A 55,859-nucleotide genomic window follows, 5' to 3' on the forward strand; every position below is an offset into this window, starting at 1 on the left:
CGTCTGCCACACGCTCTCGGGTTCACCGAGAAGGTCGCGTTCGACCTGCCATCGCAGCGCCGGGTCGGAGTCGAGCAGCCATTCGGTCACGTCGGCGATGTCGGACATGCGGCGACCCTAGCCCGAGGCGCCGACATCGCGCCTCAGCCCGGCCAATCCCCCGCGCGGAGCGCGTCGAGCAGCACCTCGTCGGCGTCGCGGTCGACGTCGAGCACGATCCGTCGTGGTGCTGCGCCCTCCGCCGTGCTGCCGGGGCGGCGCCTCGTCCTCCCCCGGTCGACCCCGTCGATCGCGACGTCGATGCCCGCCGGTTCGTCGGCGCGGATGACGCGCGCACCGGATGCCACGACCACCGCCGCGAGCGGATCGTGCAGCGCGCACTGCCGCTCCCCCGCGAACACGGAGTCCTCGTAGTAGTCGAGGTAGGTGTGTAGCATCCGCCCCAACACCGCCGGAATCGCGCCGGGGAACGCCGCGAGCTCCGCGTGCTGCCGCTCGGTGAGCACGTGGCGCATCGTGATGTCGAGCGGGACCACCGACACCGACCACGCGGCGTCGAAGACGACCGCGGCCGCGCGGGGGTCGTTGTGGATGTTGGCCTCGGCCACCTCGGACGTGTTGCCGCGTCGGTCGAACGCCCCGCCCATGACGGTGACCTACGACCTCGACCGTCGGCTCGGCGAGGAGGTACGCGAGCGCGAGCGCGTCGTCGATGCCCGTGTCGCAGTCCACGAAGATCGGGATCCGCTCCGCGCTCATGCGAGATACTCCGCGAGCGACTGCAGCAGCGGCTGGGATCGCTCGTCGGCGACGGCGGCGGCGCCCACCGCGCACGCGCGGCGCAGCGCGGTCGCCGGGTCCTCGCCCGCCATGAACCCGAGCGTGAGCGCGGCCGCGAACGCGTCGCCGGCGCCGACGGTGTTGCGCACGTCCGTCGGAACACCCGGTGCTCGCGCCGTCTCGACGCCCGCACGCAACAGCACCGCGCCGTCGGCGCCCAGCGTGAGCGCCACGAGACGAGCGGATGCGAGACGCGGCATCCGCTCGTACTCGCTCTCGTTGACGATGAAGAGGTCGACGCGGTCGAAGAGCTCGTCCGGCAGGTCGCGCGCGGGTGACGCGTTGAGCGCGACGAAGCCGTCGGTGAGCGACGCCGCGCGCTCGACGACGTCGACCGAGACCTCGAGCTGCGCGAGCAGGGCTCCGTGCGCGGGCAGTTCGATCGCGGACGGATCGATGCGCGCGTTCGCGCCGGGACACACGACGATCGAGTTCTCACCCGTGCGGTCGACGACGATGAGGGCCGTGCCGCTCGCGGCATCCGTGATCTGGATGTCGGTCACGTCGACGCCCGCCTCGGCGAGCGAGGCGATCATCGCGCGACCCTCCGCGTCGCCGCCGACCGCGCCGATCATGCGCACGGTCGCCCCGAGTCGCGCGGCGGCGATGGCTTGGTTGGCTCCCTTGCCGCCCGGCTCGCGGGTGAGCACGCCGTCGGCGACCGTCTCGCCCGGGCCGGGAGCCCGTTCGACGCGGGCCACGAGGTCGAGATTGATCGACCCCACGACCGTCAAGACCTGGGCTGATGTCATCCGCGTCCTTCCGCCGCTGCCGCACTAATGTCATCAGCATGGCCAGCACCCGCACCTCGCACAACGACTCCACGGATTCTCTCGACGATCGCAAGGCGGGTCTGTGGGGCGCGCTCGTGGGGCTCATCGTCGCCGCGTTCGTCGCGGTTCCGTTCTCGGCGGCGATCGCGTTCGCGACGCATCCGCGCACGCAGCAGCTCTTCGGCGGTCGCCTCGAAGCGGCCACCGCGGGCGGCTACTCCGCGTTCTGGTGGTTCGTGGCGATCCTGCTCGGCGCGCTGCCGTTCCTCGTCGGCTTCGGCGTGGCGAAACTCTCCGCACGAACGCTGCTGGTCATCGGCGGCATCATCGCCGTGCTGATCGTGGTCGTGGTGATCCTCGGCCAGATCTACGTGTTCTGACGCGGTCCGCTTCTACTCCCGGCCGGCGGTTGCCGCAGCGGGCTCGGGCACGCGCACGCGCTCGCCGTGCGCGTACACGTTCATCGACCGGCCGCGCACGAACCCGACGAGGGTGAGACCGGATGCCTCGGCCAGCTCGACCGCGAGCGACGACGGCGCCGAGACGGCGCTGAGGATCGGGATGCCGGCCATGACCGCCTTCTGCACGAGCTCGAAGCTCGCGCGGCCCGACACCTGCAGGATCGTGTTGCGCAACGGGAGACGGTCCTCGAGCACCGCCCATCCGACGACCTTGTCGACGGCGTTGTGCCGCCCGACGTCTTCGCGGAGCACCAGCAGCTCGCCCGTCTCCGCGTCGAACAGTCCCGCCGCGTGCAGGCCGCCCGTCTTGTCGAACACGGCCTGCTGCTCGCGCAGCTTGTCGGGGAGGGACAGCATCACGCGCGCGTCGACCGATGCCTCGTCGGACGCCACGTCATACGCGGACGTCGTCTCGACCGCCTCGATCGAGGCCTTGCCGCACAGCCCGCACGAGCTCGTCGTGTAGAAGTTGCGCGCGATGTCGGGGTCGGGCGGCGCGACGCCGGCCGCGAGCGCGACGTCGAGGATGTTGTACGTGTTGCCGTCGGTGCCGCCCGTGCCGGGTCCGCCGCAGTGGATCGCCGAGCGGAACTGCGCGCCGTGGTGGATCACGCCCTCCGACACGAGGAATCCCGCCGCAAGCTCGACGTCGTTGCCGGGCGTGCGCATAGTCACGGCGAGCGACTCGCCCGCGACGCGGATCTCGAGGGGCTCCTCGACCGCGAGCACGTCGGCGCGACGACGCTCGACGACGTCGTCCTCGCCGATCACGATCTTCGTGACCGGGCGGCGCTGAGTGATCCGGCCCATGCGTGTCAGCCTACGCCGCGGCACGCGGGCGAGGGCCGGGGCTGTCGCCCAGTGGATGGGTCTCCGCTGAGCGCAGGAGATGGCGCGGAGGAAGGACGGATGTCTCGGCCGGCGTCCTACGCCGGGATGCTTTCCTACGCCGGGAGCGGCGCCTCGTCTCGCTGCGCTCGCTCAACGACCGGGCGGGTCACCGGGTTTGCGGCGGGGCCTCAGCCGCCGATCGCGTTCATGCCGCGCGCGGGCTGCAGGAACGACGGGTCGTTGATCGCGTGGCCGGGGAGTTTTCCGCGGACGCAGGAGCGCAGCATCCGGTCGATCTCCTCGTCGAGCGGGGACGACGCTTCGACAAGCTCAGCGACCGGGGCGGAGCCGGCGACCGGGGCGGAGCCGGCGACCGGGGCGGTGCCAGCGACCGAGGGGGGCTCGGCGACCGGAGCGGAGGACGCGACCGAGGGGGGCTCGGCGACCGAGGAGGAGGCTGTGCGCAGGATCGGCAGGAGGTCGTACTCGGTCGTGGAGAAGAGGCAGTTGCGCAGCTGCCCGTCGGCGGTGAGCCGCAGGCGGTCGCAGTCGCCGCAGAACGGCGCCGTCACCGACGCGATGACGCCCACGGTGTGCGGGCCGCCGTCGAGCATCCAGCGTTCGGCGGGCGCGCCGCCGCGGCCCGGCACCGGGGTCAGCGACCAGCGGCGCGAGAGAGTGTCGAGGATCTCGTCGCGCGTGACCATGCGCGAGCGATCCCACGTGTGACCCGCGTCGAGGGGCATCTGCTCGATGAACCGCATCTGCGCGTCGTGGGCGATGGCGAACTCGACGAGGTCGACGAGCTCGTCGTCGTTGACGTCGCGCATCGCGACCGCGTTGAGCTTGAGAGGGCGAAGACCGGATGCCGCGGCCGCCGCGATCCCGTCGAGCACGTCGTCCAGTCGGTCGCGCCGCGTCAGCTCGCGGAACCGGTCGCGTCGAAGCGTGTCGAGGGAGATGTTGAGCCGACGGAGTCCCGCCTCCACGAGGCCCGGGAGGAACTCGGGCAACCGGATGCCGTTCGTCGTCATCGCGAGCTCGACCGGGGTGCCGTCGGGGCCGGTGATCCGCGCGAGGCGCCGCACCACCTCGACGATGTCCTGCCGCAGAAGCGGCTCGCCGCCGGTCAGCCGGAACGTCGTGATGCCGTCGGCGGCGGCGACGCGGGCGACGCGCTCGATCTCGTCGAGCGTCAGGATGCTCGTCTTCGCGAGCCACTCATTCCCCTGCTCGGGCATGCAGTACGTGCAGCGCAGCGAGCAGCGGTCGGTGAGCGAGATGCGCAGGTCGCGGTGCACGCGGCCGTGCGTGTCGACGAGGGGTGCGCCGGGCGCGGCATCCGCCTCTGTCTCGACGACCGGCGGACGCATGCCGATCAGCACCGGAACGGCCGTCATGCCGGTCCTCCGTGCGATCGGGTGCGAACCATGCGATTCAGGCTACCCTCGCGGCTCGCCCCCGGGGCCGGACGGCCCACGCATCGGGCCGGGGCGGCCGATCGGCGGGCGTGGAATATTCACGGTCGCACGCGTCGTGGCCGCTCGCGCCGCGGACTACGGTGGCGGTCAGGGACCTCGCGAGACCGGAGGGACGCATGGACCTGCTCGACCCGCTGCTGCTCGCCCGCTGGCAGTTCGGACTGACGACTCTCTACCACTTCCTCTTCGTGCCGCTCACGCTCGGCATGGCGCTGACGGTGGCGATCTTCCAGACCGCGTGGTTCCGCACCGGCAACCTGAAGTGGCTGCACCTGACGAGGTTCTTCGGGAAGCTCTTCCTCATCAACTTCGCGATGGGCGTGGTCACCGGGATCGTCCAGGAGTTCCAGTTCGGCATGAACTGGTCGTCGTACAGCCGGTTCGTCGGCGACGTGTTCGGCGCCCCGCTCGCGTTCGAGGGCCTCATGGCCTTCTTCTTCGAGGCGACGTTCATCGGCCTGTGGATCTTCGGGTGGGACAAGCTGCCCAAGGGCGTGCACCTCGCGACGATCTGGATCGCGACGGCCGGCGCGTGGTTCTCGGCGTACTTCATCCTCGCGGCGAACGCCTTCATGCAGAATCCGGTGGGCTATCGCATGGCGCAGGACGGCGGCCGCGCCGAGATGGACGACTTCCTCGCCGTGCTCACGAACCCCGTGGCCCTCGCGGCCCTGCCGCATACGCTCTTCGCCGCGTTCATGCTGACGTCGGGGGTCATCATCTCGGTCGCGTCGTGGCACCTGCTGCGCGGGCAGAACCTCGAGATGATGCGGCCGGCACTCAAGTACGGCCTGTGGGGCATGATCGTGACCTTCGCGGGCGTCGCGATCTCGGGCGACCAGCTGAGCCTCGTCATGGTTTCGACGCAGCCGATGAAGATGGCGGCCGCCGAGGCACTGTTCGATTCGGCGTGCGGGGCGGATGCCTCGTTCTCGCTCTTCTCGATCGGGACGCCGGACGGCACCGGCGAGATCTGGGCGCTGCGGGTGCCGTACCTGCTGGCGCTGCTTTCGACGCACTCGTTGGACGGATGCGTCGAGGGCATCAACGACCTCAACATGCAGTACACGACCGAGCTGTTCCCGCAGTTCGCCGACCAGGTCGACGGCAACTTCGCCCCGATCCTGTGGGTCACGTACTGGGCCTTCCGCTGGATGATCGGCCTCGGCGCGGTCGCCGCGCTCACCGCGGTCGTCGGCCTGTGGCTCACGCGCAAGAGCGCGAAGCGTCCCGTGCCCGCGTGGGCGTGGAAGCTCGCGATCTGGGCGTGGCCGGCGTCGCTGTTCGCGATCCTCATCGGGTGGGTGTTCACCGAGATGGGCCGCCAGCCGTGGATCGTGTTCAGCCTCATGCTGACGCAGGACGGCGTCTCGCCGAACGTGCCCGGGTGGAACGTGCTGCTGTCGCTCGTCGCCTTCACGCTGATCTACGCGATCCTCGCGGTCGTCGAGATCGGCCTCATCATCCGCACGTCGAAGCGGGGGCCGGATCCGCTCCCCGACCCCGACGCGCCGCCGCCCGCCGAGGGCGCGCTCGAAGACACGCCGACCACGGTGTACTGACGGAAGCCGGGAGATCGCCATGGACCTCGCCTACCTCTGGTTCTTCATCGTCGGATTCCTGTTCGTCGGATACTTCGTGCTCGACGGCTTCGACTTCGGCGTCGGCATGTCGCTGCCGTTCCTCGGCAAGGACGACATCGGCCGCCGCCAGATCATCAACACGATCGGCCCCGTGTGGGACCTCAACGAGACGTGGGTCATCGTGGCGGGTGCGTGCCTGTTCGCGGCGTTCCCCGAGTGGTACGCGACCTTGTTCAGCGGGTTCTACCTCGCGCTGCTGGTGATCCTGCTCGCGCTCATCGCGCGCGGCGTCTCGTTCGAGTACCGCCACCAGCGCGACAGCCTCCGCTGGAAGCGCGGCTTCGACACGATGATCGTCGTCGGCTCGGCCGTGCCCGCGCTGCTGTGGGGCGTCGCCGTCGCGAACATCGTGCAGGGCGTGCCGATCGACGTGAACCACGAGTTCACCGGGTCGCTCCTGACGCTGCTCAACCCGTACGGCCTGCTCGGCGGCCTCACGACACTGTTGCTGTTCTTCACCCACGGCGTCTACTTCGTCGCGCTCAAGACCGACGGGCAGGTGCGCGAGGACGCGCGTCGCCTCGCCGCACGCGCGGGGCTCGCGACGATCGTCGTGGCCGCGGTGTTCCTCGTGTGGACCGTGTTCAACGCGCTGTCGGCGGGCGCCCCGCTCGTGGGCCTCGTCATCGCGCTCGCCGCTGTCGCGGCGGTGTGCCTCATCGCCTCGTGGCTCGCGAACGCACGGGGCATCGAGGGATGGGCGTTCGGCTTCGGCGCGGCGACGATCGTCGCGGCGGTGCTGACGCTGTGGTTCGCCCTGTTCCCGAACGTCATGCCGTCGACGACCGATCCCGCGTACAGCCTCACGATCGAGAACGCGTCGAGCACCGACTACACGCTGACGATCATGTCGTGGGCGGCGCTCATCTTCCTGCCGCTCGTCCTCGCCTACCAGGCCTGGACGTACTGGGTGTTCCGCAAGCGCGTCTCGCGGAGCCGCATCGAGCGGGCCGCGGCCGCCGCGGCGCACTAGCGCGGTGAGGTCGAAGCCGGTCGATCCACGGCTGCTGCGGTACGCCGCGGCATCCCGCGTGTACTTCGCCGCGCAGGGGGTCATCGTCCTGGCGCAGACGGCGGTCGTGATCGGCTTCTCGTGGGTGCTCACGGCGGCGCTCACGGGCGCGATCGGGGGGCGCCCCATCGCCGAGCTGCTGCCCCTGCTGGGCTGGGGCGCTTTGCTCGTCGTGGTGCGAGCCGCGCTGGTGGCGGCATCCGAGTGGGTCTCGGCTCGCGCCGCGGCGCGCGCGTCTCAGCAGCTGCGCGCCGCCCTCATCGCCGCGATCACGCGACGGGGACCCGGGTGGCTCGGCGGCCGCAACGCCGCCGCGCTCGCCGTGACCGCGGGGCACGGCCTCGAAGCCCTCGACGCGTATTTCGGCCGATACCTGCCGCAGCTCGTCGCGACGGCGATCGCAACACCCGTGCTGATCGTCGCGATCTTCATCGCCGACCCCGTGTCGGCGCTCGTCGTCGTGCTGACGATGCCGCTCATCCCGATCTTCATGGTGCTCATCGGGCTCGCGACCCGCGCGGTGCAGCGGCGGCAGTACGCGACGCTCCAGCGGCTCGCGTCGCGCTTCGCCGACACGGTCGGGGGCCTCGGCACGCTCAAGATCTTCGGTCGCCAGTACCGCGCCGCCGCCGCGATCGAGAAGGTCACGCGCGACTACAAGCGCGAGACGATGACCGTGCTGCGGGTGTCGTTCGTGTCGGGGTTCGCGCTCGAGTTCCTCGCGAGCCTGTCGGTCGCGATCATCGCCGTCACGATCGGCCTCCGCCTGCTGGCGGGCGAGCTCACCCTCGACGTCGGCCTGTTCGTGCTGCTTCTGGCTCCCGAGGCGTACCTGCCGCTGCGGCAGGTCGGCGTGCAGTTCCATGCGGCGGCCGAGGGGGTGGCCGCGACGGAGGACCTGTTCGCGGTGCTGGACGAGGCGCGCGCCGTCCCGACCCTGAGCGTGGAGCGCAGCGACGAGATGAAGGGCCCCCGTGGGGTTCGCCTCATCGAGGCCCGCGCGCTCCGCGTCCGACGCGGCGACGCGCTGCTTGCGCCTGTCGACGTCACCGTGCGCGCCGGCGAGGTCGTCCTCCTCGAAGGGCCGAGCGGCGCCGGAAAGTCGAGCATCGTCGCGGCGCTCCTCGGGTTCGCCGAGTTCGCGGGCGAGCTGCTCGTCGAGGGCGAGCCGGATGCCTCGGCCCGGCGCACCCTCGCCTGGGCGGGACAGCGGCCGGGGCTCATGTCCGGCACCGTGCTCGAGAACGTGACGTTGGGCGACCCCTTCCCCGACCCCGCGCTCGCACGAGAGTGCCTCGCGGCGGCGCAGATCGCCGACCTCGATCCCGGAATCGAGCTCGGAGCGCTCGGGTCAGGGCTTTCCGGCGGTCAAGCCCAGCGCGTCGCCGTCGCTCGTGCGCTGTACCGGCTGAGGTCCGGCCGGGCACGCGTGCTGGCCCTCGACGAACCGTCGAGCGCGCTCGACGCGGCGACGGAGGCGGCCCTCTGGGCGAACCTGCGAGCCGAGGCGGATGCCGGCGCCGGCGTGCTGCTCGTGTCGCACCGCCGGTCGGCCCGCGCGATCGCGGATCGCGTCATCGAGGTGCCGCTCCCGAGTCGGGAGGTGGTCGCATGATCGCCCCCGAGGTCCGCGAGGTGCTGCGTTCCGCGCAGCCGCCCGCACCGCGCTTCTCGCTCGCCGTAGTGAGCGGGCTGGGCACAGCCGGAAGCGCGATCGCCCTGCTCGCCGCGAGCGCATGGCTCATCACGCGCGCCGCCGAGCAGCCTGCGCTCCTCTACCTGTCGGCTGCGATCGTCGCCGTGCGCGCGTTCGCACTGAGCCGCGGAGTCTTCCGCTACCTGGAGCGTCTCACCGGACACGACGCGGCACTCGCGCAACTCGCCGCGGTGCGGGCGGGGTTGGTCCGCCGGATCATCCCCCTCGCCCCCGACGGACTCGGCCGCGCGAAGCGCGGCGCGCTCCTGTCGAACCTCGTGGACGACGTCGACGAGCTCCAGCACCTGCCGCTCCGAGTCGTTCAACCGCTTGCCGTCGCGGGACTCGCGTCGATCGCGAGCGTGATCTTCACGGCGTTCCTCTCCCCCGCCGCCGCGGCCGTGCTTGCCACGGCGCTCGCCCTCGCGCTCGTGCTCGCGGTGTGGGTCGGCTGGATCGCCGGCGCGCGCGCCGAGCGCTCGCTCGCACCGCTGCGCTCGAAGCTCGCGGACGCTCTTCTCGATCAGCTCGTCGACCTCGACGTGCTCACCGCGTTCGATGCGACGGATGCTGCGGAGCACCGCGTCCGCGCCGCCGACGACGCCCTCCGCCGCGCCGTCGTGCGCCGCGCGCTCGCGCAGGGGCTCACGATGGCGGCGGTGTCGCTGCTCGCCGGCCTCGCGTCGCTCGGAACCCTCGCCGCCGCGGCTCCCTCGCTCGGCGACGGGCTGACCGGCCCCGGTCTCGCCGTGGTGGTGCTCCTGCCGATGGCGGTGTTCGAGGTGTTCGGTCCCGTGCCGCTCGCCCTCGCGTCGTGGCGGCAGGTGCGAGCGGCCGCCGAGCGCATCGCTGCGACGATCCCCGATGAGATCCCGCCCGAGGTGCCTCGCGACGACGAAAGCGAGACCGAGCCCGACGCGCGGGTCCGCGGGCTCGAACGCGGCCTCGAGTTGCGCGGCGTCTCGGCGCGGTGGCCCAGGCGCGCGGCATCCGGTTCTTCCGTCGACGACTCCGGCAGCCTCGAAGATGCGACCCTCTCGATCTCACCCGGCGAGCGCGTGCTCGTGACGGGGCCGAGCGGAGCCGGCAAGACGACGCTCGCGCACGTGCTCGTACGGTTCCTCGAGTACGGCGGGTCGTACCGCGTCGACGGCGTCGAGGCGCGCGACCTCGGCGGCGAAGCCGTGCGCCGCGTCGTCGGACTGTGCGAGCAGAGCCCGTACCTGTTCGACGAGTCGATCCGTCAGAACCTCCTGTTCGCCCACGACACCGCGACGGATGCCGATCTCTGGGCCGCACTCGAACGCGTCGGCCTCGGCGACTGGGCGCGCGAGCGCGGCGGACTCGACAGCCGCGTCGGCGAGCGCGGCGCCCTCGTGTCGGGCGGCCAGGCGCAGCGCATCGCGCTCGCCCGGGCGACGCTCGCCGGGTTCCCGGTGGTCGTGCTCGACGAGCCGACGGCGGGCGTCGATCCCGAGGCATCCGCCGCGCTCCTCACCGACCTGCTCGGGGCCGTCGGCGAAGACCGTGCGGTCGTGCTCATCTCGCACGTCGAGGTGCCGCCGGGGCTCGTCGATCGCGAGGTGCGCATCGAGGCCGGCCGGGTCGTCGGCTGAGCGCCGCTATCCTTCCGGGATGGCCGTCACCGTCCGCAACGCCGTCCGCTCGGATGCTCCGGCGATCGCCCGTGTCCGCGTCGAGACCTGGCGCGCGGCGTATGACGGCCTCATCGCGCCGGCGGTGCTCGACCATCTCGACGTCGACCGCGAAGGCGCGCGACGGGCGGAACTGTGGGACGAGTATCACTCCGACCCGCGCGGCACCGAGCTGATCGCGCACGTCGACGGCGAGCTCGCGGGATGGGCCGCGGTCGGCCCCTCGATCGACGACGATCTGCCCGACGACGGACAGATCTACGCGATCTACGCTCTGCCGCCGTTCTGGGGCACGGGCGTCGGCTATGCACTGCTGGAGGCATGCGAGGCGTTCCTCCGCGAAGCGGGCTTCACGGAGGCGCACCTCTGGTACCTCGACGGCAACGTCCGCGCCGCCGAGTTCTACCGCCGCAACGGGTGGCTCGAAGACGGGGTCACCAAGCACGACGACCGCCTCGTCGGCGGCGTCTCGACCGAGCCGCTCTTCGAACGTCGCTGCGTCAAGCGGCTCTAGGTCGCGGCTGAGGTCACGCGTTTCGTCTCGCTGCGCTCGCTCAACGGCGGGGCAGGGCTAGAGACGCATCCCGAACGCCTGCACGCCCTCGTGCGAGGGAAGCGGGCTGAAGCCGACACGCGGATAGAACGCGAGGGCACCCGTGTTCTCGTTCGCCGCCACGAGGTGCAGCCCCGTCACGCCGGCCTCGCGCAGCGCCGCGACGAGGGTCTCGATGAGGCGGCGACCCCACCCCTGCCCCTGCAGTTCGGGCAGCAGGTCGATGTGCAGGTGCGCGGGATACTCGTCGCCGTACGGCTCGGCACCCGGGCCGCGGCCGTACGCGTAGATCAGGATCCCGTCCTGGCGCGACCGCTCGGCATCCGGCTTCGGATACTGCGCCGCGAACCGCGGCCACCACTCGTCGCGGAACCACTCCTCGAACGCACGTGTGTCGGGCGCGCCGACGATGTACCCGGCGACGCGGCCGTCGTCCGTCTCGACGACGAAGGCGAACTCCGGATGCCGCGCGACATACGGCAGCACGAACAGGCGCGCCCACAGGTCGTCGTCCTCCAGCACGCCGGTCGCGTCGCCGCCGGCGTCGGCGGTGAGGAGGCAGATGCGTGCGAGGTCGGGTTCGTCTCCGGGGCGGAAAGGACGGATGCGGGGCACCCGCCTGAGTATAGGGGCGTGAAAGCGCCGGGTCGGATCGATCCCTGGCTCCCATGGAGTGGGAATCTGCGCCGATTCCACCGATTCGTCTCGCCACCCGTCCCGGCGGATAATCGATGTATGCCCCGTCGCGTCGACGACTACCGCGGGCTCGCCCACGCGAGCCGCATCCGGCTCCTCGATGCGATCCAGTCGCAGCCCGGCATCCTGCTGAGCGAGCTCGCCTCGCGGACGGGCCTGCACGAGAACACGGTGCGCGACCACGTGCGCGTGCTCGAGGATCGCGGCCTCATCGTGAGCCGTCCCGCCCCTCAGGGCACGCGCGGGCGTCCGCCGCTGAGCTTCCACCCGGTACGGGACCCGAACGCGAACCCTGTCGCACGGTCGCGCATCGAGCGCGCCACCGAGCACGGCGACCTGCTGCGGCGCATCATGCCGTGTGCACGCGACCTCCCCGCCGATGCGCTGCATCAGCTCGACGCGCTGTACGAGCATCTCGACGACGCGGGACTCGAGCCCGAGATCGACGAGCAGTCCCTCACGGTGCGGCTGCGGCCGTGCCCCTTCTATCCGCTGCTGAACGGCGACGACGAGAAGATCGTGTGCGCCGTGCACCAGCGCCTGGCCGACGAGATCCTCCACCAGGTGCGCGGACCGCTCGAGATGAGCGCGTATCGTCCGTTCGTCACACCCGACGAGTGCCGCATCGAGCTCGAGCTGCGCGACGAGCCGGCCGTCGCGGCCGTCTGAGGCGCAAGAACCGTACGGGAAGGTGCGGGCGGAGCATCCGTGATCTGTCGCGGGGATGACGGATGCCCCGCCCGCGGTCAGAGGAGGTCTGTGCCGCGCCGCACCTCACCGGTCTGCCCGAGCAGCAGTGGTGGATCGGGAGCAACGGGGACGTCGGGAGCCTCGGGCGACGGCTCGTCGGCGTCGATGTCGACACCGGCCGGACCCGGCGCATCCTCATCGGGCGCGACCACCGGAGCGGCGGATCCCGTCGAGCGGATCGAGCCGCGCAGCGAATCGACCGAGAAGGTCGCCGGATCCTCGAGTGGGAAGTGGCACGACGCGAAGTGCCCCGGCTCATGCTCGACGAGCCGCGGCTCGACCTCGGCGCACAGCTCCTGCGCCCGCGGGCAGCGGGTGCGGAAGCGGCATCCGCTCGGCGGGTTCAGCGGCGACGGCGGCTCGCCCGTGAGCGGCACGGGCCGCTTGGCGATGCCCGTCTCGGGGTCGAGGCCCGGGATCGAGTCGAGGAGGGCCTTGGTGTACGGATGCCGCGGCGCCCGGTAGATCTCCTCGGCGGGACCGATCTCGGCGAGCTGCCCGAGGTGCATGACGGCGACGCGGTCGCTGATCTGCTTGACGGTCGCCAGGTCGTGCGCGATGAACACGTACGACAGGCCGAGCTCGCTGCGCAGCTTCTCGAAGAGGTTGAGCACCTGCGCCTGGATGAGCACGTCGAGCGACGAGATCGCCTCGTCGCAGATGACCAGCGCGGGGTTGAGCGCGATCGCACGCGCGATCGCGACGCGCTGCGCCTGCCCGCCCGACAGCTCCATGGGCCGACGCCGCGCGTACGTGTCGGGGTTGAGGCCGACGAGGTCGAGCAGCTCGCGCACGCGCTCGCGCCGCTCGTGCCGCCCCATCGTCGTGTGGCCGAGAAGCGGCTCGGCGACGACGTCCTCGACCCGCCAGCGCGGGTTCAGCGACCCGAACGGGTCCTGGTAGACCATCTGGATGTCTTTGCGCGCACGCTTGAGGTCGCGCTTCGACAGCCCCATCAGGTCGCGCCCGAGGAACCGCACGACGCCGGACTTGGGCCGGTCGACCCCGATGATCGCGCGGGCGAGCGTCGACTTGCCCGAGCCCGTCTCCCCCACGATCCCGAGGGTCTCGCCGGGGAAGAGGTCGAACGACACGTCCGACACCGCGTGCACGACGCCCGCCTTGACACCGCCGGGTCCGCGCGTGACGAACTCCTGCACGAGGTTCTCCACCGACAGGATCGGCTCGGGCACCGCGGACGCGGGCTGCGGGCGGGTGGTCTCGATCGTCGTCACGACACGGCCTCCTCGTCGACGGGGACGGGCTCGTCCTCGGAGCCGGGAAGGTACGGATGCCAGCACGCGTACAGATGCCCGGGCTCGTGCTCGTCGAGCGGCGGCTTGTCGAGCCGGCAGTTCTCGGTCGCGCGGTTGCAGCGCGGCGCGAAGGGGCATCCGCTCGGGAGGGCGGCGAGGTCGGGCGGATGCCCGCCGATGACCGTCAGCTGCGAATGCGGGACGGTCGTGAGCTGCGGGATCGCGCCGAGGAGGGCCTTCGTGTACGGCATCCGCACGTTCCGGAACAGCGTGTTCGTCTCGGCGTGCTCGACCGCCTGACCCGCGTACATCACGAGCACCTCGTGCGCGTAGCTCGCGGCGAGCCCCAGATCGTGGCTGATCATGATGACCGACGTGCCGAGGCGGTCCTGCAGGTCGGCGAGCAGCTCCATGATCTGCGCCTGCGTCGTCACATCGAGCGCGGTCGTGGCCTCATCGGCGATGAGCACCTTGGGGTCGGCCGCGAGCGCGATCGCGATCATGACGCGTTGACGCATGCCGCCCGAGAGCTGGTGCGGATACTCGTGGTAGCGGCGCTCCGGCGCGGGGAGGCGCACGAGCTTGAGCAGTTCGACGGCGCGGTCGGCAGCGGCCTTCTTGTCGAGGTCGGAATGGGTGCGGATCGCCTCGGTGATCTGCAGCCCGATGCTCATGGTCGGGTTCAGCGACCGGGCCGGGTCCTGGAAGATCATCGAGATGTCGTTGCCCCGGATGCGCCGCATCGCACGATCGCTCATGCCGACGAGCTCCGTGTCGCCGAGCAGCGCGGAGCCGCGGACCGTCGCGCTGGGCGGCAGCAGGCCCATGAGCGCCCGCACGCTCACCGACTTGCCCGAGCCGGACTCGCCGATGATCGCGAGCGTGCGACCGGCGCGCAGCGTGTACGAAAGCCCGTTCACGGCGTGGATCCTGCGGCCGCCGCGCGAGAACGTCACATGCAGGTCGCGCACGGTCAGCACCGGCTGACGCTCGGGCTCGTAGCTCACGGCAGTGGTCTCCGGTCGTCGGGTCTCGGTCGCGAGGTCCGTCATCGGCCGCTCAATTCGTCGCGCACGTTCTCTCCGAGCAGGTTGAAGGCGAGCACCGTCAGCAGGAGGGCGAGACTCGGCCACAGCACGAGCAGCGGCGTCGCCGACATGTTCTGCTGAGCCTGGAAGATCATGTTCCCCCAGCTCGGTGCGGGCGGCGGCACGCCGAGTCCGAGGAAGCTCAGCGCACCCTCCGTCACGATCACGATGCCCATGCCGAGCATCGCGAAGTTGATCAGCTGCGGTGTGATGTTCGGTGCGATGTGCCGAAGCAGCACGCGCCACCACGGGCTTCCGCTGAGCTCCGCGGCCTGCAGGAACGGCATCTGCATGAGTCGCATCGTCGCGGCGCGCGAGATGCGTGCAACCGCCGGGATGCTGAACGCCGTCAGCGCCAGGATCGTGTTCCACATGCTGGGCCCGAGCATCTGGGCGATCACGATCGTGATGACCAGCGAAGGGAACGCGATGAGCACGTCGAGCGCGCGCATGATGACCGTGTCGGGCTTGCCCCCGAGGTATCCGGACACCGCACCGACCAGCCCGCCGAAGAAGATGCCGATCATGTTGACGCTCACCGCGATGATGAGCGACGAGCGGCCGCCGTACAGCAGTCGCGAGAAGACGTCGTTGCCGTCGACATCGGTGCCGAGCAGGTGCCCGGGCGAGCCGGGAGGAAGCCGGGACTCGAGGATGCTGCCGCCCGTCGGAGACGGGATCGGGAGCACGATCGGGCCGAGGAAGCACAGCGCGACGAGGAGGATGACGAACCCGGCGGGGATCCACACGACCAGTCGACGCCGCCACTTCGCCCAGCGCTCGCCGAACAGACCGGGCTGGACCGGCGTCAGGAGGGCTTTCGTGGTGGTCTCAGTTACGGCCATAGCGGATCCTCGGGTCGAGGACGGCGTACAGCACGTCCACGATCAGGTTCGCCGCGATCGCGACGGCGGCGAAGATGAACACGCAGATCTGCACGACGGCGATGTCGCGCGCTCCGAGCGCCTGGAGCATCTCCATGCCCAGGCCCCGGATCGAGAAGATCTGCTCGATGATGACGGTGCCGCCGATGAGGCCCCCGATGTTGAGGCCGACGATCGTCAGCAGGCCGAACGACGAGTTGCGGAAGGCGTGCTGCCACAGGATCCGCCACGACCCGACACCCTTCGCGCGAGCCGTGTCGACGTAGTCGGCGGAGTTGATCTGCTCGACGAGGTCGCCGCGCAGGAAGCGCGCGTAGAACGCCATCAGAGGGATCGACAGCGCGAGCACGGGCAGGATCACGGTCCGCAGGTTCGGCCACAGTCCCGCGCTGATCGGCACGTAGCCCAGCGACGGGAGCATGCCGCGGAACGCGACGGCGAAGATGAGCACGAGCAGGAGCGCGAGCACGTAATTGGGGATCGCGAGCAGCGCCATCGAGATCACCATGATGGTGCGGTCGAAGAATCCGCCCGGCTTGCGGGCCGCCAGCAGCGCCACCGGGAGCGCGACCGCGAGCGACACGACGAACGCGAGTGCCACGATCTCGATCGTCGGCGGCAGCGCGGTCGCGAGGATCTCGGTCACAGGCTTCTGCTGCACGCTCGAGACTCCGAGGTTGCCGGTGAGCACCCCGATGAGCCACGAGAGGTAGCGTTCGGGAGCGGGCCGGTCGAGGCCGAGCCGTCGCCGCACGGCCTCGACCTCTTCGGGGGTCGCATCCATGCCCGCCTGCACCTGGGCGGGATCGCCGGGGAGCAGTTCGAGCAGGATGAACACGAGGAGGCTGATCGCGAACAGCAGCGGTATCGCCACGAGGACGCGCCGCGTGATCAGTCTCACGAGCGGCGATCCCGCCACCCGGCCGAGGGCGCCGGAGCGCGCCTCGGGCCGGGCGGCGGTCGCCGCAGTGGCGTTGCTGGTCACCGCGCGGATTCCTCGATCCAGACGCGGTCGTACAGCACGCCCTGGTTCACGGCGAGCGCAGGGATGGGCTGGTCGAGTCCGGGCCCGTGCACGCCCTTCTTCATGACCTGTGCGGGCGAGAACGCCATGCCGAACGGCGCGTACGCCTCGTCGGAGATGTACTTGCTGATCTGCTCGTACGCCTCGAAGCGCTCGTCGTCATCGGTCGTCGCGATGGCGGCCGCCAGCAGGTCGTCGAGCTCGGTCGTCAGCCCCTGGGCGATCGCGTCGCCGGCGTTCGCCGCGCCCTCGGGCAGCGGCGTGCCGCTGAAGGGCGACGTCGAGCCGAAGCGCACCCCGACGCCGATTCCGACGGACGGGTCCCACGCGCCCGCGGTCTGCAGGAGCGCATCCCAGTCACCCGCGAGGAAGCGGTTGATGACGTCGCCGAGGGGCTCGGCGTCGATCTGCACGTCGATGCCCGCCTCCTCCCACTGCGTCTGGAGGGCGGTCGTCACCGAACGCGCGGTCACGATGTCGGTCGTTCCGAGACGGACGCTGAGGCCGCCGATCTCCTCGACGAGCGCCGCAGCCTTCTCGGGGTCGTACTCGCGGTAGCCGGGCACGGTGTCGTGCCAGAAGAGACCGCCGGATGCCGTGAACGACTGGCTCATCTCGCCCTCGTCGTTGAACAGGCCCTTGTTGATCGCCTCGAAGTCGGTCGCGTAGTAGATCGCCTCACGGGCCCGCTTGTCGTCGAACGGCGGCTTGCGGGTGTTCAGCTGCACCACGTACGGCGAGGTCGGTGCGCCGAGCACGACCTGGACGTCGGGGTTGTTGCGCGCCTCCTGGATGAGCGTCACCGAGGAGAGGCCCTCGACCACCTGGCCGTCGCCGGCGAGCAGCGACTGGTAGAGCACCTGGTCGCCCGACGCGCTCTGGAAGTTGAGCTCGTCCAGATACGGCAGGCCGTCCTTGAAGTAGTCGGGGTTCTTCTCGAGCTCGAGGCGCTGGCTCTGCGTGTTCGAGGTCACGATGAACGGGCCCGCGCCGACCGGCTTCTCGCTGAACGCCTGCGCGCCCATCTCCTTGTAGGCGGTCGGCGATGCGATGAGGTTGAGGTTCGCGCCGGGGAATCCGTTGATGAGTGAGCCGTTCACGGCGCTGAGGTGCATCTCGATCGTGAGGTCGTCGACGACGCGGATCGCGTTGAGCCGGCCCATCACGGCCTCCCGATCGACGTCCTCGGGCAGTGCCGCGAACAGGTCGTCGAGGAAGGCCTGGTCGAGCTGAGGCGGCTCGAGCGACGTGTTCAGGGCGATGTTCGGGGCGCCCGTGCTGCCCGAGCTGAGCTGGCGGATCCAGTTCCACAGCACCGCCTCGGCGTCGAAGGGCGTGCCGTCGCTGAACGTGATCCCGTCGCGCAGCTTCACCGTCAGGGTGAGTCCGTCCTCGGACCACTCGTAGCTCTCGGCCTGGTTCGGGACGATCTGGCCGCCCTCGCCGTTCTCCCCGGGCTCGAGCGTGAACAGGCCGCCGAAGATCGCCGCGTTCTGCGGGAGGTTCGCACCGGTCGTGTTGCTCGTCGCGGGGTCGAGGCCGGTCGCCCAGCCTCCCGCGAAGCCCGCGTCCAGCAGCACGGTCAGGCTGCCGCCGGGCTGGGGATCGCCGACTTCGACGCTGCCGGTATCGTCGGTCGGCTGGCCGCCGGCCGCGCACGCCGTGCCTGCCACGACGAGGCTCAGCGCGACGGCGAGGGTTCCGAACAGCCGCACTGCTGAGCGTCCGCCTCTCACGGATGATTTCATGTCTTGCTCCCTTGGGCTGAGGAGTGGTGCGATCGGGTGCCGCTGGATCGCGTGAAGAGCCCGGGCGGGCCCGTCTGTTTGGCAGTTTCGCTGAGACTCAGGGGCCGATCCACGGCACTTCCGCCCGACGAAAGGGCGCCCGGAATCCGCGGAATTTCAAGCCTCGACGGCCTCCCGACCGAGCCATCTGAGCGCGTTGCGCCAGCTGATGTCCTGCCACTGGTCGTCGGGCAGCTCCATGCTCTTGAGCGTCTTCGCCGCGGGGTCCTCGCGCAGCATCGCGGGGAAGTCCGAGCCGACGAGGAGGCGGTCCGCGCCGAGCAGGTCCACGAGGTAGCGGATCGTGCGACGGTCGAACACCATCGAGTCGTAGTAGAACCGGCGCGCGTACTCGAGCGGTGACGGCCCCTCGTCGGGCATGACCGCCCGTTCGAGGTTGCGCGGCTCCTCGTTCCACGAGCCGCCCCAGAAGTACTGGGCGCGCGGCAGCATCATCGCGAAGCCGCCCGCGGCGTGGCTGAACGAGATGCGCAGGTTCGGGCAGGCCTCCGCCGTGCCGCCCAGGATGAGCGACGCGGCCGAGTACATGCCCTCGAGGCCCACGACGTAGGTTCCCATCGCCGCCATCGGCAGCCGATCGGTCGGCGAGGGCATCGCGTGCACGAACACCGGGAGGTCTAGGCGCTCCGCCTCCTTGAAGAAGTCGAGGAAAGCGGCGTCGCCGATGGACTTGCCGAGGATGTTCGACGCGATCTCGACGCCCGCCAGGCCGAGCTCCTTGATCGCCGCGAGCTCGGCGGTCGCGGCATCCGGATCCTGCATCGGAACCATGCCGAGGGCGATGATCCGGTCCGGCGCCTGCCCGGCCAGCTCGGCGGCGAACTCGTTGACGTGGCGCGCGAGCGCGAGTCCGTCGGCCGCCGGCAGGTCGTAGCGCAGCAACGGCGGCATCGGGCTCACGACCTCGGCGTCGACGCCCGACGCGTCCATCGCCTCGACGCGGCGCTCCGCCTCGAAGAACACCTCCTTCGCGGGGAAGCGCATCTTGTCGAACACGAGCAGCCGGTCGGTGCTGCCGTCGATCGGCTCCATGCGCGGGAAGCACTCGGGCGCGTCGTGCGGGTAGTCCTTCGGGAGCAGGTGGGCGTGGGCGTCGATGATCAAGGGCGACGTCTCCTGTCGGGTCTGGGGCGGGTGACGGATGCCGCGGGCGCGCGGTCAGGCGAACGACGGATGCACCGACACGTGGATCGCCGACTTGTCGTCGGTGTCTCCCGCGAGGGTGTCGATCGCGAGCCCGACCTCGTCGAGACCGAACGTGTGCGTGTGCAGCTTCTCGAGCGGGAACCGGCCCGACTCGATGAGCGCGATCGCCTTCTCGTTCGCCGACGAGTCGACGCCGAAGGCGCCCCGCACGGTGAGCGCGCGGTTGATGATGAGGTCGGTCGGCACGGGGAGCTCCTTGCCGCCCTTGAGACCCGCGAGCACGACGGTGCCGCCGTGACGCGTCGCCTTGAGCGCGTCGAGCACGGGCTGGGTCGCCATCGGGGTCACCTCTAGCGAGACGTCGACGCCGCGGCCGTTCGTGAGGTCCATGACCGTTTCGACGACGTCCTGGGCGTTGTCGCCGTCGACCTCGATCGTGTGGTCGGCGCCGAGCTCTCGCGCGACCGAGAGCTTGTGCCTGTCGGACGCGAGCCCCGTCACGATGACGGTCGACGCGCCCGCGGCCTTCGCCGCGATGACGGCCGAGATGCCCCGCTGGCCGGCCCCGAGCACGAGCAGCGTGCTGCCGAGTCCGACTCCGCCGAGATCGACCGCCCACCGCACGCCCGCCCCGAGTGGGTTGTACATCGCGGCGATCTCGACCGGGATCGTCCTGTCGATCTTGTGGAGCACCGAGGTCGGCGAGATGTACAGGTACTCGGCGAACCCGCCCCACAGGCTCGGCGCGACCTCGATACCGGTGACGCCGTGCCCGTATTTGCGGAAGCGGCACGCCTGGTAGTTGCCGCTCAGACAGTCGCCGCACGCGCGGCACGGCACGATGACCTCGAGGGCGACGCGGTCGCCGACCTGCACGCCCCAGCGCTCGGCGGCCCGCTCTCCCAGCTCCTCGATGATGCCCATCGGCTCGTGCCCGGGGATGAACGGGTCGCGATTCGGGCCCATGTGGCCGCGGAAGATCTCGACGTCGCTGCCGCAGATGCCGTTGGCCTCAACCCGCAGCAGGCCGTCGTCGGGACCGATCCGGGGGCGGGGGAACTCGCGCATCTCGATCTTGCGGGGTCCGGTCTGGACCGCCGCTCGCACCATCTGGGTCATCGTCTTCCGTTTCGTATCGTCTGGTTGCTCGGGTCGTGGGTTGAGGGGGCGTCAGCCGGCCGCGGCGGCCGACGCAGACGTGGCGGATGCCGCATCCGCCGCCGTCCGAATCGGCACCGCTGTGCCCGACCAGTCCGCGAAGTAGCGCACGACCATCGAGATCCCGGCGTTGCGGGCGCCCGCGACGGCGATGATCATGCGCTTCGGGTCGGCGGGCAGCATCGTGCGCTGGAAGGCATCCGGGTCCTCGGCGGTGCCGGGGAAGCGCACGCCGAAGTCGTTCGCGAAGTCCTTGCCCGCCCGCGCGAGCTGGGCGGTCGTGCGCCCCGCGTTCTCGGAGAGGAAGGCCGCGACATCCGCTCGGCTGTAGCCGGCGTTCGCGAGCAGCTGCGCGTGCTCGGGGCAGAACACGACGCCCGCCATCGCGTGCTTGAAGATCCAGGCGCCCGAGCGTCCGATCGTGTCGGCGAAGTCGTACAGGAGCTGCTCGGGGTCGGGCGTATGCCGGTTGTCGACGTACTCGCACGTGCGCAGGAGAGTCGTCGTGACCGCATCGCCGGGCACGCCGAGCTCTTCGGCGAGGGGCGCCCACGGGCTCTCCTCCTCATTCTCGCCGAAGCAGATCTGCCAGCGGCCGGGGAGGCCCTGCGTCGCCTGCTCGAGTCCGTGCGGCTGGATGCCGTAGACGTTCCGCACGATGAGTCCGATCGCTCTCGAGATCGTCGCATTCGCGCGGAAGCCCGGACCGAACGCGCCGCCCACGCTGTTGAGGCCGATGACGTTGCGGACGGGGCCGTTCACGATGATGAGCGGCGCGGGTCCGCTCGTGGACTGCCAGCCGCCCCCGTTCGTGGCGCGCTCGCGCATGAGCGCCTCCCACGCGGCGAGCACGACGGGGAAGTATTCCGGCCTGCAGCCCGCCATGACGGCGTTGATCGCGGCGAGCTCCACCGTCACGCTGCGGTCGACCTGCGGCGAGTGGCCGATGACCTCGTCGGCCGGCCGCCCGGCGGCGGCGAGGAACTCATCGACGCGCGGCTGCGTCGCCGGGACGACGGGGAGGCCGTCGCTCCAGCCCTGGTCGTAGCAGTGTTCGATGGCCGCCTGCGCCGCATCCGGATCGAGTGTCTCCGTCGGCTGGGTCATCGCGCACCTCCCGCCGTCAGCGTCTCGACGATCTGCGGGAGCAACCGCCGCGCGCGCTCGCGCACCTGCTCCTCATCGAGGACGGCGACCGGATGCTCCGTGGTAATCCACTCGTAACCGGGCGCCCCCTGCACCTGCGCCATCATGTGGCCGGTCGTCGTGAACGCGTCGGTGAGCACGACCGCGGCGGGCACGCCCGCCTTCTCGAAGTTGATGCCGTCCGCGACCGCTGCCGCGCTGCACGAGCCGCAGTCCCCGACGCCGGTCACCACGACGTCCGCGCTCTTGCGGTAGCGCGCGACGATCTCATCGTCGACGGGCACCGAGAAGCTGCGCTTCGTCTCGACGATGCTCACCTCGGCGGCGCCGTGCTCGTCGACGAGCAGGCGTCCGACCTCCTGCAGGAACAGCATCGCGTTGTGCTTCGTGTTGTCGAGCAGTCCGACGCGAGCTCCCGTGAGCGCTCCGCGCCGCGGAGCTCGTACGGTGGCGGGCTCACTCGCTTCGACGGCCGTGCGGCCGGTCGGGTCCAGGATGGCGTTCGGCACCCTGCTCCTCCTTCTCTCGAGCCGGTCAGGACTCGTGGACGATGACTCCCCGGATGTTCTTGCCTTCGTTGAGGTCACGGTAGGCGTCGTTGACCTCGTCGAGACTGTAGGTGCGCGTGATGAGCTCGTCGAGCTTGAGGTCGCCCGAGCGGTAGAGCCCGAGCAGGCGCGGGATGTCGTACAGCGGGTTGCAGTCGCCGAACAGGGCGCCGCGGATCTGCCGCTGGTAGCCGATGAGCATGCCGGCGTGCACGTGGACTGCCTTCTCGGTGAGGTGGCCGACGGCGGTGATCGTCACCTTGCCGCCCTTGCCGGTCATCATGACGGCCGCGTTGACCATCTGCTCCGTCACGGCGTCGGGGGTCATGATGACGTGGTCGGCGAGCTGCCCCCACGTGGTGGCGGCCACGAACTCGTGCGCCTCGGGCGCCGACGCGAACGCGTGCGTCGCGCCGAACGTCGAGACCGCCGTCTCGCGCTTGAAGTCGACCGGATCGACGACGACGACGTTCTTCGCGCCGGCGTAGCGCGCGCCCTGCACCGCGTTGCTGCCGACCCCGCCCGCCCCGAACACCACGACGGTGTCGCCGGCGCGAACGCCGGCCGCGTAGACCGCGGATCCCCAGCCGGTGGGCACGCCGCATCCGACGAGCGACGCGATCTCGAACGGGATGTCGTCGGGCAGCGGCACGACGGCCCACTCCGATACGACGGCGTACTCGGAGAACGTGCCGAGCGAGCAGAACCCGCCGTAGTCCTCACCGTCCTTGTGGAAGCGGAACGTGCCGTCCAGGAACATGCCGCTTCCGGCATGCAGCCCCTTGACGCACATGTTCTGGTGGCCGGTCGAACACGGGCGGCACGCGCCGCACGCGGGGATGTACGAGCACACGACGCGGTCGCCGGGCTTCACGCGCGTGACGTTCGGCCCGACCGACTCGACGACGCCTGCGCCTTCGTGTCCACCGACCATCGGGAAACGCACCAGAGCGTCACCGGCCGTGATGTGGTCGTCGGAGTGGCACAGACCGGATGCCGCGAACTTGATGCGGACCTCGTGCTCCTTGGGGTCGTCGAGCTCGAGGTCGGTGAGCTCCCAGCCGATGTGCGGACCGCGCGCGACCGCCGCGTGGGTGGTGATGGTTGCCATGTGTTTCTCAGTCGCCCTTTCAGCGCCGCGGGAGGGGAGCACTCTGGAGGGACACGGTCTTGACCTGGGTCCACTCCAGGACCGAGTCCGCGCCCATGGTCCGGCCGAAGCCGCTGTTCTTGTAGCCGCCGAACGGTCCGCCGATGACGGTGCCCGCGCCCAGCGGCGTGTTGACGCCGACCTGGCCCGCCTGCAGCGCACGGGTCATGCGCACGGCCGTGCCGACGTCGCGCGTCCACACCGACGCCACGAGCCCGTAGTCGACGCCGTTCGCGATCTCGATCGCCTCGGCTTCATCGTCGAACGTGAGCACCGACAGGACCGGCCCGAAGATCTCCTCCTGCGCGATGCGCATGTCGGGCGAGACCTTGTCGAAGAGCGTCGGCTCGACGAAGAAGCCCGACTCGAACTCGGATCCCTTCGGCACACCGCCGCCCGTGACGAGCTCGGCGCCCTGCTGCTTGCCGAGATCGATGTAGCCGAGCACGCGCTGGTGCTGCTTCTCGTTGATGAGCGGGCCCATCGCGACCGGCTGGTGCCACGGGCCGACGGTGACCTTCTGCATGTGGTTCGCGAGGCGCTCGACGACCTCGTCGTGGATGCTGCGGTGCACGATGACACGCGAGCCGGCGGCGCAGATCTGCCCGGTGTTGAGCGTGATGCCCATCGCCATCGAGGGCGCGGCCGCGTCGAGGTCGGCGTCGGGGAAGACGACCTGCGGCGACTTGCCGCCGAGCTCCAGGTGCAGCGGCGTGAGGTTGCGCGCGCAGGCTTCCATGATGAGCCGCCCCGTCTGCGGCGAGCCGGTGAACCCCATGCGGCGGATGCGGGGATCCGCGGGGATCGCGGCCCCTGCTTCGTGGCCGTACCCGGTCACGACGTTGATGACCCCGGCGGGGATGCCCGCCTCGAGCGCGAGCTTCGCGAGTGCGAGGGGCGTGAGCGGCGCGTCCTCGGCGGGCTTTATCACCATCGTGTTGCCCGCCGCGATCGCGGCGCCGACCTCGGTCGCGAACATCGGGCCCGGCGCGTTCCACGGGATGACTCCCCCGACGACGCCGTACGGCTCGCGCAGTGTGAAGCCGAGCGACTCGGGCGAGCGCGTCGGCAGCGAGACGCCCTGCACCTTGTCGGCCTGCCCCGCGATGAAGCGCAGCTGGCTCGCCATCGGAGGCGGTCCCCAGCTCGGACGACCGACCTCCTGCGACTCGAGGCTGTCGAGGTCGGCGGCGCGCTCCTCGACGAGGTCGGCCCAGCGGAAGATGAGGCGCGCTCGGCTCGACGCGTCGAGGTCGCGCCACGCCGGGAAGGCCTTCTCCGCCGCGCGGATCGCGAGGTCGACGTCGGCCTCGTCGCTGCGCGGCACGCGCGCGATGACCTCGCGGTTGGCGGGGTTGATGACGTCGATGGTGCGGCCGGTGGCGGATGCCACCCACTCGCCCCCGATGAGCTGAACGCCGTCGACGATGAGGTCGCTGGTCGATCCCGTCGCGGACTCGGTCGTGATGGTCATGTCGTGTCCCTCTGGTGTTGTCAGTGTTCGAGCGTGATGACGCCGCGGATGTTCTTGCCGTCGAGCATGTCCTGATAGCCCTGGTTGACGTCCTCGAGTCGGTAGCGCCGCGTGATGAGCTCCTCGACCTTGAGCTTCCCGCTCTTGTAGAGGCTCACCAGTCGCGGGATGTCGACGAGCGGGCTGCATCCGCCGTAGATGCCGCCCTGGATGCGGCGCTGGAAGCCGATGAGCAACCCGGGGTTCTCGTCGATCCAGCCGTTGCCGACGGCGGTGATCGTGACCTGACCGGTCTTGCCGACGACGTTGATCGCGTCGTGGATGACCTTGTCGTGGAGGATGCCGACGGTGATGATCGCGTGGTCGGCGAGCTCGCCCCACGTCGAGCTCACGACGAACTCGTGCGCCTCCTCCGCCGTCGCGAACGTGTGCGTCGCGCCGAACTCCTTCGCCTTCTCGCGCTTGAACTCGACCGGGTCGACGACGACCACGCGCTCCGCGCCCGCCATCGCCGCGCCCTGCACGGCGTTGCTGCCGACCCCGCCCGACCCGTAGATCACGACCGTGTCGCCGGCCTTCACACCGGCGAGGTGCACCGCCGATCCCCAGCCCGTGGGAACGCCGCATCCGATCACCGCCCCGACCTCGAACGGCAGGTCGTCAGGCACCGGCACCACCGAGTACTCCGACACGACGGCGTACTGCGAGAACGTGCCGAGCACGCACAGGCCGCCGAAGTCGACGCCGTCCTGGTGGAAGCGGAACGTGCCGTCGGGGAACTCGCCCGTGGCCGCATTCTTGCCCGCATCGCACAGGTTCTGCCGCCCCGTGGAGCAGTAGCGGCACTTGCCGCACGCGGGGATGAAGGAGAACACCACGCGGTCGCCGACCTTGACGCGCGTCACCCCCTCGCCGACCGCGTCGACGATGCCGCAGCCCTCGTGGCCGCCGACCACCGGCATCCGCATCGGGGCGTCGCCCTTCTGGATGTGGTCGTCGGAGTGGCACATGCCCGCAGCGTAGATCTTGACCCGCACCTCGTTGGCGCGCGGGTCATCGAGCTCGAGCTCGGTGATCTCCCAGGGCTGTCCGGGCTCGCGACAGACGGCGGCGCGTGTGATCAGGCTCATGTGGCCCCTTCCAGACTTCGATGTCGACTCAGGGCCGCCGCTCGGGGCGGATCGGCATTACCACCGTGGGCCGATCCGCGCGATCCGGCCAGGTCGCTTCCGGGGCGCGGAAGACAATTCGGCGCGGGGCACGGCGTGTCATCCGGTGGGCGGGAGAGGGGGTGCACAGGGCTTCTGCGACACGGAAACGCGGGTTCGCCGGCTCGGGTCCGACAGGTTGACTGGCGTCCAGCCTGGACGGCCAGGCCCGGCACCCACACACCCCGCACGGAGGACAGAACGTGATCGACAAGTTCCGCGACGACCTCGCCGAGGCTCTGGACGTCGTCTGGTCGGGCGCCACGATCGCCGTCGGCGGATTCGGCAGCTCCGGCCGGCCAGACGCACTGCTGAACGCGCTGAGCGACCTCGACAAGCGGGACCTGCACCTCTACGTGAACAACGTCGGGGACGACTTCACAGGAGTCGGGCGGCTCGTGCGCGAGGGGCGCGTGCGTCGCATCACGGCGTCGTTCCCGATCCTCCAGGAGTTCTACGACGACTACTTCGCCGGGCGCATCGAACTCGAGCTCATCCCGCAGGGCACGCTCGCCGAGCGCATGCGCGCGGGCGGTGCGGGCGTCGCGGCGTTCTACACGCCGTCGAGCGCGGGGACGATGCTCTCGGACGGCACGTTCCCCCTCACGTACGACGGCGAGGGTCAGCCCGCGTCGTTCGTGCCCGCGAAGGAGACGCGCCAGTTCAACGGCCGCGACTACGTGCTCGAGTACGGCATCAACGCCGACTTCGGTCTCGTGAAGGCGCAGCTCGGCGACCGCAGCGGAAACCTGCGCTTCCACCTCTCGGCCCGCAACTTCAACCCGCTCGCGGGAATGTGCGGGCGCGTGACGTTCGCCGAGGTCGAGCAGCTCGTCGAGACGGGCGACATCGGCCCCGACGACATCCACCTGCCCGGCGTGTTCGTCGACCACATCGGCATGACCGCGGCTCCCGTGCCGGCCCACTGACAGGGGGTTCCCATGACGTACACCGACACCAGCACCCAGGTCGTCGGCCGGACGCGCGACGAGATCGCGCGCGCCGTCGCCGAAGACCTCGAAGACGGCTACACCGTGAACCTCGGGGTCGGCATCCCGCTGGCGATCCCGCGCTTCATCCCCGAGGGGGTGACGGTCTTCCTGCAGTCCGAGAACGGCGTGCTGGGCCTCGGTCCGCATCCGGGCGCGGGCAACGAGGACCCGGATCTGACGGATGCCGGCAAGCAGCCCGCGAGCCTCATCACGGGCGCGGCGATCGTCGACTCCGCGACGTCGTTCGCGATCATCCGAGGCGGCCACCTCGACGCCACGATCCTCGGCGCATTGCAGGTGTCCGAGACCGGCGACCTCGCGAACTGGTACGTTCCCGGCCGCAATCCCGCCGTCGGCGGTGCGATGGACCTCGTCGCGGGTGTGCCGCGCGTGTGGGTGTGCATGGAGCACGTCGACCGCTCGGGTCGCCCGAAGCTCGTGCGCGAGTGCACCTTCCCTCTCACGGGCCACCGGGTCGTCACGCGCGTCTACACCGACCTCGCGACCTTCCACTTCGAGGACGGACGGCTCGTGCTCAAGGAGCTCGCACCGGGCGTCACGCCCGAGTACGTGCGCGAGCGCACCGAGGCCGCCTACGTCGAGGATCTTGCGCGGTGAGCGGCACGATCGACGTCGACGGGGTCATTGCGATCGACGTGCACACCCACGTGCACCGCTCGACCGCGCAGCCGGTTGACGAGCACTCCGGCAACGAGGCGATGGGCGAGTACTTCAAGATCGGCACGATGCCGACCTACACCGTGCCCGAACTCGCCGACTACTACCGCGAGCGCTCCATGGCGGCGGTCGTCTTCACGGTCGACAGCGTGTCGCAGAGCGGGGACGACCCCGAGCCGGCGAACGAGGAGGTCGCGGAGCTCGCGGCCGCGAACTCCGACGTGCTCATCCCGTTCGCGAGCGTCGACCCCGCTCGCGGCGCCGCGGGCGTGCGGCTCGCGCGGCGCCTCATCGAGGACTACGGCGTGCGCGGGTTCAAGTTCCACCCGAGCGTGCAGGCGTTCTACCCGAACGACCGCTCCGCCTATCCGCTGTTCGAGCTCATCCAGGAGCACGGGCTCGTCGCGCTGTTCCACACCGGCCAGACGGGCGTCGGCGCGGGGCAGCGCGGGGGTGGCGGCATCCGCGTCAAGTATGCGAACCCGCTCCACCTCGACGATGTCGCGGCCGACTTCCCCGACATGGACATCGTGATGGCGCATCCGTCGTTCCCCTGGCAGGACGAGGCGCTGTCGGTCGCGACGCACAAGCCGCGCGTGCACATCGACCTGTCGGGGTGGTCGCCGAAGTACTTCCCGCCTCAGCTCGTGCAGTACGCCAACACGCTGCTGCGCGAGAAGGTGTTGTTCGGCTCGGACTTCCCCGTCATCACCCCCGAGCGGTGGATGTCGGACTTCGATCGCCTCGAGATCAAGCCCGAGGTTCGGCCGCTCATCCTGAAGGAGAACGCGGCGCGGCTGTTCGGGCTGCGCAACGGCGCGAACGCCGAGGAAGGCTGACATGGAGAACGTCGAAGGCAAGGTCGCCGTCGTCACGGGCGGTTCGAGCGGCATCGGTCGCGGAATCGCGCTCGCGTTCGCGCGCGCCGGCATGCGGGTCGTGGTGACGGGAAGACGCCGGGACCACCTCGACGAGACGGTGTCGGAGTTCGCGGCACGGGGTCTCGAGGTGACGCGGCTGCAGGTCGACGTCACGGACCTTCAGGCGATGACGGATGCCGCGGCCGACGTCGAAGGGCGATTCGGTCGCATCGACGTGCTCGTCAACAATGCGGGCATCGGGCTCACGGGGCGGGTTGCGGAGGCCACGCCGAGCGACTGGGACTGGGTCATCGACGTCAACATCCGGGGCGTCGGCAACGGCATCCAGGCGTTCCTGCCGCGCATCCGCGCGCACGGCGAGGGCGGACACATCGTCAACACGTCGTCGATGGCGGGGCTCATGCCGATCGTCGCGGGGTTGTACTCCATGACGAAGGCCGCCGTGATCGGGCTGTCGGAGGCGCTGCACATCGAGTTGAAGCCCGAGGGCATCGGGGTCTCGGCGTACTGCCCCGGACCCGTGCACAGCAACATCGCGACCGCCGTGAAGAACCGCCCCGAGCGGTACGGGGAGTCCGGCTACACGCCGCCGCCCGACGGGTTCGCGGAGTGGTCGAAGACCCAGCCGTACATGTCCGCGGAGGAAGCCGGTGAGCGCGTGCTGCAGGGCGTGCGCCGCGGGGACCTGTTCATCCTCACGCACCCGGAGTTCAAGGCAGGCGTCGTCGACCGGCACCGCACGATCGAGGACGCGTTCCCCGACGAGCCGATCGACGAGGTGCGGGCCGCGGCGATCCCGTTCCTCACGGCATCGCCCGTCTATGCGCCCGAGAACCGACTGCCGGCGCCGAGGCGGCCTTCATCCCTGTCGCACAGGTGAAAACGCCGGGCTCGACCGGCCGTCGAGGTCCGTTGCCGACGGGTTCTCCTTGATCCGGCCCGACGGTTTCACCGAGGCGCGCCCGTGCTGGTCACTCCCCCGCGGTGTGCACCTCGACCGGGTACGTCAGCTCGATGCGCTCGGCGTCGACGCCGAGCATCGGGGCGAGCATGTTGCGCATGAGGTCCTTCGGCACGAGGCATTCGGCGCAGGCATCCGGACCCGCCACGATCCGTGCGGTCGCAGCATCGCCCTCGAGCGCGATGTCGAGGTGGTAGTCGTCCGCTTCGAGCGAGCGGCGGAAGTCGTCGAGTTGAGCCTGGTCGATCGGCATGGGATGCACCTTCTCGCGAATGCCTGTGTGATCTCGACGTTAGGTGGGCGTGACACCCGCGGAAAGGCCGGCTCCCATCCTGCGGAAGACGTTTCCGTGCGAAATCGCTGCCTGCAGCCTCCGTCGGGCGAAATGTCTTCCGGCAGGCGGAAGACCGTTGTACGGTCTCCTGCAATTCGGCTTGGGTGGTAGCACACTTCTTCCCCCGGGAGGTCGGTCGACGATGACCATGAGCCAGATCCGCTCGGCGCGCGCCGAGACCATGACAGCAGCCCAACGTGTGCTCGCGATCCTGGAGGTGTTCGACCAGGAGCACCTCGTCCTGACTCTGAGCGAGATCAGCCGACGCGCGGGCCTCAGCCTGAGCACCACCCATCGCCTGGTCGGCGAGCTCCGCGAGTGGGGCGCACTGGAGCGCTCCAGCGACGGACGTTACGCGATCGGCATGCGCATCCTCGAGCTCGGGTCGCTTGAGCCGCAGGGCCTGCGCCTGCGCGAGATCGCGCTGCCCTTCCTCGGCGACCTGCAGGCGGCCACGAACGCGAACGTGCACCTCGCCGTGCGCGACGGCCACGACGTCGTGTACGTCGAGTCGCTGCGGGCCCGCGGCGGGGCACCGGTCCTCAGCCGGCTCGGCGGCCGGTGGCCGCTGCACGCGACCGGGACGGGCCTCGTGCTGCTCGCGCACGCGACGCCGGAGTTCCGCGAGGAGGTGCTCGCGACGAAGCTGCAGGCGTACACGCCGCGCACCATCACGAACCCCGACGAGCTGCGGCGCGTGCTCGCCGACGTGCGTCGTACGGGCGTCGCGATCGTGGAGGACTCGATCACGACCGACGCGCTCGCCGTCGCGGTGCCTGTGCGCGGGCCGCGCGACCGCATCATCGCGGCGATCGGTGTGACGGTGCATCCGGGTGCGGCGAATGCGCACGCGGCCCTGCCTGCACTCTCGGCGACGGCGCGCGCGATCTCGCGCGGCCTCGGTGCGCCGTCGGCGTCGGGCCGCCCACCCGCCGCCGCCTGACGCACCCGCTCCTGGCGGACGCGGTCACGCGGTCACGCCGTCACGCGGTCACGCGCACGAACCGCACGTCGGCGGGGTCGACGCGCAGCCGCACGCGGGCACCCGTCTCGAGCCCGAGCGCGGCGACCGTGTCGGCGGGAATGTCGACGGCGACGCCCGGATCGCCCGTATGCACGCGCACCCCGGCGGGGGTCGGCTCGAGCCGCACGACGTGCGCGGTCCACTCCCCCGGTACCGTCTCCGTGCCGCGATCCGCCTCGAGGTGCACAGACGACGGCCGCACGAGCGCCGCGAGCGCGACGCCGTCGACGGATGCCCCGACCCGCGAGTGCTCGTCGGCGGCTCGCAGCTCGAGCGCGCCGTCCGTCGACCTCCACGAGCCGTCGCGCGCGACGCCCACGATGCGGTTGAGCCCGGACACGGCCGCCGCGAAGCGCGTCGCCGGTGCGGCGAGCACGCGCTGCACCGGACCTTCCTGCACCACCCTGCCGTCCTCGACGACGAGCAGCCGGCGAGCGAGCGCGGCGGCGTCGACGGCGTCGTGCGTGACCACGAGCGCCGTCGCGCGCACGGCGGCGAGCTGCTCGTGCAGGAGTCCGCGGATGTCTCCCGCCGTCTCGGCGTCGAGCGCGGTGAGCGGCTCGTCGAGCAGAAGAAGGCGCGGATGCGTCGCGAGCGCCCGCGCGAGGGCGACGCGCTGCTGCTGACCGCCGGACAGCTCGGACGGGCGGCGACCGCCCCACCCGCCGAGCCCGACGCGCTCGAGCCACGCATCGGCCTCCCGTGCCGCGTTCGACCGCGCGACCCCGCGAGCGCGCAGCCCGAAGGCGACGTTGTCTCGCGCGGTGAGGTGCGGGAACAGTCGTGCGTCCTGCCCGAGCAGCACCGCCCCGCGCTGCGCGGCGGGCGCGTGCCGGCGCGCCGATGCGACCTCGCGCCCGTCGATGCGCACGAACCCGGAGTCGAGCCGCGCGAGTCCCGCGATCGCCGACACGAGGGTGGACTTGCCTGCGCCGCTCGGGCCCATGACCGCGACCACCTCGCCCGCCGACGCCACGACGGCGACGTCGAGACGGAATCCGTCGCGGCGCTGCACGACGACGTGCGCGTCGAGGGTGCCGCCGGTCGCGGCATCCGCCTCGGTCGTCGCCGGCGAGGTCATCGCTGGGCTCCCGGCCGCCACGCGCGCACGAGCAGCAGTACCGCGATCGCCGTCACGAGAAGCAGGAGCGCGAGGGCGACCGCGGGTCCGCGGCCGACGCCCGAGCCGTTGAAGGCGGTGTAGATCGCGAGGGGCATCGTCTGCGTGACCCCCGGCGCGTTGCCCGCGAAGAGCGCCGTTGCGCCGAACTCGCCGATCGCGCGCGCGAAGCACAGGATGACTCCGGCCACGAGCCCCGGTGCGGCGAGCGGCAGTGTCACGCGCCACAGGATCGTCCAGCGGCGGGCGCCGAGCGTCGCGGCCGTGCGCTCGTACTCGAGGCCCGAGGTGCGGATCGCTCCCTCGAGTGCGAGCACGAGGAACGGCAGCGCGACGAACACCTGCGCGAGCACGACGGCGGCGGTCGTGAACGGGATCCGGATGCCCCACCACGCGTCGAGCGCCGCACCGACCGGCCCCGTGCGGCCGAACAGGAAGAGGAGCGCGACGCCGCCGACCATCGGCGGCAGCACGAGGGGCACGGTGACGATCGCCCGCAGCACGGCGGATGCCCGCGGACCGCTGCGCGCGATCGCGAGTGCCATCGGCACGCCGAGCACGACGCACACGGCGGTCGCGATGAGCCCCGTCACGAGCGAGAGCGTCAGAGCGCTCACGGCCTCGGGCGACGTGATGTCGGTCCACAGCGTCGTCCAGTCGACCCGCACCACGAGCGCCCCGAGCGGCACGACGAGCAGCGCGAGGCCGACGATCGCCGGCACGGAGAGGATCGGCGGGACGAACCCGCCCGCCTCGGCCGGTCGGTGCGCCGCTGCGCGGTTCACGGTCGTCACGGCGCTCCGAATCCGTGCTTCGCGAGCACCGCCTGCCCCTCGGGGCCACGCACGAACGCGACGAACGCCGCCGCGGCGGCGGGGTTCGTCGCACGGTCGAGTGCCGCGATCGGATACCGGTTCACGACGTCGGCGGCACCCTCGGGCACGAAGCTCTCGACGTCGGAGTCATTCTTGACGTCGGTCGCGTACACGAGTCCGGCATCCGCTTCGCCCGCGGCGACCTTCGTGAGCACCGCCGTCACGTTCTGCTCGAAGCTCGCGGGCCTCACCGAGACACCCGCGTTGCCGAGAAGCCGCTGCGACGCGGCGCCGCACGGCGCCTCGACCGCGCACAGCACGACCGTCACGTGCTCGTCGGCGAGGTCGGCGAGTTCCTCGACGTCGCCGGGGTTTCCCGCAGGGACGGCGACGACGAGCGTGTTCGTCGCGAACACCTGCGCATCCGCCACGAGCCCCTCATCCACCCCCTTCGCCATCGTGCTCTCGTCGGCCGACGCGAAGACGTCCGCGGTCGCCCCTTCGGCGAGCTGCGCGACGAGGGTGCTCGACCCGTCGTAGACGATCGGTCGCACGTCGACATCGGGGTGGACGGACTCGAACGCCGCGGCCAGCTCGTCGAACGCCCCTTGCAGCGACGCCGCCGCGAACACCGTCAGCTCTCCCGCCGGCGCCCCGGCCGTCTCCGCGGCACCCGGATCGGCAGACGCGTCCACACAGCCCGAGAGGACGGCGATGACGGATGCCGCCACCCCCGCGATCACGAGACCGCGACGCGCGCGCACGTCAGTCCTTCGGAGTCTCGACGACGACGTGCGTCGCCTTGACGGATGCCACCGCGAGCGACCCCACCTCGAGGCCGAGTTCATGCACGGCCTCGGCCGACAACAGCGACACGACGCGGTGCGGCCCCGCCTGGATGTCGACCTGCGCCATGACCCCGTCCACCTGCACGCGGGTGACGATGCCGACGAAGCGGTTGCGCGCGCTCGAGAGCACGTCGGTGGGATCGCGCGGTGCCGAGGCCAGCTCGATCGCCCGCTCGGCGAGAGCCTCGCCGGGGATCTCGGCCGGGCTCGCCTCGGTCACGGGCAGCATGCCCTGGTCGACCCAGCGGCGCACGGTGTCGTCGCTGACCCCCAGCAGGCGCGCCGCCTCGGAGATCTTGAAGCTCGTCACACGGCGACGATATCACCGCATGTGCGGCGAAAACATCACGGATGCGCCGCAGTTGCGGCATCCGTCCCACCTCGCTCCCATCCCTGGTTCGCGCGACTAGCCTTGATCCCATGAGCCTGCCCCCGCTGGTCGAGCCCGTCGACGCGCTCAGCGACGCCGAGCGCATCCGCACGGCGCGGCACCGCAGCCTCATCCCGCTCGGCGAGCTCGGGCAGCGGCGCCTGCGCGCGGCGCACGTCGCGATCATGGGCGCGGGCGGCCTCGGATCGCCCGTCGTGCTCGCGCTCGCGGCGGCCGGCGTCGGCACGCTCACCGTCATCGACGACGACGATGTCGAGCTCACGAACCTCCAGCGGCAGGTCGTCCACCGCCTGTCCGACGTCGGGAGGCCCAAGGTCGACAGCGCCGTGCGTGCGGCCGCCGACCTCTCGCCCGAGACGGTCGTCGTACCCGTGCGCGAACGGCTCACGCGTGAGAACGGCGCCGAACTGCTGCGCGGCGCCGACCTCGTGATCGACGGCACCGACACGTTCGAGACGCGCGAGGCGGTCGCCGCCACGACCGAAGAGCTCGGCATCCCGCTCGTGTGGGGCACGGTGCAGGGCTTCGACGCGCAGGTGACCGTCTTCTGGTCGCAGCCGCCCGCCGGCGCGGCTCCCGTGCGTCTGTCGGACGTCTACCCGCCCGGAAGCGTGGGCGAGCTCCCGACGTGCGCGATGGTGGGAGTGCTCGGGGCGCTGTGCATGCAGGTCGGGTCGCTCCTCGCGATCGAGGCGGTCAAGCTCATCACCGGCGTCGGAGAGCCCCTCCTCGGCCGCATGCTCGTGATCGACGGGCTGCGCGGCCGGCAGAGCGAGGTGGCGATCCGCGCCGCGACCGCCAGGGCGACCACCCCGTCCGCGACCCCCGCGACGCCGGCGCCGATCCCCCATGTCGACGCGATCCCCGCGGGCACCCTCGTCGTCGACGTGCGCGAGCCGCACGAGACCGCGCTCGGCACGATCCCCGGTGCACGCCTCATCCCCCTCGGCGAGCTCCTCGAAGACCCCGCATCGCTGCGCGGAGCGCCACCCGTCATCGTGGTGTGCCAGGCGGGCGTGCGCGCGCGGCGCGCGGCGCAGGCCCTGCGCGAAGCGGGGGTCGAGGCATCCGTCCTCTCGGGCGGCATGGACGCGTGGACCTCCCTCGAGCGGAGCACCGCGTGAGCGCAGACCGCCTCCGCACGGTCGAGGAGCAGCTCGCGATCGTGCTCGAGCGCGTGCGCCCCCTCGACGGCACACGCGTTCCCGTGGCCGCGGCCCTCGGGCGCACCCTCGTTGAGCCGCTGCGCGCGGCAGTCGACATCCCCGTCTTCGACAACTCCGCGATGGACGGCTTCGCGGTGCGGTTCGACGACGTGAAAGACGCGACGGATGCGGCGCCCGTCCGCCTCACGGTCGTCGGCGACCTTCCCGCGGGGTCTCCGCTGGACCCGCCGATCGGCCCCGGCGAGGCGGTGCGCATCATGACGGGCTCCGCCGTGCCGACCGCCGCCGACGCGATCGTGCCGTTCGAGTCCACGGCCGGCGGCCTCGCCGACTCGCTCGGCGAGATCACGGTGCTCGCGGCGCCGCGCGGGCTCGGTGCGCACATCCGCCGCCGCGGAGAGGACATCACCGTCGGAGGCGAGCTGCTGCCCGCGGGCGTCGAGCTCGGTGCGCTGCAGCTCGCGGCAGCCGCGGCCGCGGGGGTCGACGACGTCGTCGTCTCACGCCGCCCTCGCGTCGCGGTCGTGTCGACCGGATCCGAGCTCGTGACCCCCGGCCGTGCTCTCGAGCGCGGGCAGATCCCCGAGTCGAACAGCCAGCTCCTGGCGGGACTCGCCGAGGGCGCGGGTGCCGAGGTCGTGCTGCGACTCACGGTCGACGACGAGGGTGACGGCCCCGCTCGCGCGGTGGCCGAGGCATCGGCTCTCGGTGCCGACGCCGTCGTGTTCTCGGGCGGTGTCAGCGCGGGCGCCTACGAGGTGGTCAAGAACACGCTCGCGGGAGCCATGGAGTTCGCGAAGATCGCGATGCAGCCGGGCAAGCCGCAGGGGTTCGGCGCCACCGAAGACGGCGTCCTGCTGTTCGGCCTGCCGGGCAATCCGGTGAGCGCAGCGGTCTCGTTCGAGGTGTTCGTGCGTCCGGCCCTGCTCGCGATGCAGCGACGCACCGAGCTGCACCGCCCGACGCTGCGCCTGCCCGCCGCGACCGCGTGGCGCACGCCCCCCGCGCGGCGCCAGTACCTTCCGGCGGCGATCGACCGGTCCGATCCCGCGCACTGGACCGTGCGTCCCGCGACGGCGGGCGGATCCGGGTCGCACCTCGCGGGCGGACTCGCACGCGCGGAGGCGTACGCGGTCGTGCCCGCCGAGGCCGACGCCGTCGAGGTCGGCGACACGGTCGATGTCATGCTGGTGTCATGAGCTTCACGCACCTCGACGAGTCCGGCCGCGCGCGCATGGTCGACGTCACCCTCAAACAGCCCACCGTGCGCTCGGCGACCGCACGCGGGTTCGTGCGGTGCTCGCCCGAGGTCGTCGCGGCGTTGCGCGATGGGACGGTCCCGAAGGGCGACGTGCTCGCCGTCGCCCGCATCGCGGGCATCCAGGCCGCGAAGCGCACCCCCGAGCTGCTCCCGCTCGCGCACGTCATCGGCGTGCACGGCGCCGCCGTAGACCTCGCGATCGTCGACGAGGGCGTCGAGGTCGAGGCGACCGTCCGCACCGCCGACCGCACCGGCGTCGAGATGGAGGCGCTCACGGCGGTGTCGGTCGCCGCGCTCGCGATCGTCGACATGGTGAAGGGGCTCGACAAGGCGACGTCGATCGAGAACGTGCGCATCGTCGCGAAGACCGGGGGCAAGAGCGGCGACTGGCTGCGCCCCGGCGAGGAGCCCACCGTCCCGTGAGCCACGGCGCGATCCTCCTCGCGGGCGGCCGCGCGTCGCGCGTCGGCGGAGCGGCGAAGCCCCTCTTCGACGTGGGCGGACGCACGCTCTTGGGCGCCGCCGTCGAGGCGGTGCGGAGGATAGGGGCGCGACCGATCACGATCGCGGGGCCGGAGGCCGCGGCATCCGACGTCGGCATCGACCTCGACGGAGTCGACTTCGTGCGCGAGGATCCGCCGTTCGGCGGGCCGGTCGCGGGCGCCGTCACCGTGCTGGACGCATGGCGGGCGAGCGACGTCGTGCCGGAGTGGACCTTTCTGCTCGCGTGCGATGTGCCCGGGAACGGCGCCGCCGTGGCCCGCCTCGCGCAGGACGTGCTCCTGCTGCCGAGCGACAGCGAGGGGGTGTGCCTCGCGGATGCCTCGGGCCGCCCGCAGTGGCTCGCGGGCCTCTATCGCACCGAGGCCCTCCTCCGCGCGGCGGCCGCGCTCGACGACCACGGCCGCGACGCGCCCGTTCGCGCACTCGTGGCCGATCTGGCGATCGCCGTCGTCCGCGCACCCGCGGACGAGACCGACGACGTGGACACGTGGGAGGATCTGAAGAGGGCCCGCGCCGCCGCGGGCCAGGACGCTTTCGACACGCACCGCACTGAGGAGGCGCGATGAGCGAGAACCCCCGCACCCTGCCCCCGGAGGCCCTCGACGCGTGGGCCGCCGCATTGCGCGACCGCTTCGGGCTCGCGCCGGAGGACGTGCCGATCTCACTCGTGCTCGACCTCGCCCGCGACGTCGCCAACGAAGTCGCGCGCCCTGCCGCCCCACTGAGCGCGTTCGTGGCGGGACTCGTCGCCGGACGTGCCGGCGGCGACCCGGGATCCGTGCGCGAGACGATCGAGGCCGTCGTCGACCTCGCCGAACAGTGGCAGGTATCGGAGAGTCACGCGTAATGGCAGTCGTCCGCTACTTCGCCGCCGCGCAGGAGGCCGTGGGCCTCGAGCGCGAGCACCGCACCGAGGCGACGCTCGGAGACCTGCGCGCCGCCGTCGCGACCGAGTATCCGGGCCTCGGTGGGATCCTCCCCCGCTGCGCCGTGCTCGTCGACGGCGCGCGCGTCGACGACGACACCGCGCTCGGCGATGATGTGCTCGTCGATGTGCTGCCTCCATTCGCGGGAGGCTGAGCCCGGTTCACACCCTCGCGTTCGCGCGCGTCCGAGCGCCGACATAGCGGCTCGCCCCGACCCAATACCGCGCCGTCAGCCCCGCGACGACCGCGCCGGCGAGCCCGACCGCGAGATCGCCGATCGAGTCGGAGTACCCGACGTAGATCGTCTCGTCGATGAAGGTGTGGCCGAACCACTCCGCCACCTCCCACAGCACGGCCCCGACCGATCCGAACGACACCGTGAGGATCGTCGCCACCCACACCGGCACGTGTTCCGTCGCCGGGTCGGCGAGCCCGCCCACGCGGACGAGCAGGATGTACACGATGAGCGCGACGAGGCCCGTGAGGGCGAAGTGCACGGGCAGATCCCACCACCGCACCTCGACGTAGATGTCGAGCACGGCGCTCCAGCCCGCGACGAGGAGCGTCACCCCGAACGCGACGTCGAGCGCGGGGCGGACGCCGAGGAAGCGCGGAAGCACGAGTCCCAGCAGCACGAGCGCGAAGGTCGCCGCGTCGACGGGCGTCCACCAGATGAGCGCGACCAGGACGCTCATCACGCCGAGCACCCGGATGGCGTCGGCCACCCAGTCCGCCGGGCCGCTCGGCGGGCGCAGGAACGTGCGGATCATCGCCTCAGGATAGGCCGGGGCGCGCGGACTCCGACGGGGGTTGCACCCGCACGAGCGCCTGCACCGGCTCGTGGTCGGACGCGGCTGCCCCGTCGAAGCGGACGGCGTGCACGCCGATCGCCCGCACCTCGATGCCGGCGGTCACGAAGATCCAGTCGAGGCGTTTGCCCGTCGCACGAGGCGGTCGGTAGGCGGAGTACGTGTCCCACATCGGTGTGAGGCGCCGCTCGGCGAGCTTCCACGCATCCTTCAGCGGCCCGCTCGTGAGGATCCGGATCGGAGACGAGCGTGGCCGTGCATTCAGGTCTCCCATGACGATGACCGGGCGTCCCGCATCGGCGGCGAGCTCGTTGAGCATCTCGGCCGACCGGATCCGCGACGCGCGCGACAGGTGGTCGAGGTGCGTGTTGACCACCGTGAAGCGCGCGTCGGTCGCGGCGTCCGTGAAGTCCGCCGACACCGCGATGCGCGGGATCATGTTGCCCCACGTGTGAGACCCGGGCTTGAGCGGGGTGTCGGACAGCGCACGCTGCGACCAGTCGTCGAGGCGCAGGCGGCGCGTGTCGTAGAAGACCGTGCACTGCTCGCCGTCGCCGCGGCGGTTGCGGCCCCGGCCGATCCGGTCGTAGTCCGGCCCGAGCACCGACGCCACGAACGACGCCTGGTCGGCGTGGGCCTCCTGCACCCCGAGGATCGTGGGCTGCTCGGCCTCGAGGATCGCCCGCACGAGGGGTCGCCGCGACCGCCACCAGTCTCGGCGGAAGTGGAGCATGCGCGACACGCGACGGCGGATGTTGAACGTCATGACGTGCAGATCCGGCGGTGTCGCCGGGCCGATCGACGCGGCATCCGTCACACCCCCAAGAGTACGGGTGCGGCCTTGCCGGGCGCTAACCTCCGAGGCCGAGCCAGGTCGCCGTGCCGTCGGCCTCCACCTGGCGCTTCCAGACCGGCAGGTCGGTCTTGATCGTCTCGATGATCGAGCGGCACACCTCGAACGCCTCGGCGCGGTGCGGCGACGCCACGGCGATGACGACGGCCGCGTCGCCCACCTCGAGTCGTCCGACGCGGTGGCTGACGGCGACGATCGCGTCGGTCTCGCCGATCGCCTCCTCGGCGATGCGCCGAAGCGTCGGCGCGGCATCCGGGTGCGCGGAGTACTCGAGCGCGACGACGGCGGTCGAGGCATCCGGATCGTGGTCGCGCACGCGCCCGACGAACGTCGTGACGGCCCCCGCCGTCGGGTCGTCGACCGCGGCGAGGTGGGCGTCGAGGTCGAGGCTGTCAGGGCTGATCGCGGCGACCCGCACGGCGTCCGCGCGGGTCACGAGTGGTCCTCGCCCACGAGCTGGTCGATGACGTGCTGCGCGACCGAGAGGATGACGCGCATGCCGGATGCCACGGCCTTCGGCGACCCCGGAAGGTTCACGATCAGCGCGCCGGTCGTGATGCCCGCGATGGGGTCGACGACGCCCGCGAGGCCCCGCGACAGCATCGCGCCGGGCGTCTCGGTGACCCCGACGCGGCGCAGCTCCTCGGCGATGCCCGGCAGCTCCCGCGTGATGACACGCGCGGTGCCCTCGGGGGTCTCGTCGGTCGGGCTCACGCCCGTGCCGCCGGTCGTGACGATGAGCCGCGCGCCGCCGGCGAGCTCCGCCCACAGCGCGCGCTCGACGTTCTCGGCGCCGTCGGCGATCACCACGGGCTCGTCGCACGAGAACCCGCCGCGAATGAGCTCGGCCACGATCGCGGGTCCGGCGGTGTCGGCGCGCACGGCCGAGGATGCTCGGGTGGACACCGTGACGACGGCTGCGGGAATCATCTCCCTCACCCTACGCGCCGGAGCGCGCTCAGCCGCGGTGCTCGAGGCGGATGACGACCGACTTCGAGGTCGGCGTGCCGCTCACCTCTGCCACCGAGTCGAGCGGCACGAGCACGTTCGTCTCGGGGTAGTACGCCGCCGCGTTGCCCCGCGGCGTCGAGTACGCCACGATGCGGAACTCCTCGGCGCGGCGCTCCTGGACGCGCCCGTCCGGACCCGTCCACTCCGACACGAGGTCGACGATCTCGTTCTCCTCGAACCCCAGCTTGCGGATGTCCTTGGGGTTGACCATCACGACTCGGCGACCGCCGTGGATGCCGCGGTAGCGGTCGTCCTTGCCGTAGATCGTGGTGTTGTACTGGTCGTGCGAGCGCAGGGTCTGCAGGATGAGGCGCCCGTGCGGGATGAACGGGTACTCGAGCGTGTTGACGGTGAAGTGCGCCTTGCCGTCGGACGTCGCGAAGGTGCGCGCGTCGCGGGGCCCGTTCGGGAGCATGAGCGTGCGGCCCTTGTCGATCTTCGCCTCGTAGTCGACGAAGCCGGGCACGACGCTCGCGATGTGCGTGCGGATGAGCGAGTAGTCGTTCTCGAGCGCCGTCCAGTCCGCCTTCGGCACACCGTTCGCCGTCGACGGCCGGCCCGTGGAAGGACCCGTCGATCCGTCGCCCGCGCGCGTGACGGCGGAATCGAGCTCGGGGGCGCGCGAGCCGTAGGCCACCGCGTGCACGAGCTCCTCCTGCGGCGAGCGCTCCGACTCGGCGCGGTGACCCGCCTCGATGTCGGCCTCGGCCGCGCGCGTGCCGTTCGCGGGTGCCTTTCCGTCGCCGAACAGCAGCGCGCACAGGCGCGCGATGATCGCGACCTCGCTCAGGAGGTCCTCTGACGGAGGCACGAGCCGACCGCGTGACGCGTGCACGGCGCCCATCGAGTCCTCGACGGTGACCTTCTGCTCGCGACCGCCGCGCAGGTCGCGGTCGGTGCGACCCAGCGTCGGCAGGATGATCGCGCGCTTGCCCGTCACGACGTGCGAGCGGTTGAGCTTCGTGGAGACCTGCACCGTCAGGTCGAGGTTTCGCAGCGCCGCCTCGGTGACGGCGGTGTCGGGCGTCGCCGACACGAAGTTTCCGCCCATCGCCATGAACACGCGTGCCTTGCCGTCGCGCATCGCGCGGATGGCCTCGACGGTGTCGTACCCGTGCTCGCGCGGAGCGCGGAACCCGAACTCGGCGTCGAGCGCCGACAGGAACGCCTCCGACGGCTTCTCGTAGATGCCCATCGTGCGGTCGCCCTGCACGTTCGAGTGGCCGCGCACGGGGCACACGCCGGCACCCGGGCGGCCGATGTTGCCCTGGAGCAGCAGCACGTTGACGATGTCGCGCAGCGTCGGCACGGAGTGCTTGTGCTGCGTGAGGCCCATCGCCCAGCACACGATCGTCGAGGGAGAGGTGCGCACGGTCTCGGCCACGCGGCGCAGCGTCTTCTCGGGCACGCCCGTCGCGGCGACGAGGTCGTGCCACGAGGCATCCGCCATCGCCTTCCGGTACTCCTCGAACCCGCTCGTGTGGTCGCGGATGAAGTCGTGGTCGAGCACGCCTCCGACCGCGTCCTCCATCTCGAGCAGGTGCTTGCCGATCGCCTGGAAGAGCGCCTGGTCCCCGCCGAGGCGGATCTGCACGAACTGGTCGGCGATCTTCGTGCCGCCCAGGATCACGCCCTTGACGGTCTGCGGGTTCTCGAAGCGCACGAGCCCCGCCTCGGGCAGCGGGTTCACGGCGATGATCGTCGCTCCGCGCTTCTTCGCCTTCTCGAGCGCGCTCAGCATGCGCGGGTGGTTCGTGCCGGGGTTCTGCCCCGCGATGATGAGCAGGTCCGCCTCGTGGATGTCTTCGATCGTGACCGTACCCTTGCCGATGCCGAGCGTCTCGGTGAGGGCCGAGCCCGAAGACTCGTGGCACATGTTCGAGCAGTCCGGCAGGTTGTTGGTGCCGAGGCCGCGCACGAGCAGCTGGTACAGGAAGGCCGCCTCGTTCGACGTGCGGCCGGACGTGTAGAAGATCGCCTGGTCGGGGTCGTCGAGGCCGCGGAGGGCGTCGGCGATCTCGCGAAGCGCGTCGTCCCACGAGATGGGCCGGTAGTGCGTCGCACCCTCGTCGAGGATCATCGGACGCGTCAGCCGCCCCTGCTGGCCGAGCCACCAGTCGTCGTGCTCGGCGAGCTCGGCGAGCGAGTGCTCGGCGAAGAACTCCGGACCGATGCGGCGCAGCGTCGCCTCTTCGGCGACCGCCTTCGCGCCGTTCTCGCAGAACTCCGCGATGTGCCGCTTGTCCTCTTCGGGCCACGCGCAGCCCGGGCAGTCGAACCCGTCCTTCTGATTCACGCGCAGGAGCGTCTCGACGCTGCGCTTCACACCCATCTGGTCGTACGAGATCTGCAGCGCGTGCAGCACGGCGGGAACGCCGACCGCGACCTTCTTCCGCCCGGTGACGTGGACTTTCGACTCGTCGATGTCAGCCGTAGGGGCCTGCTTAGCCATGAGCTTCCTCGCTTGCTCGGGGCCGCGCCCGCGCAGCCCGATACACCTGTCCCCATGCTAGATCCGCGGGGATGGGCGGGGGCCGGAGCCTTTCGATCAGCGGGAAACGGATGCCGCAGCCGATCCGCCGGGCGTCACCCGTGCCTGAGCGGGCCACGCGAACCGCACGACGCCGAGCACATCGTCGACCGGAACGGCCCCGCGGCCGGCCGAGTGCAGCCCCGCGCGCGAGTCGCGCGATGCTCCGCGATTGTCACCCATGACCCACACGGCGCCCTCGGGCACGGTCACCTCGAAGGGGATCACGCCGCCGGGGCGATCCCCGGTCTCGTAGGGCTCCTCCTGCGGCACGCCGTCGACGAGCAGCCGACCGGTGCCCACCTCACAGCACACGACACGGTCCCCCGCGACGCCGATCACGCGCTTGACGAGCACCGCTCCGGGCCGCGCCGACCACCCCGCGATGTCGGAGAAGATGACGATGTCGCCGCGGGCGGGAGCCGCGACGCGGTCGAAGACGAGCACGTCGCCGGTCGAGAGGGTGGGGCTCATCGAGTCGTTCTCGACGCGTGCGACGCCGATCGAGAGCACGACCGCGACGCCGAGCGCGAACGGGAGCACGGTCGCGGCGAGGGCGCCTCCCGCACGCATCCGTCGAGACCCCTGCAGCCTCACGATGCCGGCACCGTCTCGAGGATCTCGGTCATGGCGGCAACCTCGCGCTCCTGCTCGACGAGCACGTGCTTGGCGGATGAGCGGACGAACGCGTTCGAGCCGTCGGTGACGGCCGCCTTCGCCATCTCGAGGGCGCCCTCGTGGTGCACGATCATGAGCTCAAGGAACCTGCGCTCCGCCATCGCGCCGGCGAGCGAGCGGAGCTCGGCGAGCTGCTCATGCGTCGCCATGCCCTTCATCGCAGCGTGGCCGCCGTGCCCGCAGCCCTGTGCGATGACGCCGGTGTTCACGACGGCGCCGCCGTGCCCGCCATGATCGGAAGCGCCTTCCGCGGCCGCCGGAACCGCGCGCGCCCACGCGTCGGCCCACGCGCGCATCTGCTCGATCTCGGCGGACTGGTCGGCGACGATGAACTCGGCGAGAGCACGCGTGCGATCGGAGACGCCGGATGCCGCGAGCACGATCCCGCTCAGCACGAGCGCCTGCTCGTGGTGCGGGATCATCGCCTCGACATAGCAGTAGTCGTTCTCGATCGGATACGCGGGCTGCGTCGCGGGAGCAGCCGCCGGGGCCGGTGCCGCTGCCGGCGCCGACGACGGCAGCACGTAGCCCAGGGTCGCAGCCGACGCCAGCACCGCCGCGATTCCGACGGCCGCGACGGCACCCACGGCTGCAACGGCTCTGCTGGTGCGCATCGGCCTTCCTTTCACGATGATGCGGATGCTCCGCGGGGAGGACGGTGGGGCATCGCGCGCGGCGCGATGCCCCACCTCCCGGCTCAGGCCTGGGCCTTCACCGCCTGCCTCCGCATGTGCCACGAGAGTGCGCCCATCGCGGCACCGCCCGCGAGCAGCAGCAGGCCCGTGAGGGCCCAGCGGTTGGCATCCGTTCCCGTCGTCGCGAGAGCGCCGAACACCGCCGCCGGCGCGGCCTGCGCGACCGCGAACGTGCCCTCGGCGACGACGCCGGACGTCTGACCGGTCAGCACGAGGCGATGCTGACCCGGCGCGGCGTCGAGAGGCACGATGAACTGCGCGTCGACAGTTCCCGACGCGTCGGCGACGAACGTCCCGACGTTCACCGGATCCGAGTGCATGACGGCGCTCACCGACTCTCCGGGCGTGAAGCCCGACGCCGTGAACGTCTGCGTGGCTCCGGGCGCGACGTCGCCGGTTCCGAACGTCACGGGCAGGGCTGCGGCCGCGCCCTCGTCCGAGCCTCCGTCACCGCCGCCGGCGGGCGGGGCGCCCGTCTCGGTCGGATCCGGCGTCGGCTCGCCGCTCGGCTCGCCCGAGGGGTCGGGCGTCGGCGTGGTCGTCGGCGTCGGAGTGGGCGAGCTCGGCGACGGCGTGGGGGTGGGCTGCGGGATGTTCGGGTTCGGAACGCCGCGCATGTCGCCGTTCACCCACTTGCGACCCTCGGGGATGTTCGGAGCCTGCGCCGCGAAGTCGCGCGGGTAGAGGGTGAAGCCCTGCCAGTGGATCGGCATCGGGCTCTGGTCCTCGTCGCGGTTGATGTGATGGAAGCCGACGTTGACCCACGCGACCGGGTCGGTGAGCGCCTCGCCGTCGGCGATGTAGTCCGTCACCATCTGCCCCGCCTTGCTCGGGATCAGGTTGTAGCTGGCGTGGATCTCGTCCGACTTCGCCGACGTGAAGGCGATGTCGTAGTCCGTCTCCGGGTTCAGGTTGTACGCCTGGTCCCGCGGCACGATGATCTCGTACGAGCGCGCGTGCCCGTCGGCGTTGAGGCTGTTCGGGTTCACGACCCGGTACGCCTCGCGGTTCGCACCCATCGTCTTCGTCTCGGTGGCGAGCTGGGTGATCTGCGTGTCGAGAATCGCCGTGTGCCCGGTGTCGCCCGTCGTGCCGTACTCGCCGGTGGGGGTCGTCGTGAACTTCTGCACCTGCTGCGTCGCGCCGCTGTCGATGCCGAAGTCCACGCGCCAGAACGCCGAGTGGTAGTGGTTCACGGCGTAGTCGGTCTCGCCCTCGCCGATCGGCCAGCCCTTGTTGATGACGTTGGCGTAGTCGTTCGGCGAGAGGTCGCCGGTCGCCCCCAGGCGCACCGAGATCTCGCCGTCGTCGTGCAGACGGTACTCGACTTGGTACTCGTACCAGCCGATGCGCGACATCGTGTGGAGCACGAGGTCGGTGCCCTGCGCGGCGTACAGGGCATCGTTGGCGATGTTCGACCGGTAGGCGATGCCCGAGTCCTCTTCGCCCACGCACAGCGCGGGGATCTCGCCGCGAGTCGCGTCCACCCACGCGGTACGGATCTCGCCCACGGGGCAGTCCACGTCGGTGAGCGCCTGCAGGCGGCGTCCGCCCACCTGGTAGGTCGTGACGTCGTTGTACTCGGTCGCTCCGGTGTCGTACGGGACGTTGAGCTGCGCGAGGGCGATCGAGTCGAGGACGAGGATGGGTGCCGCGTCGTCGCGCGGCTGGTAGGCGACCTTGTCGAGGACGAGACCGCGGTAGCTGTCGATGCGCCAGCATGTCTGCCACGTCGACCCCGACTTCAGGGTCTTCGAGACGAGCGAGTCGCCCGAGCAGTACGCCTCGGTGATGGTCTGGGCCGATGCGGCTGTGGGCGCTGCGAGCAGCAGGCCCCCCGCGAGGAGGGCGACGGTCGTCGCTCCCCCGATGATTCTCTTCAGCATTCGGCTGTTCTCCGTTGTCATGAGATGGGCAGGACGGTCTGGGTGGAGAGGTTGACGACGATGGTGCTCGTCGTGAGGAAGGCGCCGCCGTCGACCTGTGCGAGCACCTGGACGCACCGTTGGATGCCGCACTGATCGGCGCCGAAGGTGCCGGCGTCGGCGCTGAACGAGTGCGCGGTCAGCTCGATCTCGGCGGACTGCGTCGTGAGCGCGGATCCGCCGGTGAGGTCGGCGAACTCCGCCGCGATCGGCTCCGCGAGCTCCGACTCGAGCAGAAGCTGCCACGCGTGCGCGGTCTCGGCGTCGGTGGGCGCGGGCTGCGCCCCCTGGGCGCGCTGCACCGACTCGACGGTCCGCGTCGTCACGTTCACGACCATGCTCACGGTCTCGTCCGTGGCGTAGTCGTAGTAGAGCGAGATGAGCCGGCGGTGACCGTCGCTGTAGGCGGAGGGCTCGGCGACATCGGTGGAGAGGAACTGCATCCCTTCCCCACCGAACATGTCGCGTCCGGCCGCGAAGTCGGGGTGCTGCGCGCCGAGGTAGCGGACGTACTCGACCTCCGAGGCGGTGAGCTTGTCGTTGACGGCGGCGATCTGAGCGGGCGGTTCGATCGGGGCTGCCGCCTTCTCGGGGGCGTCTTCGTCGGTGCTGTCGGCGGCGATCGGCGTGGACGACGTCGCATCCGGCGGAGTCGACGTCGCTTGCACGGCGACCTGCGTCGCGAAGACGAGGGCCACCGCGGCGGCTCCTGCCGACAGGGCGGATGCGATGCCCAGCGTGCGCGGCGTGAGCCACCTGCGACGCCGCGGCGGGGGCGGATCGACCGCCGGCGAGATCTGAGGCTCTGTCACAGAGGTTCCTTTCGGTGCGGGGGCGGAGCGCGGGTCAGCGCCCTCGCGGCGATTCTTCGAGAGCGCTGTTTCGCAGGCGTATTGCGAGACGAACGGCTTTCGAACACGGCCTGAGACGCGCGGCCGGGGTGCGGGGCATCCGCGTCTCACCCCGTTTCACGAACTCGAAACAGTCCGTGAGCACACGTGCAACGACAAGTCAGTAGCGTCGGCCGCGGAAGGAGCCCGAATGAGCGCCCTCGCCGACGCGATCCGACGGGGACGGCCTCGTCTCGATCTCACGCGCGAGTCTCCGTTCGCGGGGCTGCATCGCCGCCACGCGAGCGTCATGGACGTCGTCGCGCAGTCGATCGCGGCCACCGCCCCGGCCGGCGTCATGCTCGTGCACCCGGGCGCGCTGTTCGGCCGGAGCGGCTCGCTCGCCTTCACCGAGCTCCTCCTCACGGTGGGGCTCGTCGTCGCCGTCGCGCTCGTGGTCGGGATGTTCTCACGCCGGATCTCGAGCGCGGGGTCGCTCTACACCTTCACGACGAGGGGCCTCGGGCCATGGGCCGGGATCGTGGGCGGCGCGGCGCTCGCCGTGGGATACCTCGCCATCGCGATGAGCACCCTCTCGTCGGGTGCGATGCGAATCGCGGGACTCGTGACGAGCGAGCCGCGATCGGGCTCGGGAGTCGCGGTCGCGGTGATGGCGGTCACGAGCGTGGTCACCGCGGGCGTCATCGCGCGGGGTCTGCGGATGTCGACACGGATCCTGCTCGTCCTCGAGACGATCGCGGTCGCGGCGGTCCTGGCGATCGCGTTCGCCGCGCTTTCGTCCACAGGGTGGGATCTCGCCCCTCTCGTCCCCCAGCCGACGGAGTTCTCTCCCGACATCGTGATGCTGGGAGTCGCCTTCGCGATCATCGGATTCGTCGGCTTCGAGAGCGGTGCCGCACTCGGTCCGGAGACCCGCCGCCCGTTCGCATCGGTACCGCGCGGCATCCTCGTGAGCGTGCTGGCGACGGGCGCGGTCGTGCTCGTGGGCACCGCCGCGCAGCTCGCGCTCGTCGCGGCCGGTGATCCCGCCGGGCCGTGGGCGTCGGTTGCGGGGATCGGCTGGATCGTGGACCTCATCGTCGCCACGTCGTTCCTCGCGTGCTCGCTCGCGATGACGAACGCGGCGACCCGGCTCGCGTTCGCATTGAGCAGGGAGGGCGTCATCCCCGACGTCTTCGGACGAGTCTCGCCGCGGGGGGTGCCGGCCGCGGGCGCGATCCTCATCGCGTTCGCCGTCTTCGCCGTTCCGGCGGCCGTCCTGCTGCTCGGCGGATCGCGCGACGACCTCCGCGTGGTCACATCTCCCGCCGGGATGATCGGATTCCTCGTCGCCTACGCCCTCGTGTGCGTCGCGGCTCCGGTCTTCCTCGCGCGCATCGGCGAGCTGACGATCGGTGCCGCCGTCCTCTCGGGTGTCGCCGGCGCCATACTTCTCGCGGTGCTCGGCACCGCGGTCGTGTCGACGTCCGACACGAATCCGGTGGGGCTCGTGGCCGTCCTCGGCATCCTCGGCCTCGTGTCCGCGGCCGGGATGGTGCGCCTGCGGCGCGGTCTCGGCGTGATCGAGAGGGTGGGCCTGCACGACTGGGCGGTCGCCGCCGACACGATCGGCGGGGGCGGTGAGGGGTCGCGATGAGCGTCGAAGGGTCCGGCGCCTCCTCGTCCCGCTTCGGGGAGAAGGGACTCGGACTCGCCCTCGAGGTGCTCGAGCAGGTTGCGGCCCACCACGAGGGCATCACCGCCGCCGACATCGCCCGCGCCGTCGGGGCGCCGCGCGCGACGGTGTACCGCACGGTCAACGCGCTCGTGCGGGACGGATACCTCGTGCGCCGGCCCGACTTCTCCGGGTTCCTCCTCGGCGCCCGCGTGCTCGAACTCGCGGCGATCGTGGACGCCCACCGTCGCCCCGCCCATCGCGACGTGCTCGACGAGGTCCGCACCGCGACGGGTGAGGCGGTCCACCTGGTCGCCTTCCACCGGTCGGGCTTGGCGATCGTCGACGAGGACCCCGCTCAGCCGCTCTCCGACCGCGCGATCTTCCTCAGCGACCCGACCCGCTCGGCGCCCGGCCATGTGTGGCTCGTCGAGCAGCCGAGCCTCCCCGAGGCGGCGGGTGTCGCCGTGGAGCGATGGCGTGTGACGCCGCCCTCGGAGGTCGTGTCGGCGATCCATGCGGCGTACGCCGCCCGCGGGTACGCGGAACAGGTGGGCGGTCTGTCAGCGGGTCGCGGATGCCTCGCCGTCTCGATCACCGACGACGACGGTCACGCGATCGGCGCCCTCACTCTCTCGACCCCGGTCTCGCGGTTCTCACTCGCCGCCCGCCACCTCGATGCCCTCCGCGATGCAGCCCGCTCGTTACGGACGCTTGCGCAGGGGCATCCGGTGTCCTTCTCTTGAAAGCGGCGCATCGTCCGCTCAAGCGGTTCGCCGACGTCGCTCGAGTCATGCCGAGGGGTCAGCGCCGCCCCGTGCCGAAGATGCCGCGGATCACTCCCCCCAGTATCGTCTGGGTCGACTTGGAGTTGAGGATCTGCTCGAGCGGCGACTTCTCGGCGCGCGACGAGCGCGAAGTGCGCGTCTTTCCGGCCGTCTTCTTGAGCAGCCGCTCGTACTCCTGTCGGGCCTTCTTCTCGGCGGCGGCCTGCGCCTTGTCGATCGCCGCCTTCTGCTTCGCGTACTCCGCATCGGCCTTCGCCTTCGCGAGCGCCGCCTCCTCGGCGGCTTCGGCCTCGGCCGCCGCATTCATGCGTGCGGTGAGGATCTCGCGCGCGGACTCGCGGTCGATCGCCGTGCCGTACTTCGCGAGCAGCGGCGACGCGTGGATCGCCTTCTCGATCGCGGGGTCGGGCGTCGGCGACATCAGGCCCTGAGGAGCGCGCAAGCGCGTCCACGCGACGGGGGTCGGCGCGCCCTTCTCGCTCATGACGGTGACGATCGCCTCGCCCGTCGCGAGCTCCTGCAGCACGCGCTCCAGGTCGTAACCCGACTTCGGATACGTGCCGACCGTCGCGCGCAGCGCCTTCGCGTCGTCGGGCGTGAACGCGCGCAGAGCGTGCTGGATGCGCGATCCGAGCTGCGCGAGCACGTCCGAGGGCACGTCCTTCGGCGTCTGCGTGACGAAGAAGACGCCGACGCCCTTCGAGCGGATGAGCCGCACGGTCTGCGTGATCGCCGCGAGGAAGTCCTTCGACGCGTCCTTGAACAGCAGGTGCGCCTCGTCGAAGAAGAACACGAGCTTCGGCTTGTCGAGGTCGCCCACCTCGGGGAGGATCTCGAACAGCTCCGCGAGCAGGTACATGAGGAACGTCGAGAAGAGCGCCGGCTTGTCGGCGACACCGGGCACCTCGAGCAGCGAGATGACACCCCGTCCATCGGGTGCCGTGCGCAGGAAGTCCTGCACGTCGAATTCCGGCTCGCCGAAGAACACGTCGGCGCCCTCGTCCGCGAACGTGATGAGCTCGCGCAGGATCACTCCCGCCGTCGCTGCCGACAGCCCACCGAGGTTCTTGAGCTCCGCCTTGCCCTCGTCGCTCGTGAGGTAGGTGAGCACCGCGCGCAGGTCGGAGAGGTCGACGAGCGCGAGCCCGTTCGCGTCGGCGTAGTGGAACACGAGCCCGAGGCTCGACTCCTGCGTCTCGTTGAGCCCGAGCACCTTGCTCAGCAGCAGCGGGCCGAAGCCCGACACGGTCGCGCGCACCGGAATGCCCTTGCCGATGCCGCCGAGGGCGAAGAACTCGGTGACGGATGCCTCGGGCTTCCAGTCCTGCCCGATCCCGCGCGTGCGGTCGAGCAGCTTGTCGCTCGCCTCGCCCGGCGTCGCCATGCCGGAGAGGTCGCCTTTGATGTCGGCCGCGAACACCGGGACGCCCTTCGCCGCGAGCTGCTCCGCGAGTCCTTGCAGCGTGCGCGTCTTGCCGGTGCCGGTGGCCCCGGCGACGAGTCCGTGCCGGTTCATCATGCCGAGAGGGATGCGCACCTGCGCTTCGGGCACGGGGTTGCCGTTGACGAGCGCTCCGACGTCGAGCGTCTCGGCCTCGAACGCGTAGCCGGCGATGATCTTCGCGACCTCGGCAGCGGTGAGCGGCGCGCCCTCGGGCGGCGTCTCGGCGGGAGGAGCTGTCTCGGCGGGAGGGGCCGAATCAGCGGATGCCGCCTCCGTCGGCGCCTTCTCCTCTGCGGCCTGCCCGGCGGGGGTCTGTTCCTGCGCCGGCGCTTCCTCGGCCGGCGCCTCCTCGGCCGTAGCCTCCTCTGCCGGGGCCGTCTGCTCGGCAGCACCGCCCGCGGCGCGCGCCTTCGCGGCCTCCGCCTCCGCCGCGGCGAGCGCCGCCTTCGCCTGAGCCGCTTTGAGCTGTGCCTCCGCGGCCTCCGCTTCGGCGCGGAGCCTCGCGAGCTCGGCTTCGGCGGCGGCGACGGCGGGATCGGGCGAGGCGGGCGCTGACATGGGCACAGCCTAGCGACGGGCGCGCGGACCGGTCATCCTCGCCGACCGCGCGCGAACGCGCTACTCGACCGGGAGGCGGCGCCGCGCGGCATCCGCCCGCTCCCGCGAGATCTGCGACCAGAAGGCCGCCGCGACGACGAGCGCCGCGCCCGTGCCGACGAGCGCCCCGCCGACGGTGTCGCTCACCCAATGCGCGTGGAGGTACGTGCGGCTGAACGCCATGAGCACGACCCACCCCGCCCCCACGACCACGACCAACAGGCGCGGGAAGAGCACGACCGCCACGGTCGCGATCGTCGCCGCGTTCGCGACATGTCCCGACGGATACGAGCCGACGTCCGAGAGGACGAGGATCTCTTCGGGCCGCACCCGCCCGAAGAGGTGCTTGAGCACCTGCACGATCGCGACCGAGACGATCTCGGCGGCGAGGAAGTACGCCGCCGACCACGGCCTTCGCAGCAGCACGAGTGCGCCCGCGCCGAGGATCGGCACCGCGAGCACGCCGAACCACCCGCCGCCGAGCCAGTTCATGACGCGCGAGAACCCGCCGATCGCGGGGACCCACCATTCGACCAGCAGGCCGTTCCACCAGACGTCGATCGCGAACGGTTCCTCGCCGCGCAGGAAGATCACCCAGCCGAGCAGCGCCCCGAGCCCGATGAGGCCGACGCCGACCACTGTGACCGCGATGAGGCGCGACGGCGAGGCATCCGGTCGTGTCGTCGCGCGTTCCATCGCCCCATTCTGCCTCCCGCACCACGACGATCGAGGGCAGGATTGACGCCATGTCCCGTGTTGTGCAAGCCGTCCGGGCCGTGGTCGCGCCCCTCTCGCGCACGCGGGTGTTCCGCCGCTGGATCGGCCCGGCGCTGCTGCCGCCGGTGGAGCGGTTCGTGTCGTGGATCTCGCGTGGCCGCGTTCAGGTGAGCGGACTGCTCGTGCCTTCGCTCGTGCTGCACACGATCGGAGCGAAGTCCGGCCGGCCGCGCGACGCTCCCCTCATGTACACGCCCGACGGGAAGGGGCGCGCGATCGTCGCGGGCACGAACTTCGCGGGCCCGAACCACCCCGCGTGGACGAGCAACCTGCTCGCACACCCCGACGCCGAGATCTCCGTGCGCGGGCGCCGCTACGCCGTGCGTGCGAGGCTTCTCTCCGACGTCGAGCGCGAGGAGGCGTGGGCGACGATCGAGCGCCAGTGGCCGGGCTACCGCAACTACGAGCGGTCGTCGGGCCGGAAGGTGCGGCTTTTCCTGCTGCAGCCGGTCAAGCGGATCGAGTGAGACGGATGCCGCTCACGGCGTGAGCTGCTCGACCGTGCGCGGCCGAACGATCGCCCACAGCGCGATCACACCGACGACGGCGCAGCCGACCATGACCGAGGCCATCGTCGTCGCCGTGATGCCCGAGCCGGCGGCGATCACACCGACGAGCGGCGAGATGATCCCCGCGACGCCGAAGTTGGTGGCGCCGATGATCGACTGCGCCGTGCCCGCGGCCTTGCCGTGCCGATCGAGCGCGAGCACCTGCACGCACGGGAACGTGAACCCGCACGCCGTCATGAACACGAACAGCGGCACGATCGTGCCCCACAGCCCGAGGCCGAGCTGGTCGGTCAGGATGATCGCGACGGATGCCACGACGAGCGTGGAGGTGGATACGGCGAGCACCCACTGGGGTCCGAACCGGGCCGCGAGGCGCGCGGCCGTCTGAACGCCCACGACGACGCCGACCGAGTTGACCGCGAACAGCACGCCGTACTCCTGCGGGCTGAACGCGTACATCTCCTGGAACAGGAACGACGACGCCGACAGGTACGAGAACAGGCCGCTGAACGTCATGCCGCCGATGATGAGCACGCCGATGAACACCCGGTCGGTGAAGACGCTGCGGTATCGCTGCCAGACGGTCGTGGCGCCGCGCTCGTGGCGCCGCGCGGGCGGCAGCGTCTCGGGCACGAACGCGATCGCCGACACGAGCATGACCGCGCCGTAGATCGCGAGCACGACGAAGACGCCGCGCCACGGCATGACCAGCAGCAGCGCCGAGCCGACGAGCGGCGCGAGCACCGGCGCGACGCCGGATACGAGCGCGAGGCGCGACAGCATCACGACGAGACGACGGCCGCCGAACAGGTCGCGCACGATCGCGGCGGCGACGACGCCGCCCGCCGCGGCTCCCGCGCCCATGAGCACGCGCGCGACGCCGAGGAGCTCGAGCGACGGAGCGAAGGCCGCGGCGACGCTCGCGAGCACGTGCAGCGCGGTCACCGACAGCAACGGGAGGCGACGGCCGACCTTGTCGCTGAGAGGACCCACGATGAGCTGTCCGAGCCCGAAGCCGATCATGGTGCCCGTGAGCGTGAGCTGGATCGCGGCGGCCGTCGTATCGAAGTCGGCCTCGAGCACGGGGAACGCCGGCAGATAGAGGTCGATCGTGAACGGCCCCAGCGCGGTGAGCGCACCGAGCAGGATGACGTAGAGAAGGCGTCGCCCCGACGACAGCGAGTCCCCCGGGTGGAGCATGATCGGCGCGGTCGCCGGGTTGCTGCCGAGCGTGCGGATCGCGCCCGTCGGGCCGGCGGCGCGCGTGCGGATGGAGCCGGTCGTCGTGGGAGCGGCGGTCGGCGCATCCGTCGTCGCCGGCTCTTCGGGAGAGGCGTGCGGGGTCTGGGCGGGGATGGAGGCGGTGTCGAGCAAGGTCAGCGGCAATCGAGACGAGGGCGGCGTGGGAGGGCCAACCGTCGGGCAGGCGGCGACAGCCGGGTGCGGCGACGGAAGTCGACGAATGATGCGAGTGGGGAGAGCGTCTCGAATCGATTCGGGGCTGATCAATGCTAGCGGATGCCGCAGACTCCCCCCTGCCGCGGACCACCCCGATCCCGCCGATTCAGGGCGTACTTCTCCCATTGCCTGGGCTTGTTCCCAGGCGGCGGATGCATCGAGACGAATAGGCTTGGGCCTGCGGGACCGCTCTGCCCCGCTGCATCCGTTGTCCGTCGCCCGCCGGGCGCCCGAGCCGAGATCACCGCGAATGACCCCGACATCCCCGCGCCCCACCGACAAGCGCACGAGCGGCAACCCCGCCAAGCAGGCCGAGATCAACCTCACCGTCAAGCAGCAGCGCGAGCAGAAGCGGCAGGAGAAGCTTGCCGAGTACCAGCGACAGCTCGCCCGCCGTCGCCGCGGCAAGGTCGTCGGCTGGACACTCGGCGTCGTGGGCGTCGTCGCGATCGTCGCCGCGATCGTCGCGTCGTTCGTGTTCGCTCCGCCCCCGCCCGCCAGCTATACCGCGGGTGGTGAAGGCGTCGAGATCGAGGGCGTCGAGACCTTCACGAACGAGACGAACCACGTCGAGGGCACGGTCGACTACGAACAGACCCCGCCCGCCGGCGGCCCGCACAACGCGGTGTGGCTCAACTGCGGCATCTACAGCGAGCCGCAGCCCAACGAGAACGCCGTGCACTCGCTCGAGCACGGCGCCGTGTGGGTGACCTACGACGCCGACACGCTCAGCGACGACGAGCTCGACGCGCTCAAGCGCAAGCTCCCGTCGAGTTACGTCATCCTCTCGCCCTACGAGGGCCTGGACACGCCGATCGCGCTCAGCGCGTGGAACGCCCAGCTCAAGGTCGACTCCGCCGACGACGAGCGCATCGAGCAGTTCTTCGAGGAGTACTGGCGCAACCAGAACGCGCCCGAGCCGAACGCCGCGTGCACCGGCGCGCTGGACGGCCCGGGCAAGGTCTCGTGACGCGAGGATGACCTCCCAGGAGCAACCCTCCCGCGTTCGGCGGTGGCTGGTCCCGGTGCTCGTCGCCGTGGCCGTGGCAGCCCTCGCCTTCGCGGTGGGGCGCTTCTCGACGTTCGGCGCATCCGGAC

At 71.1% G+C, this 55,859-nt stretch carries 57 protein-coding genes (1 of these 57 running past the window's edge); 23 read left to right on the plus strand and 34 right to left on the minus strand.

All coding sequences use genetic code 11. From position 1 onward, the window contains the following. Positions 1-143 precede the first annotated feature (143 nt). A complete protein-coding gene (locus VFF97_RS02585; RefSeq protein WP_325031930.1) occupies positions 144-647 on the minus strand; it encodes a nucleoside hydrolase in 504 nt (167 codons plus the stop codon). Between the two features lie 108 nt (positions 648-755). Further along, a complete protein-coding gene (locus VFF97_RS02590; protein ID WP_325031931.1) occupies positions 756-1,592 on the minus strand; it encodes a ribokinase in 837 nt (278 codons plus the stop codon). A 38-nt stretch (positions 1,593-1,630) separates the two neighbouring features. Here VFF97_RS02590 and VFF97_RS02595 point away from each other — a divergent pair, with 38 nt between their 5' ends. After that, positions 1,631-1,993: a hypothetical protein gene (locus VFF97_RS02595; protein ID WP_325031932.1), complete on the plus strand. Its 363-nt coding sequence runs from the start codon at positions 1,631-1,633 to the stop codon at positions 1,991-1,993. Between the two features lie 12 nt (positions 1,994-2,005). Here VFF97_RS02595 and fdhD read toward each other — a convergent pair whose 3' ends face one another. Together fdhD and moaA are read right to left on the minus strand one after the other, a co-directional pair. Next, positions 2,006-2,884: a formate dehydrogenase accessory sulfurtransferase FdhD gene (fdhD, locus tag VFF97_RS02600; protein ID WP_325031933.1), complete on the minus strand. Its 879-nt coding sequence runs from the start codon at positions 2,882-2,884 to the stop codon at positions 2,006-2,008. Between the two features lie 209 nt (positions 2,885-3,093). Next, complete coding sequence (gene moaA / locus VFF97_RS02605) at positions 3,094-4,305, minus strand: GTP 3',8-cyclase MoaA (protein ID WP_325031934.1); 1,212 nt, start codon at positions 4,303-4,305, stop codon at positions 3,094-3,096. Between the two features lie 197 nt (positions 4,306-4,502). Here moaA and VFF97_RS02610 point away from each other — a divergent pair, with 197 nt between their 5' ends. The 5 genes from VFF97_RS02610 to VFF97_RS02630 are packed head-to-tail and all read left to right on the plus strand — an operon-like array spanning position 4,503 to position 10,906. Continuing rightward, entirely contained in the window at positions 4,503-5,948 is a 1,446-nt protein-coding gene (locus VFF97_RS02610) for a cytochrome ubiquinol oxidase subunit I (protein ID WP_325031935.1), read from the plus strand. A gap of 19 nt (positions 5,949-5,967) precedes the next feature. Next, positions 5,968-7,002: a cytochrome d ubiquinol oxidase subunit II gene (gene cydB, locus VFF97_RS02615; protein ID WP_325031936.1), complete on the plus strand. Its 1,035-nt coding sequence runs from the start codon at positions 5,968-5,970 to the stop codon at positions 7,000-7,002. A 4-nt stretch (positions 7,003-7,006) separates the two neighbouring features. Beyond that, positions 7,007-8,656, plus strand: coding sequence for a thiol reductant ABC exporter subunit CydD (cydD, locus tag VFF97_RS02620; protein ID WP_325031937.1), 1,650 nt, complete (start codon positions 7,007-7,009; stop codon positions 8,654-8,656). After that, complete coding sequence (gene cydC, locus VFF97_RS02625) at positions 8,653-10,353, plus strand: thiol reductant ABC exporter subunit CydC (protein ID WP_325031938.1); 1,701 nt, start codon at positions 8,653-8,655, stop codon at positions 10,351-10,353. The genes cydD and cydC overlap by 4 nt, the downstream gene beginning before the upstream one ends. A 19-nt stretch (positions 10,354-10,372) precedes the next feature. Beyond that, entirely contained in the window at positions 10,373-10,906 is a 534-nt protein-coding gene (locus VFF97_RS02630) for a GNAT family N-acetyltransferase (RefSeq protein ID WP_325031939.1), read from the plus strand. A gap of 57 nt (positions 10,907-10,963) precedes the next feature. Here VFF97_RS02630 and VFF97_RS02635 read toward each other — a convergent pair whose 3' ends face one another. Continuing rightward, positions 10,964-11,560 carry a GNAT family N-acetyltransferase gene (locus VFF97_RS02635; RefSeq protein WP_325031940.1) on the minus strand — a complete coding sequence of 199 codons (597 nt, stop codon included), beginning with the start codon at positions 11,558-11,560 and terminating at the stop codon, positions 10,964-10,966. 120 nt (positions 11,561-11,680) lie between these two features. On the opposite strand from VFF97_RS02635, the gene VFF97_RS02640 reads away from it, so the two are divergent. After that, on the plus strand, positions 11,681-12,310 hold the full coding sequence (locus tag VFF97_RS02640; RefSeq protein ID WP_325031941.1) for a helix-turn-helix domain-containing protein: 630 nt from the start codon (positions 11,681-11,683) through the stop codon (positions 12,308-12,310). A gap of 77 nt (positions 12,311-12,387) precedes the next feature. Here the strand turns inward: VFF97_RS02640 and VFF97_RS02645 are convergent, their stop codons facing one another. From VFF97_RS02645 to VFF97_RS02700, 12 genes are all read right to left on the minus strand, one after another. Further along, entirely contained in the window at positions 12,388-13,626 is a 1,239-nt protein-coding gene (locus VFF97_RS02645; RefSeq protein ID WP_325031942.1) for an ABC transporter ATP-binding protein, read from the minus strand. Beyond that, the gene (locus VFF97_RS02650; protein ID WP_325031943.1) at positions 13,623-14,699 is read right to left on the minus strand and encodes an ABC transporter ATP-binding protein; all 1,077 of its coding nucleotides are present in this window, start codon (positions 14,697-14,699) and stop codon (positions 13,623-13,625) included. The genes VFF97_RS02645 and VFF97_RS02650 overlap by 4 nt, the downstream gene beginning before the upstream one ends. Further along, positions 14,696-15,580, minus strand: a complete 885-nt coding sequence (locus VFF97_RS02655) for an ABC transporter permease (protein ID WP_325031944.1) — start codon at positions 15,578-15,580, stop codon at positions 14,696-14,698. Before VFF97_RS02655 ends, VFF97_RS02650 begins: the two co-directional genes overlap by 4 nt. Beyond that, the gene (locus VFF97_RS02660) at positions 15,567-16,604 is read right to left on the minus strand and encodes an ABC transporter permease (RefSeq protein WP_325031945.1); all 1,038 of its coding nucleotides are present in this window, start codon (positions 16,602-16,604) and stop codon (positions 15,567-15,569) included. The genes VFF97_RS02655 and VFF97_RS02660 overlap by 14 nt, the downstream gene beginning before the upstream one ends. After that, positions 16,601-18,391, minus strand: coding sequence for an ABC transporter substrate-binding protein (locus tag VFF97_RS02665; RefSeq protein WP_325031946.1), 1,791 nt, complete (start codon positions 18,389-18,391; stop codon positions 16,601-16,603). The genes VFF97_RS02660 and VFF97_RS02665 overlap by 4 nt, the downstream gene beginning before the upstream one ends. Before the next feature lie 156 nt (positions 18,392-18,547). Continuing rightward, on the minus strand, positions 18,548-19,555 hold the full coding sequence (locus VFF97_RS02670; RefSeq protein WP_325031947.1) for an amidohydrolase family protein: 1,008 nt from the start codon (positions 19,553-19,555) through the stop codon (positions 18,548-18,550). A 54-nt stretch (positions 19,556-19,609) separates the two neighbouring features. Then, entirely contained in the window at positions 19,610-20,716 is a 1,107-nt protein-coding gene (locus tag VFF97_RS02675) for a zinc-dependent alcohol dehydrogenase (protein WP_325031948.1), read from the minus strand. A 51-nt stretch (positions 20,717-20,767) separates the two neighbouring features. Further along, positions 20,768-21,862, minus strand: coding sequence for a hypothetical protein (locus tag VFF97_RS02680; protein WP_325031949.1), 1,095 nt, complete (start codon positions 21,860-21,862; stop codon positions 20,768-20,770). Further along, positions 21,859-22,410, minus strand: a complete 552-nt coding sequence (locus tag VFF97_RS02685) for a UGSC family (seleno)protein (RefSeq protein ID WP_325031950.1) — start codon at positions 22,408-22,410, stop codon at positions 21,859-21,861. Before VFF97_RS02685 ends, VFF97_RS02680 begins: the two co-directional genes overlap by 4 nt. Positions 22,411-22,435: 25 nt before the next feature. Continuing rightward, on the minus strand, positions 22,436-23,560 hold the full coding sequence (locus tag VFF97_RS02690; protein ID WP_325031951.1) for an NDMA-dependent alcohol dehydrogenase: 1,125 nt from the start codon (positions 23,558-23,560) through the stop codon (positions 22,436-22,438). A gap of 19 nt (positions 23,561-23,579) precedes the next feature. Beyond that, positions 23,580-25,073 carry an aldehyde dehydrogenase family protein gene (locus VFF97_RS02695; RefSeq protein ID WP_325031952.1) on the minus strand — a complete coding sequence of 498 codons (1,494 nt, stop codon included), beginning with the start codon at positions 25,071-25,073 and terminating at the stop codon, positions 23,580-23,582. A gap of 20 nt (positions 25,074-25,093) precedes the next feature. Then, positions 25,094-26,203 carry an NDMA-dependent alcohol dehydrogenase gene (locus tag VFF97_RS02700; protein WP_325031953.1) on the minus strand — a complete coding sequence of 370 codons (1,110 nt, stop codon included), beginning with the start codon at positions 26,201-26,203 and terminating at the stop codon, positions 25,094-25,096. Between the two features lie 281 nt (positions 26,204-26,484). Here VFF97_RS02700 and VFF97_RS02705 point away from each other — a divergent pair, with 281 nt between their 5' ends. Genes VFF97_RS02705 through VFF97_RS02720 form a run of 4 tightly spaced genes read left to right on the plus strand, consistent with a single transcriptional unit; the run spans position 26,485 to position 29,712 of the window. Next, complete coding sequence (locus VFF97_RS02705; RefSeq protein WP_325031954.1) at positions 26,485-27,210, plus strand: 3-oxoacid CoA-transferase subunit A; 726 nt, start codon at positions 26,485-26,487, stop codon at positions 27,208-27,210. 12 nt (positions 27,211-27,222) lie between these two features. After that, positions 27,223-27,891 (plus strand): 3-oxoacid CoA-transferase subunit B, encoded by a 669-nt coding sequence (locus VFF97_RS02710; RefSeq protein WP_325031955.1) that lies wholly within the window; start codon positions 27,223-27,225, stop codon positions 27,889-27,891. After that, positions 27,888-28,790: an amidohydrolase family protein gene (locus VFF97_RS02715; protein ID WP_325031956.1), complete on the plus strand. Its 903-nt coding sequence runs from the start codon at positions 27,888-27,890 to the stop codon at positions 28,788-28,790. Before VFF97_RS02710 ends, VFF97_RS02715 begins: the two co-directional genes overlap by 4 nt. A gap of 1 nt (position 28,791) precedes the next feature. Beyond that, positions 28,792-29,712, plus strand: coding sequence for an SDR family NAD(P)-dependent oxidoreductase (locus VFF97_RS02720; protein WP_325031957.1), 921 nt, complete (start codon positions 28,792-28,794; stop codon positions 29,710-29,712). Between the two features lie 91 nt (positions 29,713-29,803). Here the strand turns inward: VFF97_RS02720 and VFF97_RS02725 are convergent, their stop codons facing one another. Beyond that, positions 29,804-30,046 carry a hypothetical protein gene (locus tag VFF97_RS02725; RefSeq protein ID WP_325031958.1) on the minus strand — a complete coding sequence of 81 codons (243 nt, stop codon included), beginning with the start codon at positions 30,044-30,046 and terminating at the stop codon, positions 29,804-29,806. A 229-nt stretch (positions 30,047-30,275) separates the two neighbouring features. Between VFF97_RS02725 and VFF97_RS02730 the strand changes: the two genes are divergently transcribed. After that, complete coding sequence (locus VFF97_RS02730; protein ID WP_325031959.1) at positions 30,276-31,070, plus strand: IclR family transcriptional regulator; 795 nt, start codon at positions 30,276-30,278, stop codon at positions 31,068-31,070. 40 nt (positions 31,071-31,110) lie between these two features. Here the strand turns inward: VFF97_RS02730 and VFF97_RS02735 are convergent, their stop codons facing one another. Genes VFF97_RS02735 through VFF97_RS02750 form a run of 4 tightly spaced genes read right to left on the minus strand, consistent with a single transcriptional unit; the run spans position 31,111 to position 34,244 of the window. Continuing rightward, positions 31,111-32,232: a sulfate/molybdate ABC transporter ATP-binding protein gene (locus VFF97_RS02735; protein ID WP_325031960.1), complete on the minus strand. Its 1,122-nt coding sequence runs from the start codon at positions 32,230-32,232 to the stop codon at positions 31,111-31,113. After that, a complete protein-coding gene (locus tag VFF97_RS02740) occupies positions 32,229-33,065 on the minus strand; it encodes an ABC transporter permease (RefSeq protein WP_325031961.1) in 837 nt (278 codons plus the stop codon). Before VFF97_RS02740 ends, VFF97_RS02735 begins: the two co-directional genes overlap by 4 nt. Then, positions 33,062-33,850 (minus strand): molybdate ABC transporter substrate-binding protein, encoded by a 789-nt coding sequence (gene modA / locus VFF97_RS02745; RefSeq protein ID WP_325031962.1) that lies wholly within the window; start codon positions 33,848-33,850, stop codon positions 33,062-33,064. The genes VFF97_RS02740 and modA overlap by 4 nt, the downstream gene beginning before the upstream one ends. A gap of 1 nt (position 33,851) precedes the next feature. Then, positions 33,852-34,244 (minus strand): TOBE domain-containing protein, encoded by a 393-nt coding sequence (locus VFF97_RS02750; RefSeq protein WP_325031963.1) that lies wholly within the window; start codon positions 34,242-34,244, stop codon positions 33,852-33,854. 110 nt (positions 34,245-34,354) lie between these two features. Here VFF97_RS02750 and VFF97_RS02755 point away from each other — a divergent pair, with 110 nt between their 5' ends. From VFF97_RS02755 to VFF97_RS02780, 6 genes are read left to right on the plus strand one after another with little or no spacing between them, the layout of a single operon-like run. Further along, positions 34,355-35,449, plus strand: a complete 1,095-nt coding sequence (locus tag VFF97_RS02755; RefSeq protein WP_325031964.1) for a ThiF family adenylyltransferase — start codon at positions 34,355-34,357, stop codon at positions 35,447-35,449. Continuing rightward, the gene (glp, locus tag VFF97_RS02760) at positions 35,446-36,690 is read left to right on the plus strand and encodes a gephyrin-like molybdotransferase Glp (RefSeq protein WP_325031965.1); all 1,245 of its coding nucleotides are present in this window, start codon (positions 35,446-35,448) and stop codon (positions 36,688-36,690) included. The genes VFF97_RS02755 and glp overlap by 4 nt, the downstream gene beginning before the upstream one ends. After that, the gene (moaC, locus tag VFF97_RS02765) at positions 36,687-37,175 is read left to right on the plus strand and encodes a cyclic pyranopterin monophosphate synthase MoaC (protein ID WP_325031966.1); all 489 of its coding nucleotides are present in this window, start codon (positions 36,687-36,689) and stop codon (positions 37,173-37,175) included. The genes glp and moaC overlap by 4 nt, the downstream gene beginning before the upstream one ends. Continuing rightward, entirely contained in the window at positions 37,172-37,822 is a 651-nt protein-coding gene (mobA, locus tag VFF97_RS02770) for a molybdenum cofactor guanylyltransferase (RefSeq protein WP_325031967.1), read from the plus strand. Before moaC ends, mobA begins: the two co-directional genes overlap by 4 nt. Continuing rightward, entirely contained in the window at positions 37,819-38,103 is a 285-nt protein-coding gene (locus VFF97_RS02775) for a DUF6457 domain-containing protein (RefSeq protein ID WP_325031968.1), read from the plus strand. Before mobA ends, VFF97_RS02775 begins: the two co-directional genes overlap by 4 nt. Next, a complete protein-coding gene (locus VFF97_RS02780) occupies positions 38,103-38,336 on the plus strand; it encodes a MoaD/ThiS family protein (protein WP_325031969.1) in 234 nt (77 codons plus the stop codon). Before VFF97_RS02775 ends, VFF97_RS02780 begins: the two co-directional genes overlap by 1 nt. A 7-nt stretch (positions 38,337-38,343) precedes the next feature. Here VFF97_RS02780 and VFF97_RS02785 read toward each other — a convergent pair whose 3' ends face one another. The 9 genes from VFF97_RS02785 to VFF97_RS02825 all read right to left on the minus strand — a co-directional run bounded on the left by VFF97_RS02785 (position 38,344) and on the right by VFF97_RS02825 (position 47,495). Next, positions 38,344-38,952, minus strand: coding sequence for a hypothetical protein (locus VFF97_RS02785; RefSeq protein ID WP_325031970.1), 609 nt, complete (start codon positions 38,950-38,952; stop codon positions 38,344-38,346). A gap of 4 nt (positions 38,953-38,956) precedes the next feature. Continuing rightward, positions 38,957-39,808 (minus strand): endonuclease/exonuclease/phosphatase family protein, encoded by an 852-nt coding sequence (locus tag VFF97_RS02790; RefSeq protein WP_325031971.1) that lies wholly within the window; start codon positions 39,806-39,808, stop codon positions 38,957-38,959. A gap of 34 nt (positions 39,809-39,842) precedes the next feature. Further along, positions 39,843-40,280: a molybdenum cofactor biosynthesis protein MoaE gene (locus VFF97_RS02795; RefSeq protein ID WP_325031972.1), complete on the minus strand. Its 438-nt coding sequence runs from the start codon at positions 40,278-40,280 to the stop codon at positions 39,843-39,845. Further along, positions 40,277-40,774 carry a MogA/MoaB family molybdenum cofactor biosynthesis protein gene (locus VFF97_RS02800; protein WP_325031973.1) on the minus strand — a complete coding sequence of 166 codons (498 nt, stop codon included), beginning with the start codon at positions 40,772-40,774 and terminating at the stop codon, positions 40,277-40,279. Before VFF97_RS02800 ends, VFF97_RS02795 begins: the two co-directional genes overlap by 4 nt. A gap of 28 nt (positions 40,775-40,802) precedes the next feature. Then, a complete protein-coding gene (locus tag VFF97_RS02805) occupies positions 40,803-43,307 on the minus strand; it encodes an FdhF/YdeP family oxidoreductase (RefSeq protein WP_325031974.1) in 2,505 nt (834 codons plus the stop codon). Between the two features lie 96 nt (positions 43,308-43,403). Then, a complete protein-coding gene (lepB, locus tag VFF97_RS02810) occupies positions 43,404-43,958 on the minus strand; it encodes a signal peptidase I (RefSeq protein ID WP_325031975.1) in 555 nt (184 codons plus the stop codon). Positions 43,959-43,978: 20 nt separating this feature from the next. After that, positions 43,979-44,677, minus strand: coding sequence for a DUF305 domain-containing protein (locus tag VFF97_RS02815; RefSeq protein WP_325031976.1), 699 nt, complete (start codon positions 44,675-44,677; stop codon positions 43,979-43,981). Between the two features lie 83 nt (positions 44,678-44,760). After that, positions 44,761-46,644 (minus strand): hypothetical protein, encoded by a 1,884-nt coding sequence (locus VFF97_RS02820; protein WP_325031977.1) that lies wholly within the window; start codon positions 46,642-46,644, stop codon positions 44,761-44,763. 17 nt (positions 46,645-46,661) lie between these two features. After that, positions 46,662-47,495, minus strand: coding sequence for a hypothetical protein (locus VFF97_RS02825; protein WP_325031978.1), 834 nt, complete (start codon positions 47,493-47,495; stop codon positions 46,662-46,664). A gap of 229 nt (positions 47,496-47,724) precedes the next feature. Here VFF97_RS02825 and VFF97_RS02830 point away from each other — a divergent pair, with 229 nt between their 5' ends. Together VFF97_RS02830 and VFF97_RS02835 are read left to right on the plus strand one after the other, a co-directional pair. Then, the gene (locus VFF97_RS02830) at positions 47,725-49,170 is read left to right on the plus strand and encodes an APC family permease (protein ID WP_325031979.1); all 1,446 of its coding nucleotides are present in this window, start codon (positions 47,725-47,727) and stop codon (positions 49,168-49,170) included. Then, a complete protein-coding gene (locus VFF97_RS02835; protein WP_325031980.1) occupies positions 49,167-49,934 on the plus strand; it encodes an IclR family transcriptional regulator in 768 nt (255 codons plus the stop codon). The genes VFF97_RS02830 and VFF97_RS02835 overlap by 4 nt, the downstream gene beginning before the upstream one ends. 58 nt (positions 49,935-49,992) lie before the next feature. Here VFF97_RS02835 and VFF97_RS02840 read toward each other — a convergent pair whose 3' ends face one another. Next, on the minus strand, positions 49,993-51,978 hold the full coding sequence (locus VFF97_RS02840) for a helicase HerA-like domain-containing protein (RefSeq protein ID WP_325031981.1): 1,986 nt from the start codon (positions 51,976-51,978) through the stop codon (positions 49,993-49,995). Between the two features lie 60 nt (positions 51,979-52,038). Then, positions 52,039-52,713, minus strand: a complete 675-nt coding sequence (locus VFF97_RS02845) for a phosphatase PAP2 family protein (RefSeq protein ID WP_325031982.1) — start codon at positions 52,711-52,713, stop codon at positions 52,039-52,041. A 50-nt stretch (positions 52,714-52,763) separates the two neighbouring features. Here VFF97_RS02845 and VFF97_RS02850 point away from each other — a divergent pair, with 50 nt between their 5' ends. Then, entirely contained in the window at positions 52,764-53,261 is a 498-nt protein-coding gene (locus VFF97_RS02850) for a nitroreductase family deazaflavin-dependent oxidoreductase (protein ID WP_325031983.1), read from the plus strand. Between the two features lie 12 nt (positions 53,262-53,273). On the opposite strand, the gene VFF97_RS02855 is transcribed toward VFF97_RS02850, so the two are convergent. Then, positions 53,274-54,677 (minus strand): multidrug effflux MFS transporter, encoded by a 1,404-nt coding sequence (locus VFF97_RS02855; RefSeq protein WP_414684213.1) that lies wholly within the window; start codon positions 54,675-54,677, stop codon positions 53,274-53,276. Positions 54,678-55,011: 334 nt separating this feature from the next. On the opposite strand from VFF97_RS02855, the gene VFF97_RS02860 reads away from it, so the two are divergent. Next, positions 55,012-55,731 (plus strand): DUF3105 domain-containing protein, encoded by a 720-nt coding sequence (locus tag VFF97_RS02860; RefSeq protein ID WP_325031984.1) that lies wholly within the window; start codon positions 55,012-55,014, stop codon positions 55,729-55,731. A gap of 7 nt (positions 55,732-55,738) precedes the next feature. Continuing rightward, positions 55,739-55,859: the 5' portion of a DUF305 domain-containing protein gene (locus tag VFF97_RS02865; protein WP_325031985.1), read on the plus strand. It continues 554 nt past the right edge of the window; only the first 121 of its 675 coding nucleotides appear in the window; it begins with the start codon at positions 55,739-55,741; the stop codon falls past the right edge of the window.

Source organism: Microbacterium sp. (assembly GCF_035687345.1).
Lineage (GTDB): Bacteria > Actinomycetota > Actinomycetes > Actinomycetales > Microbacteriaceae > Microbacterium.

Coding starts and splice junctions, on each gene's coding strand:
- VFF97_RS02585 (WP_325031930.1), bottom strand. CDS start 647: ATGGGCGGGGCGTTCGACCGACGCGGCAACACGTCCGAGGTGGCCGAG.
- VFF97_RS02590 (WP_325031931.1), bottom strand. CDS start 1,592: ATGACATCAGCCCAGGTCTTGACGGTCGTGGGGTCGATCAATCTCGAC.
- VFF97_RS02595 (WP_325031932.1), top strand. CDS start 1,631: ATGGCCAGCACCCGCACCTCGCACAACGACTCCACGGATTCTCTCGAC.
- fdhD (WP_325031933.1), bottom strand. CDS start 2,884: ATGGGCCGGATCACTCAGCGCCGCCCGGTCACGAAGATCGTGATCGGC.
- moaA (WP_325031934.1), bottom strand. CDS start 4,305: ATGACGGCCGTTCCGGTGCTGATCGGCATGCGTCCGCCGGTCGTCGAG.
- VFF97_RS02610 (WP_325031935.1), top strand. CDS start 4,503: ATGGACCTGCTCGACCCGCTGCTGCTCGCCCGCTGGCAGTTCGGACTG.
- cydB (WP_325031936.1), top strand. CDS start 5,968: ATGGACCTCGCCTACCTCTGGTTCTTCATCGTCGGATTCCTGTTCGTC.
- cydC (WP_325031938.1), top strand. CDS start 8,653: ATGATCGCCCCCGAGGTCCGCGAGGTGCTGCGTTCCGCGCAGCCGCCC.
- VFF97_RS02630 (WP_325031939.1), top strand. CDS start 10,373: ATGGCCGTCACCGTCCGCAACGCCGTCCGCTCGGATGCTCCGGCGATC.
- VFF97_RS02640 (WP_325031941.1), top strand. CDS start 11,681: ATGCCCCGTCGCGTCGACGACTACCGCGGGCTCGCCCACGCGAGCCGC.
- VFF97_RS02650 (WP_325031943.1), bottom strand. CDS start 14,699: ATGACGGACCTCGCGACCGAGACCCGACGACCGGAGACCACTGCCGTG.
- VFF97_RS02655 (WP_325031944.1), bottom strand. CDS start 15,580: ATGGCCGTAACTGAGACCACCACGAAAGCCCTCCTGACGCCGGTCCAG.
- VFF97_RS02665 (WP_325031946.1), bottom strand. CDS start 18,391: ATGAAATCATCCGTGAGAGGCGGACGCTCAGCAGTGCGGCTGTTCGGA.
- VFF97_RS02675 (WP_325031948.1), bottom strand. CDS start 20,716: ATGACCCAGATGGTGCGAGCGGCGGTCCAGACCGGACCCCGCAAGATC.
- VFF97_RS02680 (WP_325031949.1), bottom strand. CDS start 21,862: ATGACCCAGCCGACGGAGACACTCGATCCGGATGCGGCGCAGGCGGCC.
- VFF97_RS02690 (WP_325031951.1), bottom strand. CDS start 23,560: ATGGCAACCATCACCACCCACGCGGCGGTCGCGCGCGGTCCGCACATC.
- VFF97_RS02695 (WP_325031952.1), bottom strand. CDS start 25,073: ATGACCATCACGACCGAGTCCGCGACGGGATCGACCAGCGACCTCATC.
- VFF97_RS02700 (WP_325031953.1), bottom strand. CDS start 26,203: ATGAGCCTGATCACACGCGCCGCCGTCTGTCGCGAGCCCGGACAGCCC.
- VFF97_RS02710 (WP_325031955.1), top strand. CDS start 27,223: ATGACGTACACCGACACCAGCACCCAGGTCGTCGGCCGGACGCGCGAC.
- VFF97_RS02720 (WP_325031957.1), top strand. CDS start 28,792: ATGGAGAACGTCGAAGGCAAGGTCGCCGTCGTCACGGGCGGTTCGAGC.
- VFF97_RS02725 (WP_325031958.1), bottom strand. CDS start 30,046: ATGCCGATCGACCAGGCTCAACTCGACGACTTCCGCCGCTCGCTCGAA.
- VFF97_RS02730 (WP_325031959.1), top strand. CDS start 30,276: ATGAGCCAGATCCGCTCGGCGCGCGCCGAGACCATGACAGCAGCCCAA.
- VFF97_RS02735 (WP_325031960.1), bottom strand. CDS start 32,232: ATGACCTCGCCGGCGACGACCGAGGCGGATGCCGCGACCGGCGGCACC.
- VFF97_RS02755 (WP_325031964.1), top strand. CDS start 34,355: ATGAGCCTGCCCCCGCTGGTCGAGCCCGTCGACGCGCTCAGCGACGCC.
- moaC (WP_325031966.1), top strand. CDS start 36,687: ATGAGCTTCACGCACCTCGACGAGTCCGGCCGCGCGCGCATGGTCGAC.
- VFF97_RS02775 (WP_325031968.1), top strand. CDS start 37,819: ATGAGCGAGAACCCCCGCACCCTGCCCCCGGAGGCCCTCGACGCGTGG.
- VFF97_RS02780 (WP_325031969.1), top strand. CDS start 38,103: ATGGCAGTCGTCCGCTACTTCGCCGCCGCGCAGGAGGCCGTGGGCCTC.
- VFF97_RS02785 (WP_325031970.1), bottom strand. CDS start 38,952: ATGATCCGCACGTTCCTGCGCCCGCCGAGCGGCCCGGCGGACTGGGTG.
- VFF97_RS02800 (WP_325031973.1), bottom strand. CDS start 40,774: ATGATTCCCGCAGCCGTCGTCACGGTGTCCACCCGAGCATCCTCGGCC.
- VFF97_RS02805 (WP_325031974.1), bottom strand. CDS start 43,307: ATGGCTAAGCAGGCCCCTACGGCTGACATCGACGAGTCGAAAGTCCAC.
- lepB (WP_325031975.1), bottom strand. CDS start 43,958: ATGCGTGCGGGAGGCGCCCTCGCCGCGACCGTGCTCCCGTTCGCGCTC.
- VFF97_RS02815 (WP_325031976.1), bottom strand. CDS start 44,677: ATGCGCACCAGCAGAGCCGTTGCAGCCGTGGGTGCCGTCGCGGCCGTC.
- VFF97_RS02820 (WP_325031977.1), bottom strand. CDS start 46,644: ATGCTGAAGAGAATCATCGGGGGAGCGACGACCGTCGCCCTCCTCGCG.
- VFF97_RS02830 (WP_325031979.1), top strand. CDS start 47,725: ATGAGCGCCCTCGCCGACGCGATCCGACGGGGACGGCCTCGTCTCGAT.
- VFF97_RS02835 (WP_325031980.1), top strand. CDS start 49,167: ATGAGCGTCGAAGGGTCCGGCGCCTCCTCGTCCCGCTTCGGGGAGAAG.
- VFF97_RS02840 (WP_325031981.1), bottom strand. CDS start 51,978: ATGTCAGCGCCCGCCTCGCCCGATCCCGCCGTCGCCGCCGCCGAAGCC.
- VFF97_RS02845 (WP_325031982.1), bottom strand. CDS start 52,713: ATGGAACGCGCGACGACACGACCGGATGCCTCGCCGTCGCGCCTCATC.
- VFF97_RS02850 (WP_325031983.1), top strand. CDS start 52,764: ATGTCCCGTGTTGTGCAAGCCGTCCGGGCCGTGGTCGCGCCCCTCTCG.
- VFF97_RS02860 (WP_325031984.1), top strand. CDS start 55,012: ATGACCCCGACATCCCCGCGCCCCACCGACAAGCGCACGAGCGGCAAC.